This window comes from Novipirellula rosea, from assembly GCF_039541335.1.
Lineage (GTDB): Bacteria > Planctomycetota > Planctomycetia > Pirellulales > Pirellulaceae > Novipirellula > Novipirellula rosea.
The window spans coordinates 230686-288356 of sequence record NZ_BAABGA010000107.1; the positions used below are offsets into that span (position 1 = coordinate 230686).

Consider the following 57671-nt stretch of genomic DNA (forward strand, 5'->3'; position numbering starts at 1 on the left):
GGTATGGCTTGGCGGCCAAACGTTGCGGTCGGATGAGCCGATGCCAGACAAACGCTGCGATCGCCACGCCGCCAAGCAGCACCCACAAAGCCTGCATCGGAAATGCCGACAAATCACCGCCCGCATACCAACTGTGCAGCAAGGCCAACGCAATGATCGCGATGGCCAGCGTATTGTGCAAAACCCGCCATCTCTCAAAACTGAGATTCAACGATCGACGAAACACGGAGATCAAAATGTGAACGAGCAAGAGCAGGAGCGTCGTCTTGCCAGCCCAGATGTACCACGTCTGATCCAGGCCGTAGAGCAATTTCCAATTGCCCTCACCGAACGCCAACAGAACGGGATGCACGAGCATCAGGGCGAGTGCGAAGATGCCCATCGAGCGATGAAAAACCATCACGCTATCGAGCCCAAAGAAGCGATTCGTTAGCGGCAGTCGCGCGGCCAGGACAAACTGCATCAGCAGGACGCCGATTCCGATCAGGCCACTATTCTTCGCCACCTCGCTCGAAAACGAATGGTCCGTTTGCGGGACCGCCAGCAAAGCAATCCAAACCGGTGCGGTCACGGTGAGCACGTAGAGTGCGATCAGAGCGGTTTTCATGTTAGTAAGGAGTAAGGAGGTGGGGAGCAAAGGTCATCCGGAACTCTCCTTGTCTCCCAGCTTTCTTCAGTGATGCTTATACCAGCCAGTTCGTTTGATATCGTTCCAACTCGTCGTTTGATGACACTGGTGACATTGCTCGACTCGGGCGTGCGGTTTACCGGCGACCTTCGCCGAGATCATCTTGAAGTGCATCATGTAGTGGCTTGGTGGTGCCTGATGGCATTGGTTGCAGTCAGTCGAGCTAGTTGAAGGGTGTTTGAATTCGGGGATCGTCCAGCGGTCGGTTGCATGGCATTGGGCACAATCGCTGCCGAACAAGCTCTGGTGTTGATCATCGTTGGAATGACAAGAAGCACAGTCGAGCACCGATTCTTGCAAGCTGATTCGTTCGTGCAGCGGAGACGCCAGTCGCAGTCTATCGACGAGCAAGTTGTAGGCCGACGCTTCTTCTGTTCCCGCTTCCGCATTTTGCATGTCCTTCATCCCGATCGACGTCAGCATCGAGTGGTCCATCTCCGAAAGATTCGCATCCAGCCCTTGATGTTCGCGGTGGCATTGCTTGCAGGTGCCGACGCTGGCATGGAAAGCCGTCGGTTGTCGTTGCAGAATCGACTCGTTGTTGGCATGGCACATGATGCACTTTGCGTTGTCCATGCCCATTGCTGGCGTATGGCAGGCTTGGCAGTTATCTGAAAGGTTCGCATGGGCGGCGGATAACGTGCCGGGATTGACCGAGCGGTGCAGCGAGTGTGACACTACCTCCGTAGCAGACTTGGGCAAAACGCCCATGGCGTAGGCGGTCGACAGGATGGCCACGAGCGTGACGAAGATTAGTAAATTGCGTTTCATGGAGATCGAGTCTTATTCAAACCACCGCAAACCGAAGTAGACGGCGTAATACACATGCATAAACATCAGGGCATAGAGAACGAACGAAATCACAATGTGAAACTTCAGCCATTTGCCGAACCAGAGTTTGAAGTCTTCGTGCGTCGCGATTGCGTATTCGACATCCGCAATGGATTCGGCAAGGCGAACGAGTGTGATCGTGCTTTGGCGCGGCGTGATCGCTGTGTCGCTCGCTTCCGACAGAAAGAAGCCAGCAGTCAGACGGCTGAAGAATCCTGAGAAAGGTCGCAAGCCTTCTGCGGTAGCCGGATGAGAACCAACCTCCACGACGGCTTGGTCGTAAGCGTTTTGCAATTCCGAGAGCATCGCCTTCTTGGCTTTGATCTCTTTGGCGAATCCCGACATCAGGTATCGCCCGATGAAGCCGCTGACAACGACTAACAATGTCATCGCCGTCAACGTGATTCCCAGCGAGCTGTTGTATTTGTGGCCACTATGCAGAATGACCAGAATCGGCCCCAACACCCCCGCATAGATATGCCAAGCGAGAAGCGTCCGCATCGAAACGTGTTTGGTGACGGCCTGCTTCAATTTCTTGTTGCGTTTGACGACGAGGTAGGCCAGCGGCACCAGCATCAGCAGCGCACCAGTCACGCCAAAAACGCCTCCCCATAAACTGCCTGCGAAGCGATGGGAATGATGCAACGGAAAACCAAGCCATGCGAGCAGCATGAGGAATACGAGGCCGGTGACGACTATCTTTTCGCGTTCTTTCATTGCTTACGCCTCCACGATCACATCCTCTGTCGCCTTCGCCTGACAAGCCAGAATCATTCCCGCTTCCTTCTCCTCCGGTTCCAGACCGTCGTCGACTTCCATTGACACGTTACCCGAAAGCAGCTTCACGCGGCATTCACCACAGGTGCCGACACGGCATGAGTAGTCAATGTCGACACCGATCCGTTCGGACGCTTCGAGAATCGTTTCGTTGGGAGGCATTGAGGTGGACTCGTCGGATGTCGCGAACGTGACCTTCGCTCCCGTCTCTTTCTCTTGGTGAGCCTCCTGTTTCTTTGCAACTTTCGCCTTCGGCTTCTGTGTGGAGCCAAAGTTTTCGGTGTGGATGCTCTCGGCTGGTACTTCCAGTTCAGCGAGCATCGCCTTGGTGGCTTCCATCATGGCCGGAGCACCACAAATATGAATGCGTTTTGACGCGATGTCCGGCACCCACTCGGCCAGCCTCTCTTTGTTCAGATGACCGCTGGTGTAGCCGTTGACGTTTTCCTTAATCCGACTCATCGCGACGTGGACGTGCAGATTGTCAAACTGCTCTTGAAGCCGTTTGATTTCCGCCTCAAAGATGAAGTGTTTTGGGTCACGGCACGCGGCGATGAAATGAATCTCGCCGGGCCACGCCATGTCTGTGAGCGCTCGCGAGATGCTCATCATCGGTGTGATGCCTACGCCGCCGGAGATCAACACGATGTCGTCGGATTCCTTGCCGGAGAAGACGAACTTTCCACTCGGGGCTTTGACTTCCAAAGTGTCGCCGACTTTCACTTGATCATGCAGATAGCGAGACCCCGCGCCTTTGCCTTCACGCTTGATCGTCACCTCGCAAAAGTAACCCTGCGTCGGCGAAGAAGAAATTGTGTAGCTGCGTTTGATCGGTTTCTCGGCAACCGGCAATGTCAACGTCAGAAATTGACCGGGGAGGTAGCTGAACGGAATACCGCCACCGTGGCACGCGACCAGCCGAAACGTCTTCACGTCCTCTGTTTCTTCAATGATCTTGGCAACTCGCAATCGACAGAGCTTCTTCTTGCCAACGCCGAGCAGTCCGTCATGACTGATGCCTTCGGCCTCTTGTTCGGTCGCGCAAGCATCATCGGTGTCACAACAGTTGGGAGTTGGGAGAAGGGAGTTGGAAGAAGGGGAGTTGGGAGCCGATAATTTTTCACTCCCACCTCCTTCACTCCCAGCTCCCGACTTTGCTCCCCCACTCGTCGCTAGACGTTCCAGCAGTGAGGCAGCGCGGCGCATTTTGAAGAAGTACATCCAGACCATGGCCGCCGCGAACAGCACCAAGATCACCATCACGATCGTGTGAAACGGTGTCATGCCCCATAGCCAAGCGTTCGACGCTGCCATTGGTGAACCATCACTCAAGTTCATCTCCCTTTTGAACCACTGAAGGGCGACGCTGCGTGGTGCTTTGCCTTCACGAAGTGCGCGATGGGCTGCCAGACCACTTTCAAAATCGCCGAGTCCTTCGCGAATTTTGGCGGTAGCCGACTGCATTGCCGCGAAGTCATCGCTGCCCGCTGAAGAGGAAAGCTCATCAAAGCCTTCGCTCAGCACTCGGGTTCCGGCGATCATTCTCTGGTGCGCCTCTTGCTCTAGCTCACCACGTCGCTCCATCGGCAAATCGGGCAGTTCCATCAACGACGGGTAGAGGTCTTTCGGTTTGGGCGCACCCATCTTCTCCATCATGCCACCCATTCCGCCACCTCCCATCATCCCACCGCCGCCCTCGCCACCGCCCATCATTCCACCGCCTTTGCCGCCCATCTTTCCCGCCCCTGCTCCATCGGGTGGACCGCCCATGCCCATGCCCATGCCCCCCATTCCTGATCCGCCTTTGCTGCCGGCGGCCTGTTCGGGATGGTGGCTAGCGTGTTCTTCGGGCGATATCTGGGCGTGCAATATTCCGGAAGCAGCCAACCCAATCACCAACATCGTGGCTGCAGGCAAAAGAAAAACGGCAATACGGCTATGCATCGTGCGAACTCTCTTGTTTTGTGTAACGTCGTTACCGCTTTGGATGCCTCAGTCCCTCTGTTTCTTCACGAGCAAACCTAATTGTCATCAATTCGCTTCCGAATTTATTCAGGAAATTTTGATTTGCCGCGAAGGGTTACAGCCTCTCGTGCATCCAAAGATCGCAACACCGGCCCAGAACAGGGCGTTGAACAAGTCGTGATCACGGACGATCCCATGAACCCAATGCTCTTTGGCTTGATGAAACTCGCAGCACTCGTCGCCGTCTTTCTCTTCTCGGCTGGAATGCCGCAGGCATCGGCTTGCCAATGCAAGCATTGCCCGTCAAAAATCGGCTCGTCTGTCGTTGCGGGAGAGTCCGCGCCGGAGTGCTGCTGCGGGACCAACTCCTCGGCACCTTGCCAATCATGTCCTTGCGGGTGCCAGCAAGTTTCACCTGACCAGGGTCTTGAGACACAACTAGAAGTTCCGTCGCTGAACTTCGCGAGCAAGCGAGTTATTGCTTCGCACTGGAGCAGCAATTCACTTTTGCGTGCGGTCCCTCAGCCTTCTCCCGCCGAACTAGCGGGTGCTTCACTTTGCGTTGCCCTTTGTCGTTTTCGTTTGTAGCGCATGTCATTTTTGACGTTGGCCCCACTGCAACAAACCAAACGACATTCTCAAACGGAAAGTGATTTCACAATGATCATGCAAGAGCAATATGCGCCCATCGCAACAGCAGGCTATCAACACAGAGCCACCGAGCCACTCCTAATCGATTGCCCAACATGCGGGCGACCCGCGAAGATTCGCCAGCACCTCGTTGGGGAAGAAGTCGCGTGCGGTCACTGCCACGGCACCTTTGTCGTGACGGAACAAATGAATGGCAAGAAGATCGCACGATCGACAACGCCCGCTCGGAAGCCTTTGAAGCAGGAAACGCCCATTCGTTCGACACCAATACAGCCATCTCGCGAACAGGATAAACTTCCCAAACCGCATCCAAGCCGCCAATCCAAGTCCCATCCCGTCGTATTCATCGTCGAACCACGCGATGAGGTTTACGCTCGATTGGCCGGTGACCTGATCGAAGCTGGCTATCGCGTCGTCAGAGTTTTAACGGCTACGGATGCACTGAAGGCATGCGGAAAGTGTCGTCCCGAGCTCGTCGTGGCGCAGCTTGCCATTCCGTGCCAAAAGGCATGGCAGTTGGCTCCGAAGCTCGTGATGCTCGATTGCGATACCCGGGTTGTTTCATATGGTGCTGAAGTTGCAGTCCACGACTACGCTATGGCCGACTTCTTGGGTATTGAAGAGTTGATCGAGTACAGAGGCGACCTTTTTCGTCTTTCGACAAGGATTCGTCAGGTGCTTGTTAGCGAGTCGCCCGTGCAAACTGAATCGAAATACCGAAGAGTAGCCTAAAGACCGTGTCGCTCAAACAACATAAAAAACAAAATATCGAAGGACCGATTTCATGTGAATTCTGTCACGCAAAATGGGCGAGTCGATTTGCTCGCCCGGAACGAACACAACGATCTCGATTCACCGGACTTCCGGCGGTCGAGTTACCTTGGCGATCGACGCACCGCAAGAGGTCGCCATCCTCCGTGGCGAACTGATTCCGATTGAACCAGGATCGTCAATGACAGCGATTCACTCTCGATGGATGCAAATTCCGCTGCGCGATCAAGCCGAAGAATCGCTTGTTCAAAAATGTCGTCGGACGGTTTGTTAGGCATGGTGTCTCTCAAGTGAAAGCCTGGGCAAGTGAGCGATGCGTGGTGTCGCGTGTCGCTAGTTGGTGTCGGTCGCCATACCAACGAGAACTTGGCGTTGATCGTCGGTCAAAACCTCAGCCGCCTTTCCGACGGCACGAATGAACTCGATTCGGTTGCTCACATTCAGACTGGCGATTTCCTTGGCCTTCGCTTCAATCTTGTTGATGTCCGGCTGATCGGCTCCGGTGAGTTGCCAGAGTTGTTGCTCTGCTTCGTCGATCTTACGTTGGGCGGTGGCCGTTGCCAGTAACGCGGACTCTTTGATTTCATTGAGTTGCTTCTGCTGCTCGGCACTCAGCGTGATGTGTTGCGGATGGTCCAGAAAGAATCCGGTCTCACCGATGTGGTAGAGATGCGAAGCGCCGGGAAAACCAGGAAGAGCCGATGACATGTTCATGCTGCTCATCGAATATGATTTCATGGCGGGATTACGTCCCATCATGCCCATGCCTTTCATCCCCATCATGCCACCAGACATCATGCCCATGCCTTTCTTCTTCATGCCCATTCCGCCCATCCCCATGCCACCGGAATCCACCGACATGCCGCCCGACTTGCTCGATGCGTCGGTGTCCTGCGACATTTCCTTCATGTCTTTTATTCCCCCCATCTTCTTCATCCCGCCCATTGACTTGCTGTCCGTTAAGACGCCGGACATTTCTTGCTTGGAGGCGTCGGTCCCGTAGCGAGCTTGGTGCTGGGATTCCAAAGCGGCCTCCAGTTGTTCTACTTTCGTGCGGAGAGCTTGCAGCTCGGTCTTGAGATCAGAATCTCCCGATGCTGCTGCGGGGGCGGTGTGGTTTGCATGCGTATCGGTAGGGGTTTGCGCGGTCAATGGGCCGGAGGCAATCACTGCGATGAAGGCTGCGAAAACAAAGGTTGCCGGAGCCAAACGTGGATAATTTCTAGTGAACATTTGATGCGATCTTTGGGTTTGGACGGATGGATAGTTGAATGTATTGAAGCCAGGGAACGGCCTTGATACCCTGCAAGGGTATGCCTACACTGCGAAGCACAAATGGGTCAGGTCGCGATATTCGGCGAGACACTGGACCCGAAAATTTTTGCGAACGCGAACCCGCTCCTGGCGAGCTTTTGGCATCGCCAAGTCTTGGTTTTTACGGAACATGGAAAGCTACTGCCTTTGATCCACGATCGAGACACTCAAGCACAGCCAAAACGGATTGGCACGAGCGTTGTGACTGCTGCGAGATCATTCGCTAGCTGCCGCGGCTGCATGCCCTTCGTGCTTGTCGTCCCCGGTCATCTTCATCAGCTTGGCGTGATCTTTGCTGATTTCGTCCAACGCTGTCGTCAACTTCGTGGCCATCTCGCCGCAAACCTTGCCATTGGGCGTGTCCTTGCAGCATTCCATATGCAGCATCTTTTGAGTTTCCGAGGCCGCCGCGAGCTTATCGTCGATGGCTTTGATCTGCTCTATAACCTGCGGGTTCTCGACATACGTCTGGCGAACGATACCCATGTCGCGTTGAATGCCTTGGATTTGCATGCCCAACATTTGCGATTCGGCGTGCGTGATCGCGGGGTTGATCGTCGGGGACTGGGTTGTGTACCTGCCGATGCTTCGCGAATAATCGCGGGCATGTTGGATATTTCGCGACGTGCGTTGATTTGCCCAAAAACCCTTGCCATTGTTTCGGGAAACTTTGTCATTAATTCTCGATTGCGCCGATGCGGGCTGGGCGGCCAGCGATCCAAAGGCGAACATAGCGGCCAGGGCCAGTGCAGCGATTCCAAACGGTTTTGTACTCATTTGCGGGGTTCCTTTGTTGGAAAACCAGGGGATATTTTGGTGAGATCTCTTGCTCACTCTCTGAATTGGATGCTGGGTGAGGTTGCGTCCTTCACAGAAAAAGTTCAATTCCCGCACATTCTCACCCGGCATTCTGGAGTCGCGACTTGTTGAGCGATCCAAGCAAAACGAACGAGCGAACATCGCCGGAAGCTGCCGTTGATTCCACGAAAACGGCAGCATTGATCCGTGAGTGCATCGATGGAAACCATGACGCTATGGGACGACTGTACGATCGCTGCAGCGGGCGTGTTTATGCGTTGATGGTTCGCATTGTGGGTCGCCAGGACGCGGATGACGCCATGCAATTGGCGTTCATGCAGATATTCCGCAAACTTGATTGCTTCAGTGGCGGGTCAAGTTTGGAAACATGGATTTACCGCGTAGCAACGAACGAGGCATTGCAATTTCTGCGACGTCGCAAGAGAGATAACGTCAACACACTTAGCCTTGAACCGGAATCCAAATTGAGTCAAAGCGGACTAAGGCTGGAGGATGCAGAGATGTTGGAAGCTGGGCTTGCAAAGCTTGAGCCCGAGCTACGCGCCGTACTGACGCTGAAGGAAGTTCAAGAGCTTTCCTATGCTGAGATCGCTGAGATCATGAACATCCCCGAAGGCACGGTCGGGTCAAGGTTAAACCGGGCGCGGCGTGAGTTGAAGGACGAACTTGAGAGGCTTGGGTGGAGTTGAAGTGAGTTGGGAGTCTGGGAGTTGGTTTTCCGATACCAAAGAACAGGGCACCCTATGTGGATTCTTTACGCTGCATTCATCGCATTCCCGATCGGGTTCCTGACGCTTTGTCTTGGACTATCCCTACACCTGATTGTGCCGTGTCGCAGGTTTGCGGCAAGGCTTTGCGTATTTGGAGCCTATTGCAACATCATCGGTCTATCTCTTTGCGTCGCATGGACAATGACGTATGAACCATTGCGACTTCTTTCCGTTCCTCTTGCCATCCAAGTTTTAGTTGAGCTGACCGCCTTCTCACTCGCCGTTTTCGCAGTCTTTCGTCATGTCAGATATACGAAAACGCCGTTAAGCACACGACCGGAAGACTAGCCGCTCCCAACTCCCTCACTTCCTAATATGCACATCCAACTGTGCGATCAACCTGGGCGATCGTACCGGCGAGCGTTGCGTTGATGCGGGCGAGTTGGGTCTCGAACATCAGCAACTCGCGGTAGGTTTCGATCAGGGTGAAGAAGTCGGTGCGTTCGCCTCGATAATCGGCGATTGCCAGCTTCAATGTGTCTTCCGTTCGCGGTACCAAGCGGTTTTCATAGATATCGGTTTGTTCGACCAGCGAATCAGCTTGAGCGAGTAGGCGCCGCAAGCGGCCATAGATTTCGTCTCGTTCGGCCTCGAGCCTTTGTTGCGTACTGCTAGTCCGACGACTTGCCTCGCGAACGCCCGCATTGATCTTTTCACGCCAGATCGGAAGCGTTGTTCCCACGGTGAAGCTGAGATTGTCGTGGCCATCGGCGACGCCGCTAAGCACATTGTTTTTGTCGCTGACAATGCCCCAGTTCAGCCCCACCATCAAGTCCGGGTACTTTTGTAAACATGCGAGCCGCTGCTTTTGACGATCACGCTGTATTTCAGCCGCGAGTCCTTGTAGATTCGGATTGCACTGTTCGGCCTGTGCAATCAATTCGTCTAGTTGCATCGGAGCGTTGGCCAACCCCAGTTCGTCAAGTACCTCGGGCATCAGCGACAGAGGTTGCTGCAAAAGGGCGGCAAGATCGGCTTGAGATACTTGTTTCTGCTTGCGTAGCTGGACGAGCTGGTCATCGAGTCGGTCGGTTTCGAGTTGTGCTCGCAGGACGTCCTGCTGGGTGCCGCCGGATCGATAGCGGGCTTCCGCCACCTTGGTTAGGTCGTCAACGAGATCACGTGTCTCTTCGATGATCTGGATCGCTCGCGTTGCGTACCACACCTCGTAGTAGGCTAATCGAACGGACTCAGTGATCTGCCGCTCGATGCGCTGTACCTCTGCCTGAGCCATCTGAGCTTCACGGCTAACGATCGTTCCTTTGGTTCGCAACTTGTCGGGGTACGGAATGCCTTGTTGAAGCGACATTTGGTTGGCGATCCGCCCACCTGCGGTTTGCAATGCATTGTCTTGCAATGGCCAGAAGGTGTTGTTCAGCTGTGGGTCCGGCAGGGCAGTGACTTGTGGGATGCGTTCGTATTCTGCTTGAACACGCTGCCGAGCTGCTTGGATGCTGGGGTGGGCAGCGAGAGCTTGGCGGACGAAATAGTCGACCGGTAGACCGTTTGCAGCAGTGGCGACAGGAATCGCGACCGTTCCCTCTACATCAGAATCTCCGCTCTCTCCCTCTTCTGAACTGTCATTTTCGTCGGTCTGCAGTTCGACGAGAGTCTGATTCGGGTTGCCCATTTCCTCCCCGTTTCTGGTGGCGAGAATGGGCGGATCGAGGTCAAACTGCTGCGCAAACACGATCTCACTTGAAGATGTCTGTTCACCGTATCCAACCATCGTAACGGCGGAATCCTTGCTATTCCGGCTATTTTGTTGATTGACAACGGCATTTGTCTCGACCTCTTCAGCAACCACCTGTGAAGGGGCCGTGTATTGGGACCGGGCCAGCCGAGCAGGCCCGCTGGCACAGCCACCCACGGAAATTGCGATCAAGGACAAAGCCAGCATTTTACGCTTTCGACTGATCGAAAACGTGTTGATTTGTTGAGGTTGCATGACAAACTGGCTCCGTCCAGCTATCCTATTTTACGTGGAAAGTTCGGCGATCAAACAGATTCCCCTTGAACTCTCTAGTCATATTTCCGATATACTCCGTATACCGGGTCTAGGTATCTGTTTCGGAAGGTCAAAGTGTTTCGCTGTCGTTTAATTCGTACCGTCGTTAATCTTTCGCTGATCGTCGTAATGATGATTCAGCCGGGGATGGCGTTGGTATTTGCGAATGACTGCGGGGCGAATTGTGCAAAAACCTTCACCTGCGACGGCTGCGGATGCTGCGAAGTTTCCATGTCGACCGAGAAATGTAATTGTTGCGGTGGCGGCTCCGATGAGCATTCCAGCGACAGTTGCTGCATGGGATCGACCGAGCCAGAATCCTCAACCGATGATCACAGCCGAGGTCGCAGTGATACTCTGGCGCTTAAGGTCATCGTGATCAGCACGGCTGATTCCGTCGTTATGAATGAGTTGGCGACAGCAGAAATGGCGCCAGGTTGCCAGTGCGGCATTGAAAGCCAACCCCTCGGTGACTCGTCACCAATGCGTCCAACGATCCAGCAACGCGATGTGGTTGCGGTTCGTTTCGCTGACTTGGCAACAATCTTTGGCGATGCGGTTCCACGCCCACCTCGCATGGTTGGCAGTGAGAACGCGATTTCACCGCCACACTTCTCTCAAATACAGCTCTGTATTTGGCGTCTGTGATTACGTCTGCTTAGGCAGTTTTATTCGCGTTTCACGATGCGTTTCCACGCCGTAGCGGAAGTCGCCAAGACTTTCTTTGTTCGCTGAACATGCACGTAACTCTTCACGAGTTCCGCTACCTCGAAGAGTCAATCCGTCCACAGAGCCACAGCCTGGAGGAGCGTGACTGTTCGGCGACGAATTCCCTCCGGGTTGTCGTCGATCAGTCGCAACCTTCACTGCTATCACAGCCGACTGTTACCCCAGCTGTCTGGGTCGAGCAGTGCCAAAACCAAAACAAATGACAAGGAGGCATCTACTATGAAAAAAGACAATCCAACCAACGATATCAAGGTTGAAGCAACTGCTTCGTCATCGCCGACACCGCAGTCGGCGAGCGAAATGAAAACCAGTGATCCGAGTGGTAGTATCGCGGCATCGCATTCGAGCGAAGCATCAACGGAAGATCCATCGACTACGGCGCCAATCTCGCAAAGAATCCTCGCGACAGCTACACCCGGTGGCGAGGCAAAGTTCGGCGGTTTCGGTTGGCTGCTTCGTGTCGGTGCGAATGCCGGTGCCGTTACGGTCGTCGCCGCACTTATCCTGATCATGATCGGTGTCGCGCAGCGATTCGATTGGATCACGCCCGATGGTTTCTCTGCTGGTGGTAACAGTAACGTGGTTGCGGACGCGAGTGGCGGCGAAGAGAAGCGATACATATGCCCAATGATGTGTACACCGCCTTCGACAGAGCCAGGACGTTGTCCCGTTTGTGCGATGGAACTGGTCGAAGCGACCGGAGGTGGCGGCGGCGACGGCATTTCTGTCACCATCGAGTCTTCCGCTCGCCGTTTGGTTGGAATTCAAACCGCGACCAGCAAAATGGGAGAAGTAAATCGAACGATTCGCACGATCGGTTCGATTGACTTCGACGAAAGCCGACTATCAACGATTTCCGCTTACATCGACGGCCGCTTGGAAGAATTATACGCCGACTATGTGGGCGTCGAAGTCAACGAGGGCGATGACCTCGCTCTGATCTACAGCCCCAAGCTGTACTCGGCCCAAACCGAGTACATCACCAGCCTGGATAGCAAGTCAGTTGGACGGTTCAGCATGAACAGTCCTAACATGAAAGCGATGGCACGTGAGAACCTGAGCGAACTTGGCATGACAACCGGCCAGATCGACGCACTTCGTGAAAGTCGAAAGCCGCAGTCGCGCATCCGAATCAAGTCACCACAGACAGGAACGGTCTTAGAAAAGGCAGCCGTTGAAGGCGACTATGTTAAAACCGGCCAGAAAATCTACCGCATCGCCGATCTGACTTCCGTTTGGATGATGCTTGACTTGTTCCCCGACGATGCCGCATCGGTTCGGTTCGGCCAACAAGTCGAAGCGGAGATTCAGTCGATGCCCGGCGAAGTCTTTACCGGCCGCGTTGCGTTCATTGATCCGACGGTCAATCCGACGACTCGCACGGTTCGCGTCCGCGTTGAAGTGATGAATTACGACGGAAAGCTGCGTCCGGGCGACTATGCAACGGCTCGCATCAGCGTTCCTGCAATATCGGCCGACATGGTTTATGATCCGGCGCTCGCTGGTAAATACATTAGCCCGATGCATCCGCAAGTGATCCGCGACGAACCGGGTGAATGTCCTCTGTGTGGCATGGATTTGATTTCAACTTCTAAGCTTAACTATGCAACTGAACCAGTGATCGCTCAGCGTGTCGTCACTGTACCACGTGACTCAGTGTTGCTTACCGGTGAGCAAGGCGTCATCTATGTGGAAACTGAGCCAGGACGATTTGAGATTCGTCGCGTCACCGTTGGCGCGATGAACGATAATGATGCGATTATTGTTGAGGGAATGGCTGAGGGCGAGACGGTCGCAACGAACGGTAACTTCTTGATCGACTCACAGATGCAGCTTGCTGGCAATCCGTCTTTAATGGATCCCAGCAAAGCACCAAGCTATTCACCCGGTCCACTCAGGCTTCCCAAGCGTGACCCGGTCATGCTGGCAGGTGAATCAGGCAAGAATTTTGATCGTGCTTACGATGCTTACTTCGAGATTCAATGTGCGATGGCGGCCGACCAGACGCCTCCACCGGTGGCGCTCAACACGCTGCTGGATTCACTAAACAAGCTCGAAATGCTACCAGACGTTCCCGACGCTGCTCAATCGCGATTTGCAAGTGCACGACGAGGATCTTCACGAATGGACGGTTCGCTCGAAACAGCCCGTGAAGCCTACCGCAGTGTCAGCCACGCCATGCTGCATGCCGCAACCGTGGCGCGTGGCCCCAAAACGGCGAAACAGTTGACGCACTATTACTGCCCAATGGTTCCTGGCGGAGGCGGCGACTGGATGCAACCCGGAGGAGACATTCAGAACCCGTATTGGGGCAGCGAAATGCTGACATGCGGCGAGACCGTAAACGACATGTCGCTCGCGGCTAGCAACGCCGTCAGCTTCAAAGTGGTCGAGTTCGGAAACGAATCGGGAGAGATGCAATGAACGATCAAACAGCGCAGCTGGATTTAGTGACTGGAATTTTGAATCATCAAGGAGGTCTGCGATGCTCAATTTGATCATTCGCTTCTGCGTCAAAGAACCATGGCTGGTCGTCTTCCTGACAATCGGGTTGAGCGTGGGCGGTTGGTTCGCGTTCAAAGCGGTTCCGATCGACGCGATTCCCAATGTCGGCGAAAACCAGGTCATCGTGCTAACGCCATGGCCTGGGCGTTCACCGAAAGACATCGAAGATCAAGTTACATATCCCTTGAGCGTATCGTTGCTGGCTGTTCCCGGCGCTGAATCCGTGCGTGGCAAAAGCATGTTCGGCTACAGTTTTGTCCAGGTGACGTTCAAAGACGAAATTGACTTCTATTGGGCTCGAAGCCGCGTTTCGGAACAACTTGGTTCCGCCGCGTCTCAATTGCCCGAGGGAGTCGTTCCGCAGCTTGGCCCTGATGCAACAGGACTCGGACAGGTCTATTACTACACGTTGCAGGCCCCCGAGGAGGGTATGAGCTTGGCGGAGCTTCGCAGCATGCAGGACTTTGTCATCAAGTATGAACTGCAAGCCGTCGAGGGCGTCAGCGAAGTCGCATCAATTGGTGGCTACGTCCGGCAATATCAGATCGAAGTCGATCCCGATAAGCTTCGTTTTTACAACGTCTCTCTCGACAAACTCGCGGCGGCGATCAAGGGCTCGAATGTCGACGTGGGAGCGAAGACGGTCGAAACCACAGGCATGGAGTTTATCGTTCGTGGAAAGGGGTTCCTTGGCACCGACGGCGACAAGAGCAAAGCGATCACGGACATCGAAGAGACCGTTATCCTGCAGCGGGACGGTGTTCCGGTTCGCGTGAGCGATGTGGCCCAGGTCCAGCTTGGTCCCGATTTCCGACGTGGTGCTCTTGATTACAACGGAGCCGAAGCGGTCGGCGGTGTGGTGGTCATGCGATACGGGGAGAATCCTCGCGTCGTGATTGACCGTGTGAAAGCCAAAATCGCGGCTATCACGCCAGCACTGAAGGGTGTCAAAATCCATGGCGTGTATGATCGCAGCGGTTTGATCGACGAAACAATGGCGACGCTGACGCATGCGTTACGAGACGAGATCATCATTACTGCCATCATCATCCTGCTGTTCCTGCTTCACATCCGCAGCAGTTTCGTGGTGGCAATCTGCTTACCCGCCGCCGTACTGATATCATTCATCGCGATGCACTTCGTCGGAGTGGAGGCGAACATTATGTCGCTTGCTGGAATTGCGATCGCAATCGGCACGATGGTCGACATGGGCATCATTGTCTCCGAAAATATCTACCAGCATTTGGCGGATTGGGAGAAAGAAGATGGGGTGATGGTTAGTGGAGCAGATCGAGAGAAGTCGAGAACGGAGGTCGTCTATGACGCAACAGTTGAGGTTGCTCCCGCAGTCGTGACGGCCGTCTTGACAACGATTGTTAGCTTCTTGCCGGTCTTCTTCTTGACCGGGCGTGATTATCGACTGTTCTCACCATTGGCGTACACAAAGACGTTTGCAATCGCCGCCGCAATGATCACGGCGGTGACGATTGTGCCCGCACTCAGCCGAATCATGTTGCGAAGCGCCAACTATCGAAAAGTGAATGCGTTGATCGCGGCGATTTCGCTCTCGGGACTATTGGCTGCAATGTCGCACTTCATGTGGGGCAATGACTTGGGTGGGTACTTCGGTCTGGATTCATGGATCATCACTCTCGCTGCGGGTGCGATTGGCTTCATCGCTGGTTGGCAGTTGCTTCGCGAGCGGATTCGCCCGATCGAAGAAATTCCGTCGAGTCGATTCGTTCGTTGGATTTACGCTGCCCGATTGCGTCACGCTCTGAATCACAAACCTTTTGCTTTGTCGTTTCCGGCGATCCTGCTGGTGATAGGCGTCGGAGCGTACTTTGGCATGCCGATGGTTCTTCAACCCGTTGAAAGAACCGCTCGAGTTTTTGGTGCCGAGCTGAATGATTTCCCAGGCTATGTCGATGCCAAACATGTTTTTACCGGTTTACAGAGTGATGACTGGATCGCTCTGGATGAGGGCAGTTGGTTCTACATGCCGACGCTGTACCCGGCGGCAAGTTTTTCGCAGGCAATGCAGGTGCTACAAACGCAGGATGTGTTGATCGGACAGATCCCCGAAGTTAAAGACGTGCTGGGAAAGATCGGTCGCGTTGAATCGGCACTCGATCCGGCTCCCGCGGCCATGGTCGAAACGTACGTCATGCTCAAGCCCGAAAGCCAGTGGCGTGAGGGCGTCACTGCTCGTGATGTTTGGGATGAGATCAACAAGGTCGCCACGCTGCCCGGTGTCACTCCGGCGTCAGCTCTACAACCGATTGAAGGTCGCGTCGTAATGTTGCAGTCGGGCATCAAGGCACCGATGGCGATTCGTATTTATGGCGACGATTTGACGACGCTTGCGAGCGCTGCGATGGACGTCGCGGGAACGTTGAAGAAGTCACCTGTTATTAACGCGGGAACAGTGAATCCGGACATTGTTCTTGGCAAGCCGTACATCGAATTCACGGTTGATCGTGAGGCGGCCTCACGCTATGGCATGAGTGCTTCCATGGTCAACCAAGTGATTGAAACGGCCCTGGGCGGTATGAATTTGATCAAGACGGTCGAGGGTCGCGAACGATATCCAGTGCGTTTGCGTTACAACCGCGATCTGCGTGAGCGGATTGACCAACTCAACCGTCTACCCGTTGTGACACACAGCGGTGCTGTGGTTCCGCTCGAGGAACTTGCAACCCTGGAAACGACTTGGGGGCCTGGTGCGATCAACAGTGAAAACGGTCGTTTGGTTGCCCACGTTGCCTTCATGGCAAACGGGTCGAAGGGCGATTTGGAATCCGTGACGGCGATTGAGGAACAACTACGTGAAGCTCAATCGCTGCCGCCTTCTCACCCCGACCACCTGGGGCTCCCCGCCGGATACTCGCTCGAGGCCGTCGGTAGTTTTCGCAATCAAATCGAGGCCAACCTTCGATTGATGTGGATCATTCCGTTTGTGATCATGATCAATTTGTTGTTGATCTACTTTGAGTTTCGCAATCTTCCCATCGCGATGGCGGTGTTCACCGGTATCCCGGTCGCCTTCGCGGGAGGAATGATCTTGGTCGCCTGGATGGAGGTTGAGCTAAATACGGCAGTTTGGGTCGGATTCATTGCCTTATTTGGTTTGGCGGTCGATGACGGCGTCGTCATGGCAACGTACATCCATCAACTTTTGCAGAAACGCAAGATCAAGAGCGTGCAAGACATTCGAGACACCGTCTATGAAGCCGGTTTGAAACGCATTCGCCCCTGCATGATGACGACGGTGACGACACTTGCAGCTCTGATTCCAGTGCTGATTGCAACCGGTCGCGGAGCTGACGTCGCTCGCGCGATGGCGATCCCCGTATTCGGTGGAATGCTAGCCGAGCCGTTCACGTCGTTCATTGTTCCAACGCTCTATTCGGCGTATCTAGAAATGAAAATGCGATTCGGAATGAAGGATGAACTTTGGGAGGAAACCGAGGAAGTGCCAAAGGAGGAGATTATAAAAGCAGCTTGAGGGTAGAGAAGGGAGATTGCCAGACTCCCAAAATCTTTTTTAAAAACTCGTGAAGAAACCGGGTCGCGAAAGCATCCAACCACCAACCGACGCGACCCAACGGAATTGGTCGCAAACGAATGACAAGGACTAAAACCTGATGAAAAGCAACATCTTACTCACTGCCGCACTGATCGCCGTCGCTTCGGCGTCAACCGTCAAGGCACAGAACTATCACGCGGATCACAACCACGCGATGCCTAGTCAAACGGCGAAGGCTCAAACGGCTGGTCCTCGCGGTGGCTCATTGAAACAGGCCGGTGCCGTCCAACTCGAAACCGTCGTGTCGCAGGGTGGCATACAGATGTTCGTCTATGACCAGAATGGACAACCCGTTTCGGTTGATCGTGGTCGTGGTGCTGCGTCTGTGAGAGTCGAAGGCAACGCGAAACGCTACCGCTATGACCTGCTGCCAGATGGCAAAGGTGGTTTAACCGCACCCGTAAATCTTTCGCAGATTGCGGGACGACAAATCGACATCGACATTCAATTGGTTGGCATCGAAGCAGCTGGTGGCCAAACATTGAAGCTCAATGAAGTCGCAACGGTTCCGGCCAGCGAACTTCAGCTTGCCGCAGCCGCAATTGCGAGACAGAAGATTTGCCCAGTCAGTGGCAAACCACTTGACAGCATGGGTGATCCCGTTGCTGTGGACGTGGATGGTCAGCGTGTCTTTGTTTGCTGTGGTGGCTGCGTGAATGCGGTGAAGTCTGACCCGGCGAAGTACGCCGCCGGTCGTCCGCAGATCACGGTCGCAACCGCAACGGCTGCCGACGCCGACGCCATTGCTCGTCAAAAGGTTTGCCCCGTCATGGACGAACCTCTTGGTGGCATGGGCACTCCGATAAAGGTCACGATTGGTGATAAGCCAATCTATCTTTGCTGCAAGGGCTGCATCAAAAAGATTGAGGCCGAGCCCGCGAAATACCTGGCGATGGTCTACGGAGACCAAAAGGCAAGTGCGGGAGTTGAGACTGTGGGAGCAAATGCTTCTAGCTCCAACATTGAGGTGACTTCCGCCACGCAAGCCGACGCCGCATTGATTGCCCAGCAGAAGAATTGCCCGGTAATGGATGAACCGCTTGGAAGCATGGGCGATCCCATCAAAGTCATGGTCGGGGACAAACCTATTTTCTTGTGCTGCAAGGGTTGCATCAAAAAGATCAAGGCTGACCCTGCGAAGTACCTCGCCATCGTGTACGGCGGCGGCTCGGCGGGTTCTGTCCCCGCGGGAACAGAACAAGTGCGAGCTGGTATCTTCAAGGTCAGTGCCGAGGATGCTCCGTTCATCGCCGTTCAAAAGAAGTGCCCCGTCATGGATGAACCGCTCGACGCAATGGGCGGCCCCTACAAAGTCCATGCTGCTGGCAAAGCGATCTACATTTGCTGCCCAGGTTGCGCAAAAAAGATTGCTGCTGAACCTCAGAAATGGTTGGCCGTTCTCGCACAGCAAGGAGTCAACGCACCAACACTTCGATAGGCGGAACTGGAAACGGATTGGCGAGGTAGCTCATCGGATGAAAGCGACTTGCATCTGTTTTCGCTAAAACGCGGGGGCGGTGTCCCTGGAAACTGCGGCTCGTTCGCGGTCGATAGTCACGCCGTCCCCGCCCTTTTAATCTCTTGAATGACACGGATTGTCAAATTGAATACGAAAGCAAAACACATCGCGATCCTGCTGGCCCTGGGTGGCTTACAATTATTAACCACAGGTTGCGCCACGAGCCGTTTACCCTGGCTGGCGAAAAATGAAGAGACTTCGTCCATGGAAAGCTACATTGCTCAAGCGGCGTCAAGCATTCAGTACGACACAGATGTTGACATGAAACAGGATTACAAGTCGAGTGCCCAGCCGGCATCAAGTTACACGGCTCCTCCCACTCGAACCGCGTCGTTATCAAGTGGCGGATCGGACGGAAGTTGCTCTAGCGGATGCTGCGACTGATGCGTTTCTTGACTCGAATCGTTTACCTTCCCTATCGGGTAGTGCGTCGTTTTGCCATTGCGAACGTCTGCTGCTTTTTTGCGGCAGAGTTCAGCGACTTGGAGACTACGGATTTACTCGACGGCTTGGTCTTCACCGAACTCACGCCTTCAATACTCATTGCGTTGCGTAAGACCTATCCCGAGAAATTCGGTTCCGAACATCTGGACTTACTAGAAAAAGGGCAAGCACGAGGGTTCGCGTTTTTTGATGGCGAGTTGCTAGCCTCGTCCATTTGGATGGCGCAAGGAAATATTCCGGGCGAGATCAACCACGACGGAAATCATGCGACTCAGTTGCCACTTTATCTTCCCAATGGAATGGCGTACGTCTTTAGTGTCTTCGTCTTGCCCGAATATCGCGGTCGGCGATTGTACGCATCCATGATCTCTCAATTGACGAAGCTACTATCCAGTCAAGGCTTCACCAGACTGATGTTGACAACCGAAGGCTCTAATCACCGTGCGTTACGTAGCATCCGGCGAATGGGCTTTCAATTTCTCGGTCGTAGTATGCTCTTTGGCATCGGTGGTTTCACAATAGCAAAGTATCCACCGCAACCGATGTCCGGTGGCATCCAATTCGGACGCTATGTAGGAGATCAACGACTTTAAATTGACCAGTTCACTACATTACTTCGGCAACCAGCAGCGTGGTGTCATCAAACGCTACTCGCCCCGCTCGAAAATCTCGCAATGATTCTTTTAAGCGTTTCGTTAACTCATTGGCGTGATCGTTCATTCCTGCTGCGACCACTTGCTCGACACGCTGCGTCCCAAACTGTTCCTCGTCAGGATTAAACGCTTCGGTAACGCCGTCACCTTGGCTGCTTCGCACACAAACGCCTTCAGGAAGGTTGCCGCCATCGCGGCAGGCACTCCGTGACCCGCGACATCGGCGACGCAAAGCAATACCTGTGAATCGTTTAAGACAATCACGTCGGAGTAATCACCCCCCGCATCTTCGGCAGGTTCAAACACGGAGTTGATCTTCAGTTGTGGCAGATCAATCTCACCGGGGCGCAAATTCTGCTGGATCTCGCGTGCCTTCGCCATGTGCAAACGCCGATCCCGATCAGACGCATCGAGACGTTCAGTCATGACATTGATTTGATCGCCAAGATACCGCAATTCGCGACAGCTTAGGTTTTGCGTTCGGGAATCGAGATTCCCATCACCGATGCTCTGCAACGACGCAACCAGTCTTCGCATTGGTTTCGTCACCATCAAGTAGAGCATCAAATTCACTACTGCAGCCGCAACGACACCTGCGAGCGCCCCCGGTTCACTGGCATCCACCGCCACGGCGGCTTCGTAAAGCGTCTTGGCTTCCTCAGACTACGCGAACCGCGTCTGATCAAGGTGTCGAACGATTCGCAATCGGTGGTCAACGATGATAAACAACGCGACGGCGACCAGCAGCACCGAATTGACGGCAATGAGAAGCTGTCGCGGTAGAGGAAGCTGCCGCCAAATCTTCGGTGACTCCATAGATTTCTTTGTGGAGTTGGGAGCTGCACCTAGCTTGGTGACGAAAACCCATCAGTTAGATGACTTGAACTCATCCAAACTTGACGCGGCAAGAAAACTTTCGAGCGAACGGGATCGCGACATGCAATTCTTGAGTGCCGATAAATCGTCTGTCCATACCCGGCACATCCCAATGTATGCCTGCGTAAAGTCGTCTCCGTGAAAGCGAAGTGTCTCGCCCTGATTTCCTCGAGAAAACGCACCAACTTCATTGCCATTTCGTCATGTTCTATTACGCTGGCGACGTGGCAGACGATGAAATGCTGCTCTGCATCTTCGAGCATTTGCAAGGCCGCATGCCAAAGCCGATCCGTAGGATCGGAAACAGTTGATGCAGTCGGCCATTGGATCTCTCGGTGCAGCGCAACACCGTGGCGACCTCAAGGCATGCTGCGGAAATAGCCATCGCGAAGCTCAATCAATCACACTTGCGTATTTTCGGAACAGACCGATTAACTCTTCGAGCTTCTTTTCTCGGTCGGTGGATTCTCCACCTTCGAGGACTTCTGCGACACAGGTTTTCAAATGGTTTTCGAGGACGATTTCACCGACTTTCCCCAACGCCCCAGTCGCAGCGGACAACTGCATCATGATATCGACGCAGTACTGATCGTTTTCGATCATGCGTCCAACGGCATCGACCTGTCCCACGACACGTCGAAGGCGATTTGTCAATTTCTTTTTATCGTCCTCGGAAAGCATGACGGGTAACACTGACGAAATCAGGGAATTGGGAGTAAAACCTGCGGCTAAGCCCAGCGATTGTAGCGAACTCGGCCTCGATCGACAGTCCCACCACTCTGACAACTTCTCGGAGCGACGCAACACCGCGGGCTACATCTTCATCCCCTTCATACCTGGGTTGTACTTCGCGGGATCGCCGAAACGACGCACAATTTCCTCGAAAACACTCCCTTTGGGGACCGACTCATCCGTCTCCATTACCTTGTGATATAGATCCTCGGGTAACACCCGTAGGGCGGTCATTAGCCCCATGATCGACATCGGCCACATCGCCCGCATCCCCTGGACTTCGCGGCGATCCCAAATCGTTTTCATCATCGCATCCGACATATTCATGCTCTTCATTTCTTGCGGGTACCCCGGCGTGGCGAACCCCGGATCATTACGCGTTGCATCGACGGGGGGCCGGTTCGAAGCGTTCGCCAAATATCGGTCTACCGAAACTCCTTCACGAATCCGTGGGCCGACTTGTCGCGTCATGTGATTCATCATGTGATGGACCATGTGACAGTGGAACATCCAATCGCCTGGGTTATTGGCGATGAACTCAAAATTCGATGCCTGCGCAATTCCCACCAATTCGGTATTGCGAGGAATCCAGGCCGATTTGGGAACCCTCGCTCCTTCGTGTCCCGTCACCCAAAACGTATGTCCATGCAAATGAATGGGATGATGTTGCATCGGAGAAAAGTCGAGCAAGCGAATCCGTACTCGCTCGCCGTGTTTTACCACCAGTGGTGTGGTGTAGGGGCCGCTGCGGCCATTGATCGTATGCCAGTTCCAATCCATCCGCCAACTGTCGGCAACCGTTTGCGTCGGCTCAATAAAAAAGTTTTGAAAGATCAGGCCAAAGTCGCGGTCGACTGGTGGATCAAAAACTTTACGAGGATGAACGATGAACCATCCAACGCTTCCGAACGCTTCTTGCATCGGCACGTGAGCATGATAGAAGAACGTCCCCTCTTCGTGCACGTCAAACTCATAGACAAATGACTTGCCCGGTTCGATTGGGTTCTGTGTCAACGTTTCGCTGCCATCGTACTGGACCGGCATCTCAAAGCCGTGCCAATGCGTCGTGGTGGCTTCGGGCAGTTCATTGGTGACAACAATCCGCACCCGATCGCCCTGATTCACTTCGATCGTGGGTCCTGGCATGCTGCCGTTGTAGCCGTAGACATTCATCTTGTAGCCTGGCAAAAACTCACGCTCAACCGCCATCGGCACCAAGTGAAACTCCTTCGCTCCGCGCACCATTTTCCAGGGCAGTTTGGTCAGGTCGGGAGCTTCAAAAGGAGCTGGACCTGCGGCAGCACTACGAAATCCTGGCATCAATTTGCCAAGATAATAGTCCGAATCGGGGTCGTTGCCGCGACTGGGTTTGAAGCGAGAAAAACCGTCCATTTCGGCTTCGACATCCGAGTCCGCAGGAACTTTTGGCTGGGGCTTATCGGAATGACCAGCATGCCCCTGGGGCATCGGCATGTCTTTCATGTCCATCGGCTGTTGTGCACTGGCAGCACCCGCCAACAGTCCACCCGCTGCCGCGAGGGAACCGACTTTCAAGAATTGGCGACGATCTTCGTTACTGGGCATGGTTCAGTCTCTCTTGTTGCAAAAGTAAATAGGTCGACTCCTTTCGCATTCGATCTCCCGTCTCCTCACTCCTCACTCTTCAAACTTCACTACCGCGGCTTTGGAGTCGCATCGATATGGCCTGGAGGTGTTGGTCCTTGTGCCGCTTGTAAGCCGCCCTCGAGCATGAATCCACGAACGAGTACCTCGTTTTGCCGGACCATCTCGAGTTGTTGGATCTGCGTCAGCCGTGCATCGAACAAGTCGTGCTGAGCCGATAGCACATCCGGCCAGTCGACGCGGTTGTCCTTGTAGCTCTCGAGCAGCTCTTCATACGCCATACGTGCTTCGGGGATGATCACGCGATCGTATTCGGTAGCGATCTGAAGCGATGTTAGATACTGTTGATATGTACTTGCTAAGCGACGTTGCAGATTGAGTTCCGTGCGGCGGATCTCTTCCTGTTGACGCATTAGATCCGCTTGAGCCTGGCGGATCGTACCTTGATTTCGGTCAAACACCGGCAGTTCAATCGAGACCCCTGCGACCGCGACGGTTTCTTTGGCGTCGAAGTTGTATCCTGCGCCACCACGGGCCACGATATCGGGTACCCACTCGACTCGCTCGCGTTGTAGTGTGACACGATCGCCCGCAAGTTTGGCACGGGCCGCCATCAATTCAGGGCTTTCGGCCAGCAGTGTCGAAACGGCTTGCTGATACGAGATCGGCTCCGTTTCGGGCATCAGCGATCCGGCCACCGGTGCGACGGCGAAGTCGACGCCGACGAGCGAAACCAGTTGACGAAACTGATCGCGATAATGATTTTCGGCGGTCAGAACATCCAATCGAGCACGCTGCAACGTAATGTTGGATTGCCGCACCTCGGGGCGTGTCGCTTGGCCTTGGTTGTATAATTCGCGAGCCGTCACGGCACCGTCTTCGGCGGTCTTTAGCAGTTCACCACGCAACTGGAGCACTTGATGCGCTGCGAGTGTTCGGTAGAAATGGACTCGCACATCATTGCAAACGCGGAACTGCTGAGCGATGGCAAGGTGTTCTGTCACGTGAGCACGTCGCATGTACTTCTCGCGACTCAGACGAAGTTTTCCTGCCGTTACAAATCGTTGCTCAACCAACAACCCTTGGAACTCGCCGGGTGAATCTTTGTCCCCTGGCACGTCCAAGCCGATTTGCTCACCGCTGTAGATCAGGGTTGGGTTCGGATACAGACCCGCCTGCAGTGCCTTGGCTGTTTCCCCAGAAATTTGCAGTCGTGCTTGGCGGATGGTCGGATTGTTTTGCGCGGCCATTGCCAAGAAGTCACTCAGCGTGTGACTGACAACATTGAAGTCTTGGACCGCCAGGCCGCCAACAACTTGGCCGTCAACGACAACCGGAGGTGGAGCCATCGAGTAGCCGTCATCCCCTAGCTGTTGGTGAGGAAACAAGGGACCCGCTGCGTCCAGATCGCTCAATCCATACGGAGCGTCAGGGACAGGCGGCGGAGGGACGAACGTTTTTCCTGGATCCGGTCTCTGGGCCGAAGCCAGCGATGCGGTTCCAGTCAGTGCGAGTGCTAATAACATGCGAGATTTTGCAAAACGTCGTTTCACTTTGTCGTGCTCCTTCAGCAGCCCTGTGTGGCATCGTTGCCTACAGAACGGTATCGGAGCTATACCCACCCTGGGTACATCTGGTCTTATCCAATGCAGAGAGTTAAGGCAAGGAAATTCCGGTTATGCGGTTTAGGTAAATTGCGAGCGGCGCCGCTGTGTGACGTTGAGCGAACCCTATGCCAACACGGCTCGAATCAGGTTAATTTCGCAGCACGCAGTCTCAATGCGTTAGCGATTACCGACACGCTACTCAAACTCATCGCAGCAGCGGCAATCATCGGGCTCAGCAAAATACCGAAGAATGGATATAGCAGTCCTGCGGCAACGGGAATTCCCAATGCGTTGTAAATGAAAGCAAAAAACAAGTTCTGGCGGATGTTGCTCATCGTTTTGCGGCTCAGGTTGCTTGCCGCTGCGACACCGCGAAGGTCACCACCGACCAGGGTCACGCCCGCAGATTCGATCGCAACGCCCGTCCCTGTGCCCATTGCAATACCGACATTCGCTTCGGCGAGCGCCGGTGCGTCGTTGATCCCATCGCCGGCCATCGCAACGATTTTGCCCTCGCTTTTTAGCTTACGAATAAAATCATGTTTATCTTCGGGCGAAACCCCTGCATGAAACTCGTCGATCCCTAATTTTGTGGCGACCGCTTTCGCCGTCGGTTCGGCATCGCCCGTCAACATCACCACTTTCAAACCGAGTTCATGCAGCGTTTTGAGAGCCGCCGGCGTACTTGGTTTGATCGGATCTGTGATCGCCATCAGGGCGGCTAACTGGCCATCGACTGCGACAAAGATCACCGTCGCTCCTTCGTTTTGATGCTTCGCCGCCTGCTCACGCCCCGCATCGACGCCACCCACGTTTTGCTCGATTAACAAGTCGGCCTTTCCGATGATCACATCGCGTCCATCGACTTTGGCTTGCACGCCACCGCCGGTGATGCTGCTGAACTCCGTCGCTTCATGCTGCTGCCCACCGTCCTCTTTCGCACGTCGCACGATCGCCTGAGCGAGCGGATGTTCACTCTGCGTCTCGACTGCGGCGGCCAACGCCAAGATCTCCGGTTCGTTTGCTCCGCCGAACGTTTCAATCGCGGTCACCTCCGGCCGGCCTTGCGTTAACGTTCCCGTTTTGTCGACCACAATCGTATCGACCTTTTCCATCACCTCTAAGACCTCGGCATTCTTGATCAGCACGCCCTCTTTGGCGCCTCGGCCAACCCCGACCATCACCGACATCGGCGTGGCCAATCCCAACGCACAAGGGCAGGCAATGATCAACACGGCAACGGCGGCGACAAAGGCATGTGCCAATTGAGGTTCGGGGCCAAACATCGCCCAGCCGATAAACGCCAGGATCGAACAGAAAATCACCGCGGGTACAAAATAGCGAGCCACGACGTCGACCAGCTTTTGAATCGGCGCACGACTCCGCTGGGCATCCGCGACCATTTGGACGATCCGGCTCAGCACCGTGTCGCCTCCGACGCCGACCGCTTCCATCACGAGCGCGCCGGTTTGGTTCAGCGTACCCCCGGTGACCTCGTCCCCTTCGGATTTCTGAACCGGGATCGGCTCGCCCGTCAGCATCGATTCATCCACACTGCTGCTGCCGCTAAGGACGCGGCCATCAACCGGAACTTTCTCGCCCGGCCGAATTCGCAAGCGGTCACCTTTGTGAACCGAATCGAGCGAGACCTCTTCTTCACCCTCTTCGGTCAACCGATGTGCCGTCTCGGGTGCCAACTGCATTAACTCGCGGATCGCACCGCCGGTCTGTTGTCGTGCGCGAAGCTCCAGCACCTGTCCAAGCAACACCAACGTGATGATCACCGCAGCCGCCTCGAAGTACAGCGGCGGCACTCCGTTTTCGAAAAAGGCTTCGGGGATCACGCCAGGCAATAGGACGACCACTAGGCTGAACAAATAAGCCGCCATTGTTCCCACCGCGATCAGCGAAAACATGTTCAGGTTCATGCTGCGGAATGACTTGGCGCCACGAACCAACAACGGCCAACCACACCAAAACACCACTGGCGTGGCCAGCGACAATTGCAGCCACGCGAATACGCTATTGGACATCCAATTGCCGATCTGCAGCCCAACCATTGGCCCCATTGCAATCACCAACAACGGCACCGACAACGTCACGCCGGCCCAGAATCGACGCTTCATATCAGCGTACTCTTCGTCCTCGCCAGAGGTGTCCACCGAGACAGTCTTCGGCTCCAGGTCCATCCCACAAATCGGACAGTCGCCCGGCCCGACCTGCTCGATCTCTGGATGCATCGGACAGGTGTAGATAGCCTGGGAGTCCGGAGAGGGGGGGGAGCGGGAGTTGATCACGTGACTTGGTCGACGATCCACCACAGCACGAATGCTCCCCATTTCCCTCACTCTCCAATCCCCCCGCTTGCTTTTTCTCCGCCTCTTTCTGTGCCCGCGCCGTCACTACACTACCCGGGTCTGCTTCAAACTTCGCTAAACAGCCATCGCTACAAAACACATAAGTTTCCCCGGCGTGAATTGCGGACCGAGGGCTGTCAGCGGGCATGACCATCCCGCAAACTGGATCGATCTTCGTAGTCGAATCGGCGACAGGCAATGAGTTTTGGTTTTGATCGTGGTCCATGAGGCTTCCTTGGCTGCCATCTTGTCAATTGAAACTATACCCCACTACGGTATGCAACTTACATGCCGTTGCAGCACGGCAACTTCACCAATTTTTGAAATTCCAATTTCACAGAGAGTAATCAATGTCGCCACATACCGCCTCGATGCAAGACTGATTGAAAAACTGCCAAGAATGCCAGACGATGCTCAATGAGATGCTGACAAGCCACTGCCTATCAGAGGGTGGTGCTCACGTCGAGCAAACCCACGTCAAACTGATGCTTGATTGTGCCGCAGCCTGTGCGGCATGTATTGACCTCATGAGCCGCAACAGCGACCACCACGTTCATTACTGCAAGGCCTGCGCAGAAATCTGCAAAGCTTGTGCTGATAGCTGCGAACAGGTCGGCAACATCGGCAAATGCGTCGAGTACTGACGCAAGTGCCACGAAAGCTGTGCATCGACGACAGCGTAGTATTTAGCATCGAGTTTGACTCAAAAGTATGCCATGACATCGGTCGAATAAACATTCGCATTGTTTTTCCGACATTGAACACACGAATGGCATCTTATAACCACGCAATTTTGGGCCCAATTCGTTTCGCAGTTGCTTTGGAGCGGATGCGAAACGATTGAGCTTCGTGGTTTGACACCATCCGCTACCTTTGTGGATGATTTTCTGGAACGCTAACCCGCTGCAACGCGGCAATCGCTCGACATAATTACGCAAACGCTGCTGAGCTGATTAACGAATTTCTAAGCAGTTTCCCGACTCGTTTGACAGTTGGTGAGAAACCGTGGTATTGGGTCAGCTATTATCAAAGCACATCATCATGGAGTTAACGATGACTGACACCAAGACAACCAAAACACAAGCAAAACCTGAAACAACTATTCGCCGCGGCGCTGTTGCTGCGTCGATCTGGAAGCGGCAGGCTCCCAGTGGCTTTGAGTACTTCGACTTCTCGCTCAGCCGAGCTTGGAAGGCGAAGAGTTCGGGGCGGGATGGCTACTCTATGAACTTCTTCTCCGATAATGAAGAAGCACTGGGAGAGGTGATTCACGAGGCAGCCAGCTGGATTGCTGAAAAGCAAGCTGCTCTGCAAGCCAGCAAGCAAAACGAATTTGAGGTAGCAGATCGTTGTACTAGCCACGACGAGATTCTTTAAAGGTTGAGGAGCACCAACCTGTCGGTAACACGAGTCAGCTGGTGCTCCTCATTTTGATGGAACGATTGCCTTCACAGCAACGAGTTGCGTGTAGTGATCGCGGAGCACGATGTTCCGATATTGCTGGAACAGTTTCCCCTCGCGTCCCTGGTAACGGTAATAACCAAGCCGTTTGGTTGAGTCGGCAAGCTCGATTGCCTTGTCTTCAAATTCAATTTGCTCTGCTGGTGACAGGCCGTCCCAAAAGACCTGAAATTGCGTCTGAAGACGATCGACGGTTTGCTGCTGTTCTGCGTTGGAAGCGTCGAGAAGTATCCGTTTTCGCGTGACACGGGATGTCTGGGCCGTTCTCCGCTGCGCTGCCTGTTCGGAGCTCTCGAATCCTCGGGGAAAGACGATACTATTGGGGTTGCGAATGGCCTGTACAAGAAACCCTGGTCCCCTTGGCTGACCATGGTTGTTGTACCAATCAAACATTTCGATCATTGTTTGCACATTGGTTGATGCCGCGTTCTCGACTAACTCACTGGCCGAAGCCGGGCCGATGCCCCGGCGCGTCAGTTCGACGGCCAAGCTCGATTGGTCAAAACGATCCAAAATCGTGTTCCCCGTCGCGATCGGATGGTCGATTGATTTCCGTTTTGGCTTCCGTTGAAAGCGAACGATCCAACGGCTCGTCGCCACCTTTTCAAATTGCACTTTCCCAGGCAATGACTTTAGTTCCCACTTGGATTCTAGTTCGGCGATCCCCTTTAATAGGACTCGCTTAATCTGCGCTGCGTTGTAGTTTTCTGACAGCCGCATCTTCATCACGGCGAGTTCGTGAAGATCAATTTCCACATGGTTTCCGTAGTAAAACCGTTTGTCGAGAAAGCGATAGAGTCGTTTGGCGATCGGGCTGCTAAGGCTGAGATACAGATTCCAGTCCAATTTTTTGAGATAGCCTGCTTGGAAGCTGTTGAAAATGACTTCGTTCCAGGTGAAGCGTGATTGCCCTGACGAAGTTGATCCAGTTTGGCTTTCACGATGGTAGATTTGCAGATTGTCAAAGACGCTGAAGTCACGATTAACCCAGCTTTGTGCTGCGTGATCGTAGAACGCTCGGTCGGAAAAGATGGTCAAGCCTTTCCACCGCCGCAGCGATTGAGCCAGTCGTTGATAGTTGCGCGTATTGTCGGGCCACGCCAACAGCTTGAGCAGCTCGTATCGAGAGAATTGGACTTCGGATGAGCGATAACCCTGGAGCCGAGTAAGCTGAATGCAACCGAGCAGCACGTCCTCGTCGCTTACGATCGGCAACCCGTACCGATCCGAACCTGAGAGAGTTAGGCGGCGAACCACGTTGCGACGTTCTTTTCGGTCAAAGATGACGTTCTCAAACGTCACTGTTTTCTTTCCATCATCGATTCTCTTCGATATTGCCGCCAACGGGAACTCCGCAAAGTTCATTTCATCGACACCGGTGGCCGAAAGTTCATACGAATCGGAAGCCATAACGCGTGGTTGGGTTGGTGTTTTTTTCGTTCGGTTTTTCTCCAAAGACAACCGTTCCGTTTGTTGTTGTATATGAGTTAATAAAACAAAATTACTGTTGACGAATCGTTTGTCATTTCAGTCCCTTACGTGGACAAAAGTGTTTCAATAGACGGTATTCACGGTCACCTGAGTGTTTCAAGAGACGGTAAAAAGTGTCTCAGAACACGGTGATCGGGCGATGCAAAAGTGTTTCAAAGTACGGTACGCCTGTGACCCCATCGGATTCGCTCCGTCGCACCCTGCCATACTGCGACGCGGCGGGCAAGCAATATTCGAAACTGACGGAAAATTATGCTTGCAGGCTTGCTGGCAAGTATGCAGGTCGAGAAGACGGCTAGCCATCGGTGCGGATGGATTGGAGCTTGGTCCACAGGTCATTGAACACGCTGGATGGCACCGCGAAAATAATGCTTGCGGGAAAGTTTGCCATCGTGTAGCTAAGCCAGCATGATAATCGCATTCGTAAATAGTAAAGGTGGTGTTGGCAAATCGACGTTGGCGGGTAGCTTGGTTGGCTGGCTTCGTGGTCATGGTCGAAGCGTGATACTGGCCGACTGCGATACGCAGTGTTCGTCGAGCGAATGGATTCGTGAAGCAGCACCTGAAGTGAGAGTGGTTCGATTGTCAAATTCGGATGAGGTCCTCGACGAACTGCCGCTGCTGGCGAGTGAATCAGAGTTTGTAATTGCCGACGGTCCTGGATCACAAACCGAAACCAGCCGAGCGTTGCTTTTGTGTGCGGATCTGGCAGTGATTCCGTGTAAGGCGAGCATGATGGAAGCTAGGGCGTTAAGCAAGAACACTTCGTTCGTGCGTCAGGCACAAGCTATTCGAAAAGGTCCACCAGACGCAATTGCCGTGCTGAGCATGGTCGGTCGTGGGTACCGCCTGACAAAAGATATGAGGGAAGCTGCAATGAGTTTGCACTTATCACTGGCCGAGACCCCGATCATTCTGCGTCAAGCGATTGCGGACGCGCCAGGTCAAGCCAAATTTTGTGGCAATATGGGGTTTGCGGCAAGGGAAGCGGCGAGAGATCTGGACACGTTGTTCCGAGAGCTTTTTCCCAAAATCGGTTTAGAGACCGCTTCGGAGATACGAATGGCGAATGATGGGGAGTAACCAGAAGGAAAGGGAGAATCAACAACAGAGGAATTGAACATGGCAGAAAGAAGATCACTCACGTCCGCAGTAACGAGTTCCGTGCCGGGCGTGGACCCTGAGCTTGTCCGATCGTTTGTCACGCAAAATGGGTTGGCTGAGAAATCGAGCATTGCGTCAACGAAATTACAACCGGGTGACGAATCAGCTGAGCCAAGCTTGCAGTCCACTACGACGACGAGCCAGTCTCGCCCTAAGACGCAAACCGCGAAGCGAAAATGTCGGTCCGTCCCAGTGGGGCTGATCCCCGTTACGGTACGGCTACGTCCCGAGGTTGCTGGCGCTCTAAAGCGTGCATCGCTGGAACGCGAACTGGAGGGTGAGCAAGTGTTCACGCAGCAAGATTTGGTAGAACAAGCACTAGAACCTTGGCTCAAGGAAAACGGTTTCTTGGACTGATGAAGTCGCCGTAACGACTGTCAATTGCTGCCTATTGGCAGTGCCAGGAGCTGACGAATTACAGACCAAAATTTCCCCACTCTTGGCGTCAGCCCGAGGTAAAAACAAGAATTTAAGCCAACTTCGTGCGGAAACTATGGCATTCTGGGCAGACAGCGGGTATTAGTAAAACAAGGGTTTCACTGATCAATCTGTCTCCTTGAACGAAAGGGAATGTGATGGTTGCTGGCAAAGTCGCTGTAAGTGCGGAGGCTGATGGCACTGTCCGAGCTCCGCAGTCGACGCTTGATCGAATGCGTTTTTCTCTCGGTGCAAGTTTTAATCGCGATCTGCGCCCGCCCACGAACACCGATTCGGTCATAGAGCTTTTGAAGTCCCGGATTCTTCCAATGGTTTCGATGCGAGAAACGTCATTGACGTGCGATAACTTTCGCGAACTCGTTTTTGCCTACGAGGCTGATTGGAAGTCGCTACTTCAATTTCGCACCGAGTGGATGCAACTCTTGACTTCGCTGATCCGTATTGATGCTTCCATCACCGGAGAGTTCCATGACGAAACGAAGCAAGCAGCCCGTGAATTATCGAAGGAGTGGGCGAATGAGATTATGGAAGGCTTGATGTGGCCGATGACCATACGTTCGGTTTTGGATGCGAGTCTTGCACCGCTACCAATTTCCAAGTCGCGAGAAATTTTAATTAGCAACATCCATGACACCATCCACAAAATGGTTTCTCACATGGTCTACCAACTCGACGCTTTGACCGAACGCTGCGTGCTTGGCAAAATCGAGTGGTTCGGTGACAGTGCTTGTGAGTACAGTTTCATCGATCGCAAATTGGTTTCCCGCACAATCCGTTCAGGTCTCGTAGGCGAAGTTCGAGTGGACCGGAAGAAACGCATCGCTTGGCGGACGAACGAGACATCCGGCGTGAGCGAGAAAAGTGTAGCCGCGCATGTTCACGACATTGTGAACGCCGTTTCATCTCGCATTGGTGACGGAATGGTGTCGATTCCGCCTCACGTTCAATCCATTATCGATAACGTACCCGACGTATTGATGAATGACGTACGCATGATCGAGGGCAATCTTATTCGCGAGCGTTGCATCGAGCAAGATATTGGTGAAACAGCTTGGACGATTACCGAAGATGTTACGGTTCGCTACCATTTTGACCCGGCGATTGTGCTCGCCGAACGGTACGTTTTGATTGGCTGGGTCGACGTGCCATTGTCAGCAGAGACTTCGCGGGAGTCGAACGTCACAAATGAGCTTCAAAGGTTCTTGGGTCGGATATTCGAGTAGTCATCGCTTTCCAAAGGGGCGTCTCCTGTGCCGCGTGTTACTCAGGTTATTGATTTTATTATTAACTCCCACCCGATTGGAAGAAAAGCAGTTTTCGGAATGCTGATCGCGTTTGTAGTCTGGTGGATCTATGGCAGGCAATTGGACACGGTCGTATCCAGTACGAATTCGGATGTGGCTGTTGCGCAAGCAACTCAGCCAAGTAGTGAGTCCGTGCCACATAGCAAAACGCCGATGCCTAGCGAATCGATAAATCAGCCAACGCATTACGAGGTAGTGAATGGCGAGCCAATTACTCCATCCATCGACGAGCGAATGCGGGCAATTGAGTCTGAGGCATTGATTGAGAGAATCGAAAAACTTGTCATAAACTTTTCTGAGTTGGAAAAGAACCTTTCCACCTGGAATCAACGCATTAGCGACTTGGCATCGAATGACACTGGGCGGCGCCTGGCAAATCATCCTACAACGCTCGGTCTCGTCGAAACCCTCATGCTGTCAGAGCCGGTTCCAGCAAATCAGTTTATGGTTTTAAAAAAGCGGATTCGAATTATCGAAGAAGAAACCGCCCAAGTCCAAACTCAAAGGATACCTGACGGCTTGGAAAAGATGATTGCGGAGACCAAATCTATGGTCGATCGCTACACGGATTCGCTTGCTCAGGTTTCACTTTCGATGGACACTTTTGAAAAACAATCTCTGCTGGAAAATCCCTCCTCGATGACCCTTGCTGATGCGATCATTAAACGGAACGCAGAACTTGCAATTGCTCACGCAAAGCGGTTGGACGACGACAAAACGCAGGCTGATGAAAAGGTCGCTGCGATGAATCGAGAGGCGGCAGCGTTCGAACACCAGCGGAAGATACAGATCGCAGGAGAGCAGATCGACTTGGCCAAGCAACGCCTCGTGGATGAACAGGAAAAACTGAGACTTGAGGCAGCGAAGCGAAAATTGGAAGCAGAGTTCCAACGAGACTTGCCGCAAATCAAGCATTACCTTGGAAAACTATTTGTAGATGGTCACACCCAGCCCGTTAGTTCGACTACTTATGCAGATGTTGGTACAACGGGACCGGTGTCGCTGGCTCGTCTCGTAGCCGCAGGAGCCCTGAAGGACAAGGTCGAGGGAGATGGGGCTTACAGCGCCATTTTGCATCTTATGGTCTCGCCAACCAACGACAGAAAGGTCGCTGCACCCTACCCGCAGAACTACATTGGTGGCTATCCTAAACCGGCCGAGGCTGCTGCAGCGAGACCGGCGTATCTACTGCTTAAAAAGTACGGACAGTTGCTCGTGGAAAAGGGCTACTTGGGGAAATAACTGGACGGGCGCAAAAGGCGTGATGTCCGGCACGTTGCACTGAGTGTGAACGTGCCGGTGGTGGTGCCGCCGATAATGTGGATCAAACGTGGTTTTGACGAAAATTTTGCTGAGACCTCGGTACAAAGTGTTTACTGTCGGAACGTGTTGCATTCCTATAGCCATCGGTCGCTACCGGTTATGAATCGAAATTCTACCGCAAAATCGATTCGCATTCGTGGTCAGCGATATGAGGTTCTTGAGCGATTATCGACCCCGTGGCGCGGGCGATGGAAGGTACATCATCGCTCACCCGCGCCGCGTGGCACAACCTACACTGTGATTGAGCTACCATTCTCTGAAGAGTCTGAGCAATTGAGGCGTTCAGTTGCTCGCATACCACAGAATCAGTACGGTTTGCCGAAACTGATCGACGTTGAAACAAGCGATGGCACTACGAAGCTTCTACTCTCATGGTGCGAGGGAATCGATTTAGCAACTTATTATACGCGTTTCCGAAAGTTCGATTCGTCACCGATTGGTGTTTGGGAAGCGATTCGGCGTGCGAAGTCAATGGCTTACTCACTGTCGGACTTGCATTATTCGGCGAGAATTATTCATGCAGACATTAAGCCGGCGAATTTGATTTTGCCAAGCGACCGCGGTGCGATGTTCTTAATCGACTTTGGCAGCGGTTGGCAGATTGAAAGAACGTCAAGGCGATGTTTAGGTGACGGTTCAAACGTGACTTATTCCAGCCCAGAAATTTTTCAGGAACTCGATGCTGTCGATGCGAGGGCGGATCAGTTCTCCTTAGCGGTTGTTCTCTTTGAAATGCTCACAGGAAAACCTCCCTATCGTGGCTATGGTGGAAAAGCCGGACACATCGGGTTCGAGAAGATCGCGAATCGCTATCAGCCACCCAGCGTTGTTCTGAGGTCGACGAATGTACCTAGATCGGTGATGCGAGAGATTGACGATGTTCTTCGTCAAGCATTGCAGGTAAGACCGGAGATGCGATTCCCTAATTCACAAGAGTTCGCCCAAGCCCTTGGCGGAATTTGGCAGTCGTTACAATCCAAGGCCGATCATCTTTCCAAGCATCGAAGTTTCTCTCAGACAGTCTGGAATTGGCTTGCTCATCCTGGCTGATTCTCATCGAGCGAGTTTAAGAATTTTCATGCCAGTATCGATGATGCGGACGCCAGTCGAACTTATCGCCGCAATCAGAATGCACTGGTTGACCATGGTGACCAGAATGTGTGTTTGCTCCAATGGGGCCGGTTGTAAAACGGGTATCGGATACTCCAGAGATAAACGGCCTTGGCTTACCAAACAGGCAGTTCTCGCAAGGTGAACCGGCAGGAGTCTTGACAGGCTGGCCGTTTTGATCTTCGTCCAGAACTCTGGAAAACCTTTTGAGCTCTTTGATTGCTTTGCTTCTCAAGTGATCGTCGATAGGAATCGCAAAGCAGCGTTTTGTTGCTACATCAAGGAGGATGCCCCATTCCGATTTCGACCCTCGAAATTCCTTTTTGCAGAGGTGCGAGTACAGAGCTAACCGCATGATCTGAGAATCCCGAATTACAAAATTGCTGCCGGAATAATTAAAAACGGGAATGCGATCAGCGTTAGTCGTCTGAAGAATTCGCCACGGTTGACCGCACAGATTTAGTGATAGGTCTTCGTATCGCCCCTTTGGTTTAAACGAAATGTAGCCATCCTTTATTAAGCCGTACCAACTGACTTCGACGGGACCGGTTGCAGTCGAATCAAGCTGGGATGGAGTTGCGTCTTTATGGCGAGACAGTTCAGCCAGTACCGCGAGCAGTGACAGCCCGTCCGTAGTCGCCTTCCACGCAAGGAGAGATCCAGGCAGCAAAAGAAGTAGCGATAGTGACACCGAAAAAAAGGCGGCGATAACCCAAAGCAGAAGAAATCCGATTAAACAGCTCAAGCTGTACCGAAGAAACGCAGGAAAAATGCGGTCGAATTCTTCCTTTAGCTCATCTTCGGTAAACGCCGGCACATAGCTTAAGTTGGGAACTCTCGGTTTCTCTACATTGCCACTATCGAGCCCCTGCTGCTTGTAGCTGAGGACGCCCGCTCTCGCACAAAAAACGTAGCTGCCAAGCGATGTCACATCGATCATAGGCCGCGAGTTTGGTTGGCTATCCATTGGTTAAACTTTCCACTTTGTCCAGGCTTGTAGCACTTTCTCTGCGCTCGCCGGACGGCATGCATAATCCTTATCGCTGCATTTCACAATCAACGCGGCAACGCCCGGATCATTCGTCCGTTTTTGGATCATTTCAAAGTCTGCGTCCGTTCTTCCCGTCAGCAATTCCGTGGCGATCACCGCCCAGCTAAACAAATCACTTCGAAAGTCCCGATCATCTCCGCAAATTTCCGGCGCTCGGTATAGTGACTGAAGTTTCCATTTCCCAGAGACCGAAATATCGCTGTCGAGTAACTTTGCGAGTTCAAAATCGGTGATGATGCATCCTGATGAATCATCGCGAAGCAAAACCCGCTCTGGTGCAAGTTCGCGGACAAGAACCTTGTGTGCGTGCAGGCTCGAAAGTCCTTGAAGCAGTTCTGATCCGATGCGTTTTACCTCGTCAAGTGGAAACTCGACGTCTGAATCAATCATTTGAGACAGTGGTGATGAGTCGACCCATTCGTCCAGAACCCACCACGCCGTATCCTCACCAAGACGGCGTGTGTCGATGTGTTTGGCAACGCGCCGCTCTGATGTTAGTGATGCACAGACTTTCGCGTGGCGAGTGAGACGTTCGACGAGTTCCGCAATTTTTGCTGGCGGAACATGCAAGAGGTCATAAAATTTTCCCCGTGCGAAGCGACTTGGAAGCAGTTCGCTTTCGAGTTTTGCTACCTGGTAGCTAACGCCGTTTGCGGCGATCAGAGATGGAGTCTCGTTCGAGACGATCTTCCAGTCATTTGGTGGTGTTAGACGGTGAATTGGTTCTTCAACTTCATGCCGGGTCGGAACGCGACATAGTTCCTCTTCCCGAGACTGCAAGACGTTCAAGACTTGTTCCCGAACGTATTTACCCGCTTCATTTGTAAGCAAGCGGCACACGCTACCGCGTGATACGCCCGCCTTTTTTGCTAGATGAGCCCAAGAGCTAATGCCGACGGCGTTTCTGCGAGCAAGCAATTTGTCGTAGTCAATTGCGGGGTCATCGATTGGCATAAAAATGTCCGATGAAAAATGGAGCGCCGCCTTGAGCGCCGCGACACTCATTCGGGCGCTGGTGATGCGTAGAATTCAAAACACAGGAACGACAGCAGATGACAGGCCTTGCTCTGCCACGCTAGCAGTCGCTCCAGTGTCATTTTAGTCCGACTTCACGTACGTGTCTCGATGTTCATGCGTCCTTCAAACCGAGAATTTTGCGAGGTAGATTCGACGAACGATCTACTCGTTGCCCTGATCTACTGCGTACGAGCCTTCAGCTTCGGGCAAGTCGCGAACGAGTATTTCGGCGGGAATCAGCGGAAGGCAAAGTACCGAGTGACAAAGCTTGTCGCTCAAGGTCATCTCGTATCTGAGCGGTTACTGATTCGTGAGTTACCCCGACTTCAGTCACCGCTCTACGTTTGGGAACCAGGAAAGCGGCCGCCAAACGTTCAGTCAATCGTCGTGAGCACTAGGAAGCGGTGGTCGGCCGTCTCGGCAAAGCTGACAACAATCTACCGCTCAGGGCCAACGACCATGCGGATATTTGGAGGAGTTTTTAAGAAATCGCTATCACACCCACTGCAAGCGTCGCACGATCTTGGCCTAGCGGGGACCTACTTGGCAGTTCGACGTTATCGGCCGGAAATCGCTCGTTTTTGGTTCGGGGAAGACGTCGCCCCGAAACAGTTGGGTTCTGTTCCCGATGCCATTTACATCGACCAACAGGGTAACACTCGAATCGCATTTGAGTTTTGCGGGCTTTACTCAGCAAAGCGATTGCAAGCGTTTCACCGTCATTGTGCGAACGTGAGGCTTTGCTATGAGCTCTGGTAAACGGATTTCTAATCGCAGGATACGAGCGGAGCTTGGTGCGCGTGATCGTCGGATTATCGACGAGGTAATTCGCCTTCGCGTTCTTACCAACGAATCGGTTCGAACACTGTTTTTGCCGACATCGAGCTTAAATGCTACGACGAAGGTGACGGCAAGGTTAGTGAAGCATGGTTGGCTGAACTCTTATGCGTTCATTGAACGTTGTCAGTATTTCGTTGCGGGGCCAAAGACGATCCAAACGTTCGGCATTCCGACGAGCCGAGTACGACCGCTTGGGCCGCAGGCTCTCGCGACGCATTTAGCTATGCTCGATTTTGTAAGCCGTTCATCGCCACGGCTTCGAGTAATGACAGAGCAAGAAATCGCGTCGCTCGTTTCGAGCGACGCGGAGACCAATCGAGGGATTCCGCATGCAGTTGAGATGGCTGATTCGTCCGGGATGCTTCGTTTGGTCCGAGTCGACTTGGGCGGAACGCCTGCTCACCTTGTTTCGAAACTGAATGCCGACATTCGCTCGCGAGTGGGAAACAGTCAATACGCGAACTTGGTTGCCGCGAAAAAACTTGTGCTCGTCACCCTCACCCCCACCGAAACCAAAAAGTCGTTGATTGAGACGACGATCCGAAAAAAATCATGGCCCAACGGCCTTCGATTTTCCGTTTTTGTGACACCTGTTCTTTGCCAACTCTTAGGAGGAGTGAAAACTTATGGCCGTTGATCCACTGAAGTTCGACAACCCATTAAACATCAATGCGGTATCTAGCGACGAGTTTCCGATCCTGTTCCCCGCGTTTCATAAGTTTGTTGCACGAGAGGTCTGTCACAGAGCGTTTTTGCTGCTGGTAGGGGCAATCATCTGCGTTGGTGGAGCAGGCTATTTCGCCCATGCAACTCCTCAACATGCGATCATCGTCGCTCAATGGAGCCGCTTACTTATGGTGACCTTGACAATAGCCATCATCGTGCGTTGGGAATCACGATCGCAAGTTGCGTTCTACGTTACAACCGCAGTCGCCGTGCTTTGTTTATGCACCGCTGCAACTTCCGTATTTATCAACGATAGCGAACAGCCGTTGATAGTGACTTGTTCCTTGACGATGCTGGCCCTGCTTTGGACTACTGCGGAGATTGCCATGCACTTTTGCAGTATCGACGTTAAAGTCATTCGCCGCAATCCAGCGATTGCTCAAAAGAGACGGGAACAGAACTCAAGTCTTTTGCGGATTTTAGCAGTCCTGCTGGGCATCGCACAATGCTTTGCTCTATGGACTTCGATGCGTCTTATCTGGGTTCCAATTGCGGCGATGGTGGCTGCAACGGTTGCCTACTTCTTGGTAGCTGAAATTGCCAAGTATCCCGCCAAATTCTTGCAGCGAACCATCGAGCATTATCTCGGCTATCCCGAACCACGTTCGCTTGCACCTGGTCTGATTCGGAGCTCTGCCCCGATCCCGCTATTCCGCTTGCTTCCCCTCGTTATCGCAATTGTAGGGTCACCATTGATCCCCCTTGCCGATCACGAAACTGCGAATGTCATGGCAAACGCTTCGCTGATGGCGGTGTGCGGACTGTTTGCTGCAATCACGGCCCTAATGCTTGGTGCATCTTTATCAGCGCGACCGTTCCACTTTGACGTACACCGCACTTCATTCGATCTTGTCGTTTCCAAACTGCGAGCTGAGGAGAATAAAAATGCCTAAGAAATCGTTTTACTACTGGGGACGCGTTGCTGCGGATGGATCCCCCATCATCATCAATCGCGACTTGTTCTTAGAACACGCTCACATTCTGGGTAACTCGGGGGCTGGTAAGTCGTCAATGAGACTTGCGCCCTTGGTTGAACAGACAATCGGCTTCGGTGATACGAGCTTGATCTTCATTGATTTAAAAGCTGACAAACTTGAGAACCTTGCCGCGTGCGTCGCGGCAAAAGAGGAACTCAAACACCGCACCGGAAAGGATATCCCCATCCGCATCTTTACGCTCGAGCTGGGAAAGCCCTCCCATATTTTCAATCCATTCTTGACGGGTGGATTGAACAACATGAGCTTCATCGATCGGGTTTCGCTTATTACCGAACCACTAGGGCTGTTTTACGGATTGCTTTACGGACAAGGTCACTTTTCAGCAAAGAACTCGGCGACCGTGCGGGAATGTTTGACCGCAAACCCCGGCATCACATCGTTTCACGAGCTGTACTCCGCCATGATGACCCAGGCGGGAGATTGGACATCGTACATCGGTTCCCAGCATCGTAACGACTACATCCAAGTGGCCGAGACAGTTTTGTCGCTTGCTAGTTGTAACGTTCTTAATATCACACCCGCGACTCCACATTCGCAAGAATCCCTGGAGAATCAAATCGATTTGGCGGCGGCTTTTCAGTCTCCTGCAATCTACTACTTTCACCTGACATCGGCTACGTCGCCATTCTTGGCCCAAGTTGTTGGTCGTTTAGTCATCAAATACTTATTGATCGCTGCCAAAGCCGCGTCAAGGCGTAACAAAGTTCAGGTTGTGATCGACGAATTCCAGCGGATGATCTCGGACAACCTGGATATCGTCTTTCAACAAGCCCGTGGACTCGATATCGGGATGGTGATTGCGAATCAAAGCTTAGGTGACTTGGGGAACGTTGGCCCGGTGCTGCTCAGCGCGATCGAGGGTAACTGCGCTATTCGACAATGGTTGTCCGTGACCACAAAGGTAGACATCGAACATTTGCAGACACTGTTCGGTACGTGCAAAACGATTCAGGAAACCACCACTGAATCAAGCAATGGGAGTTCGATCTCTCGTACACCTCGTGATGAACCTCGAATCACGGTTAGCGATCTGCACCAAATTTCCAACGATCCGTCTTTGAGCGTTACTCAAATCAGGGGAGAACGAGGTGGATTCGCACAATATCGAGGTACGCCCTTCGTCGTTCGCAATGCCTTTCATATCAGCCATGAAGAGTACGTGCGTCGGCTTGGTTTTCAGTGGCCGGACGACTTGCCCGGCATGACGGCAGTGAATGAGTTGCCGATCCCGCCGACACCGACCGTGAAGAAAGAAGGGAAATCTCGGTCTAAACCGAATCGCGAAGCAGATACGGCAACCAGCAATAAAGATCAGAAGGCAATGGATGAATTGTTTGTACCCACGATCGAGGTAAAGCCATGAGCCTCGAACAACCACCATTCACCTTTGCGTCCACGGCAACGCTAGCCGCAGTGGAGGAGTCGCGACTCCAACAGCTACATATTCGTACTGAGCCGGAACGGCTACTCCTGTCGCTGATTATTACCCATGGCCTCATCACGAAAGCGACTTGGGAAGCGAGCAACGCTTACAGTAACCAAGAACTATCGAACGCAATGTGGAGACTCACGCGTCGCAAGCTTGTTGTAGCTCGGCCACTCTGCGTTGGAACCACGTATTTTATGTTGTCGAAGTTTGCGGCATCGAAATTGGAGCTTCCACCAACATCGGCAAAGGCTCTCGAAGGCGATGGCAAGGTGCGTGCTTATGCTCGCTTGCTCTTTTTTACCCAGTATTACCCCGACGCGGTGCGAGTTTCCAAGGATAACATTGTTACCGAAATCGGGCAGTGCTCGAGCGGTTTGCCGCAGGGGTTCTTTCGCCGCCAGGGCACTCGGGATTGGCTTGGCTTTCTTCGAGTTGACGGACACATGATGGGTGTACCAATGCGGTCAGCAAGGTCGCTCCGTGATGATGTAATTCGGATGGTGGCGTTTGAAACCGTCAAACGCAAATTGAAGCAGGCGAACTTTGGATGGTTTTGGATTACAGCACGACAGTCCAGAGCGGACGCTGTCATGACGCAGTTCAAAACGTTCGATGTGCGGAACGCGCCCGTGACCGTAGTGGTTATGCCGGAGTTGCTCGCGGTGGTCCCGATGAAAGAAAGAACAGTCTAACCAACGATATTTTTTGCAGAAGTAAACCCTTCTGCAACCCCCAATCGCTCTCTGCTCAAGAGCTGAAATAAACAACGAGCAAGCGTTTGCCATTTATCAACCCGTGTCGATTTATCGCCACGTTTGAATGGAATTCAAAGGAGTTGCGACGAGAAGCAAAACACCAGAGCGAAGATCGGGAGTCAACAAATACGTTGGCACTCGCTGTTCGGACTGAAAGCCGTTCAACATGAACGGCCGCTTAAGCCGCACGGTTAAACAAGGTTGAAAACGGTTTTTACAAATTCAATTCGGTACCGAGGGAAATGAGTCTCTCAGCGTCGAAGAGAAACAAATTAGTACGGAGAAACATGGAAAAACGAGAAAACAAACCTATCCACGAAGTGCGCCTTGGCTGTATTCGAGGGTCAATCTGGTCGAATGAGTCAAAGCACGGAAGATCCTGGCCAACGGTTACGGTCAGTCGGTCTTACAAGGACAGTGACGGTGAGTGGCACGATGTCAAATCGTACCGTTCGCACGATCTGCCTTGTGTCGTGGAAGTCTTGGTCCAGGTGATGAACTGGTTTCGAACGCAAGTCGAGGCCGACGTTCAAGATCCAGTGCCAATGCACGCCATGGACGAAAGGACGCCAACAAACACAGGACGAAAAAAAAGGAGGGCCAAATGATAAAAACATTTGACGCTCCGAGCATCGTCTCTACCGGTACTGTTTTCGCGACCGCATCGGTAGTTAAAAAGCTGAACCCGATCGATGTATACGTTGCACTCCAACGGCATCGAAGAGGTGACTGGGGGCTCGTCAGCGAAAGTGACCATGAACAGAACGATTTAGCTTTGCAAAACGGAGGCCGACTTTTGTCGGTCTTCGAAGACAGAAAGCAAACTCGATTCTGGATTATCACGGAAGCTGATCGTTCGCAGTCCACTGTGTTGCTACCAAGCGATTATTAGGGCGTTTTGGTAACGACGGTTTTTTCCAAAGTTTAGGCGAAGGTTTTGACGTGGATCAACAGCTAATCGAATCCTCGTCGGTTTTCTAACGAAGCGTTCGCGCTTTGGTTCTTTCTTGAACTGCATCGGAGGGTGACCACCATGCAGCTCATTGAGGAATCTAGCACGACCTTCACACCTAGCGCAAGCAAGGTTTTTTGGGGAGTCTGGCGTCGAGCTTTATTGTTCGGCGTTGGACTCCCCGTTTTTTGATCTTAATCATGCTGAAATTTCTAAGCCATACATGCAATTTAGATACATACGCACATCCGAGGCAGAATCATGAGCCGTCCTCCAGTTCACACGATCCGTATGGGGCTGATCAAAGCATCCATCTGGAAGAATGAAACGAAATCTGGCGTGCGCCACGCCGTCACAATTATTCGCCTGTTCAGGAACGGCGACGTCTGGCAGGAGTCGACTCGGTACGGTCGCGATGACCTGCCGCTGGTTTGCAAGGTTGTCGAACTGGCACACGAATGGATCTACTTCCACAGCAAAGAAGAGGACACGGAGGTGCAGCAATGACTTCCTCAGCAACGCGATTGGATGCCGATCAAGTCAGTGGGCGCGATACGTCGCTTCCTGTGGAACTCGTCAGCGCTCGGGAGCTTGCAAAGTTGCTCTCGGTGTCCGAGCGAACGCTCTACCGGTTGAAAAGCGCGGGAGAGTTGCCACCCGCCGTTGTTCTGGGGGGAAGCGTCCGATGGCGTCTATCTGAGATTCGGCAATGGATCGACCAAGGTTGCCCCGTCCCGTCCAGACCGAAATAGTTGGTCAATTAAGATTTTATTCTACGGCTTTTAACATCTGAGAGAAACGCACATGGCATCGGTTTTTAAGCGTGGTCGCGACAAAGGCAAGCGAGGTGCCGCGTGGCACTTTGAATTCATTGACGAAAAAGGCAAGCCTCGAATGCGAAAGGGGTTCACGGATAAAGGACTTACCCAGCAACTTGCCAACAAGGTGGAGGCCGAGGCAAAACTGCGTCGCGACGGCTTGATTGATTTGGAGCAAGAGGGGATCAATCAACGGAAACGTTCGTTAATTGAGCAACACTTGCTTGCGTTCGAGAACGGACAGAAATCGAAAAAAAACACAGAAAAACACGTTAATCTGACGATGACTCGGGTTCGCTTTATCGTCAATGGATGCGAATGGACCGTGCTTGGCGACATGCTTGCCGATGATGTCGAAGACTTCATGACGGAGCACCAGGAAGACAAGGATATAAGCAACCGAACCTACAACCACTATTTGCAAGCGATTGACTCGTTCGGCAATTGGCTCGCTCATCCAAAACGGCGAATTATCCAAACCAACCCGTTCGCTGGGATTCCCCGTCGCAATGCCGAGATTGACATTAGGCATCAACGCCGAGCTTTGACGGCGGAGGAGTTCACCAGGGTATTGGCCGCAGCGAGAAACAGCGGCATTTCAGTGCAGTGCTACAGCGGGGAAGTACGAGCTCGCATCTACACGCTGTCGTACATGACTGGGCTTAGGAAAGGCGAAATCGCAAGCCTAACCAAAGGAAGTTTCAATCTTCAGGCAGCTCAGCCCATTGTGACGGTGGAGGCCGGGGCTTCGAAACACCGACGAAAAGACGTTCTACCGCTTCATCCTCAACTGGTTACCGAATTGAAGGATTGGTTGAGCGAACTTGGGCCAAAGGATGCCCTGTTCCCGAAACTTGGTAAACGGAAAGGCTGGAAGCTGATTAGGAAGGATTTGGAACTTGCTGGAATTCCGTACCGCACCGCCGAGGGGGTCGCCGATTTCCACGCCGCCGGCAGACATACACATATCACCGAATTACTCCGTAATGGGGCTACACTACCGGAAGCTTGCCAGTTGGCGCGACACTCCGACGTCCGAATGACAATGAAATATGCCCATATCGGTATCGACGATCAAGCGAAAGCACTGGCCTGCTTGCCAACAACTTGGCAGGGTATTGGCAGGGATTCGACCGGCGGCGACGGACATTCGGTGGCAGAACCTGACGCCGGAAGTCAGGATGAGGCCTCGGGTGGAAACAACAAAAGCCCCGTAAAAAACGAGGCTTTTGTCGGTTCTTGTCAGTCAGAGACAGCGGATGCCGAAACTGATGAAAAATGGAGGCGGCGGGAATTGAACCCGCGTCCCGCGATGCATCCACGACAGCGTCTACATGTTTAGTCAAACTATTTGTGTCTCCTCGAAGGAAACTTTTCGCTCACCTTGGCGCTGCCTGACAGGCTCCAAGCTTTGCTAACTCGAATCTTTTTTAACTCACCGCGTCTCGAGTAGGACGGCGAGCGATCCAGAATTGTGACGGGCATTCAGGCGACTCTGGCGGCCCCCATCAGCCCGGGCTACCTGTTCTTAGGCGGCCAGTGCGAAACTTTCGTCTGCAACTAAAAATTTTGATCAGCTTTTTACGTGGCCAACTGATCAACCACGACATGCAACCATCGCTTCAAAACGTCCGGTCGAATCCAGATCGCCCCCGGTCCTGGGTGCGGGCCGAAAATACGTGCCCGCGAAGCAATCCGTATTCTACCAGTTTTTTTTGATTTGACAATTCGCCAGCCGAATTCGCCAGCCAAGCGAACATCAAGTTGCCAGGCGAGGGACGACGATGTCCGCCCGTCCAATGCCGTCTACTCCAGTCAGCATCGCGGCTAATGACTTCACCCGCCCGGTCGAGACGGGAGGGCCGGATAACGAGTCTTCAGCGAGTTTTCCGGGCAGGGCAACGTGGCAGCGGAAGCCGACCTACCCACGAAAGTCTTGACGACCTCCGCTACGAGGGGGCCCTAAATTGGGCGTTGACCGATCACTCGTCTTCGAACATTTCGTCGGTGAAATTCAGATTCGTGCTGACGTTTTGCACGTCGTCGTGATCATCGAGTGCCTCGAGCAGTCGCAGCACTGATTTGGCCATCGAGCCATCGACGTCGACCATCGTTTGAGCCACCTGGTTGATCGATGAAATCTCGGGAACAAGTTCGGCTGCGGCAAATGCGTCCGACAGCGTTTGATGCGCATCGGGATTACACGTGACTTGGATCTTGCCATCGTCAAGTGGCTCGACATCGTCGCCGCCATTCTCCAATGCGATCTCGGTCAGCTTCTCTTCGTCCGCAGTCTCGGGATCGAATACGAACACCCCTTTGCGTTCAAACAGATAGGAAACACAGCCGGTGTTGCCGAGGTTACCGCCAAACTTGCCGAACATACTGCGAAGCTCGGGTGTGGTGCGATTGCGATTATCGGTCATCACTTCGCACATCACTGCGACGCCGCCGGGACCGTAGCCCTCGTACAGCAGCTCTTCGACTTCGCTGCCCTCGAGCTCGCCTGTGCCACGTTTGATCGCCCGCTGGATATTGTCCTTGGGCATGCTGATCGCCTTGGCATCCTCGATCGCTTTTCGCAATCGGATGTTGGCGTCAGGATCGCCGCCGCCCATCTTGGCGGCGACAATGATCGCCTTGCTCAACTTGCTCCACATCTTACCGCGTTGGGCGTCCACACGGCCTTTACGATGTTGAATGTTCGCCCATTTTGAGTGCCCAGCCATGTTTGCTCAGAAAAGGATTGTTGGAGTGATGTGAATGGAAATCGAGTTCAAACGAGCGAAGGATAGGCTATCGCGGCTTGCGTTTGGAAAGCTTACGACTGGCCGATTTTTTGGTAGCCGGCTTCTCAGCGTCGCTTCCGGACGCACTCGCTTTAGCCGACTTTTTCTTTGAATCTTTACCCGCAGCCTTCTTCTTGGTCTCGGTGCGTTCGGCAGCGATCTCAGCGGCCTTCGTCGGCAACGCCTTCTTGGATGCTGACTTTTTGGACTTGCTCGTCGACGCTTCTTCCGCAGCAGATTTGTTGTCGGCTTTCTTCGCTTTCGCTGCCGTCTCGGCCGATTTTTTGTCAGCCGGTTTGACTTCCTCTGCATCCTGCTCGAGCTCGTCGTCCTCGGCAGCCTTCGCCTTGCGATCGGCGACGCGTTGCTTGGCCGCCTTCTTGCTGGTGTGCCATTCGTCTAAACGTTTGCTCGATCCTTTGGCGACATCATCCACCAACGCCCGCGACTTCTTGTCTTTGGCGTTGTTATTCAGCGCTACTGCGGCTTGGTGCAACAAATCCGAAAACTCAATGCCCTTGCTCTTTGGAATCGCTCGCTCGAGCCCTGGGACTTTGCCCGCAGCTGCTTCGGATTGCGAGGCGATGTCGGTCACCATCAAAATCACCATCGCGGAATAGTCGACAGGGATCGAATGTCCTCCCAATCCGTGCTGGATTGTGTAACTCAGCACAAATGGAGTCATGCCCGGCATCTTTTCGAACTTGGCTACCGCTTTGCCCAAGTTCTCTTTTTTAAGATGATCGAGGTCGAAGGTGTAAAATTCTTCGAACACCGATTGCAGATTCGATTTCAGCCGCGTTGCCGCCTTGGTCGGATCCGGCAATCGCGACAGCACTTGACTCAGCTCGCTGATCGTCGTCACTCGGACTTCGTTCCAGTCGAAGAAGTCCTGCTCACACTTCGCCATCCCCTCATCCGCAAGCTCGGCGGACGAGTCCTGCAACAGCGAAGCGTACAAAATGTGCTCGAGCAACGGCCGAGCAGGCTGTGGCGGCGTTGGCTTGTAGTGCTTCTTTAACGCAGTGTACAGTTTGGTAATTAAGGCAGCGCGGTTACTTGCGGACATCTTGCGGCAATGAAGAGTTATTGGGTGTTGTCAGTTTTGTGGGGCATTTGCCAGCGACCATCCTTGGCCAACGATCCGGAGCACGCCAGTGCGACACGTCTCTGGAACAAAGGTTAACCATCGCGACTAGGGCTGGGTGTCGCCGCGGGGCGGAGTCACGTTGTCGCCCGAAGTTTCGGGTGAATCGATCGAATCATCCTGATCCAGTTCGCCAGCTTGGTCCAGCGCATCAGTGTCGGGCGATCCCGCCCCCGATTTTTCCTGCTTAATCTTATTTAACAATTCGCTAACGACCAGGGCGTTTTGCAGTCCCTTGTCCAGCTTGAAAGTCAATTTGGGCGTGTAGCGAGCTTCGATGCGATTGGCGATCTTGCTCTGCAAAAATCCCGCACAATTCTGCAGCCCACGAATCGCGAGGTCCTGCTGGTTTTCGGTTCCCATCACGCTGACGGAAACCTTGGCTTCGCGCATGTCGGGCGAGACCTCGACTCCGATCACGGTGACGTCTTTGACGCGAGGGTCACGAACTTCGGTCAAAATCGTCGACGCGACGACTTCGCGGATCGCTTCAGCAGCTTTTAGTAAACGACGGGACATGAGGAACGGAGTTAAGAAAGAAGGTAAAAAATGGACGGGAATGAAGCAGCGAAGATCATCTAGCGGGTAACAGAGGATCTAGCGGTGTAAGTGTCGCGTGTGAACACAGAGCCCGATAAAGCAGCTCTGTAATCCCCAACTGCGGCGCGGCGGAAGACGTCAGGCACGAACGATGGATCGCATCGAGCACCGAACCTGTGCGACCGGCGGGGTAATCCCAGCTGCAAACAATCGGAACGCCGTGGCCGGAACGCTTTAATCGGAACTCACAATCGACTCGACACCTCACTAGGCCGGAACGCCTCAGCAACGTGCAAGCCGATGATTACCGAAATCGCCGACGTCAACGACGCCGGCGTTTTCGGACGATGCAACCGCAAGCGGTTTAATCCAATGTTCGAGCGACCTCTTCAATGCGATACGCTTCCAACACGTCGTCTTGTTTGATGTCGTTGAATCCGCTCAGACGGATACCACATTCCATCCCACGCGGTACTTCTTTGACATCTTCCTTGATTCGCTTGACCGTATCGAGCGGGTAATCGCCGATGGTGCGACCGTCGCGATTGACACGGATACGGCAACCACGCTGGATAACCCCTTGAGCGACATAGCACCCTGCGATCGTTCCAACACGGCTGATCTGGAAGACTTGTTTGACGAGGGCACGTCCCAATTCGACGACACGTTCTTCGGGTTTCAAGCGACCTTCGATCATCGCCTTGATGTCGTCCGCCAACTTGTAGATGACTTGGTAACGTCGAATTTCAATCCCACGCTCTTCGGCGAGCGACCGAGCTTGATCATCCGGGATGACATTGAAAGCCAACACCACCGCTTCGGATGCCGAGGCCAGCGTAATATCGGCCAGCGAGACACCGCCGACGCTCTTCTGCAACACTCGCAACTCGACTTCGGGGTGATCGAACTTGCTGAGTTCTTTCTCGATCGCTTCGAGCGACCCTTTCACATCGGCGCGGATAATCAAGTTCAACTTGACGCGATCCTCGACACCGATCTTTCCGCCTGCCAACATCTCTTGGAACGTATCGAACGAGACCTTGGTGGTGCTGCCCGACAAGTTTTCGCGACTCGAGTTGGATTCGCGATTCTCGGCGATCTCTCTCGCTTGCGCGATGTCTTTGAGCACATGGAACCGATCGCCTGCACCCGGAGCTTGGTCCAATCCGGTGATATTGACCGGAGTACTTGGGCCCGCTTCCTTGATGTTCTTGCCAGTCAGTGTGTCCTTCATCGAACGCACGCGTCCGTGTGACGGACCACAAACCAACACGTCGCCGACTCGGAGCGTTCCGTTCTGAACGACCAACTTTGCGACGACACCGCGGTCGCCCTGCTGTTCTGACTCGATACAAACGCCCAGAGCCTTACGGTCTGGATTCGCCTTGTACTCGTTCATTTCCGCGATCGTCAGCAATGTCTCGAGAAGCTCGTCCATCCCGGTACCCTTGGTGGCACTGGTTCGGATCACTTCAACATCGCCGCCCCATTCGCTAGGCGTCAATTGATGTTCGGTCAATTGCGTCAGCACGCGGTTGGCATCCACGCCTTCGAGGTCGATTTTGTTCAGTGCGACCACGATCGGCACGCCGGCGGCTTTTGCATGACTGATCGCTTCGGCCGTTTGCGGCATAATGCCGTCATCCGCTGCGATAACAAGTACTGCGATATCGGTGACGTTCGCACCACGAGCACGCATTTCGGTAAACGCTTCGTGACCAGGCGTATCGACAAACGTGACCTTTCGTCCATCCTTGTCGATTTCATAAGCACGGATGTGCTGGGTGATCCCGCCCGCTTCGCCGCTGACGACATTAATGCCGATCAAATAATCGAGCAAACTTGTCTTGCCGTGGTCGACGTGGCCCAGGAAGGTCACGATCGGAGCACGAGCAACAAGCGATTCTTCGGCGTCTTCTTTTTCTTCCAGCTCGGTGATCAGCTCTTCTTCGAGCGTCTCGGAAGCCTTCAATTCGATATCAAGATCCATCTCCGCGGCAACAAGTTCCGCGGTTTCGAAATCAAGTTGTGCGTTGATGTTGACCATGATCTGCATGCCCATCAACGTCCGCAACACTTGTGCGACCGGGACTCCGGCGGCTTCAGAGAAGCTTCGCACGGTACAGGGCAATTCTAGTTGGATCTTGTCTTTACGCGGAGCCGCCGTGTTGGTGCCTTTGCGTTTGAGCGTCCGTCGACGATACGGTGATTCGCGTCCGCCGCGATCAAACGACTCGTTCTTATGACGACGTCCGCCGCCACCGCCTCGCGAACGTTCGGCGCGGGCGCTGGCCATTCCCGACAGCCCCTTCTTGCGTGGCTTGTCCTCTTCCTCGACGGACTTGCCACCCTTATGGCCTTTTTCGCCAGTGAAGCCACTCAGACCGCCACTGCCGATTTTGCGTGTACCGCCACGCTTGCTGTCGGCATCGTCTTGAGCGATTTGCTCGAGAGGTGCCTTCATGCCTTGCTTGTGACCAGCGATCACATCTTTGCTGAGCTTGATATCCGGCTTCTGAGCCTTCGGTTCGCCTGGAGCCGACTTTGGAACCACATTTTCAGGTGCATCCCCGAGTGCCGCCATTTTGACGTTAATACGAGGCTCGCGACGCTTTGGCTTGGAACCTTTCTTCTCGCCACCGCCGCTGGAAGCAGGACGATCGAGCGAACGGATTCCTCCGCCGCTTGGCGTTGCCGAATCAGGACGCACGGCAGCGACGGGCGCACTGCGATCGACCGCTCCGGTCGGGATCGTTCGTTTGCTGAAGCCAACCTTATCAGCCACACGAGCCGCCAAGCCGCTGACGCCACTTTTTCGCTGTGGTGTTTCCTTAGGCGAACTTCCCGAATCTGCGGGCGGTTTTGCTGTCGGAGGCTTCGGTGCCGCAGGCGTGCTAGGCGACGCTTCTGCTGCAGGAGCTTTCGCTGGCGCTTCCGCGGCCGCTTTCTTGCTGGAAGGCGAATCGTCGAACAGAGGCGAACGAATCGGTGCCGGAGCAGCAGGTTTTGATCCCCCCACGCTCGCTGGCTTGGGTTTGTTCGGTCGACCGATTTGAATCGCAACCGGTTTACGTTTCTCGGGAACCACCGAGTCACGAACCGCCGCAACGGGGGCCGTTGAAGATGTCGTTGCCTTGGCAACCACAGGTGTTTTGGGAGCAGCAGGTTTGGCAGATCCCGCGAGGTGATCGCGAACCTTCTGAGTTTCTTCGTCGGTCAGACTGGCAAGCGCCGAGCCTTTGCCGGTAATACCGACCTTCTTGACGATATCGACGAGATCTTTGCTGTCTAAGTTCAGTTCTTTGGCGAGCGCGTAAATGCGTGCGGGCACGGGGTAGAAGTCCTGTCAGTTTCGTTTGGGAATCGGTAAGACCAACTACGCTTTCCTTATCAACACGACGGAAAGTGCACGCTGCGGCATTCTGCTGAACACATGCAACGTTTTACGTGTTTCACTAACACGTCGTCGTCTTAAACACGGCTTTTCGAAGTGGCGTTTAATTCGACAGTAGGTGATCAAATAAAGTTTGGCGGATCACACCTGGATTGATGGCATACCGATTCGTTCAATGTGGTTGAAGTTACATAAATGATTTCCTCCATCGCCATCATTGGATCCCACGGAGTGAATAAAACACGGGGAAAATGATGTCGGGGAATGATTCAAGTGATGCTTTTGGACCTGCGAGAGGCCCTGTCTGGGGTTAAGAATAGCGAAAAATGTGCTTGTCGCAGAGTGGCACTTGGCCAGAATCTGCCGCAAACCGAAAAATTTTAGGCCTGCCAGTCACTTTGATGTCGCTACGAGGGGCAAACAATGACGACTTTGCCAGCAAAAAACAAGCCCACCTCACCCACAGGGGTGTTGACACAGTGTCGCGTCGGGTGACTCGTCCCGCGGCCCCGCAGCGAAAATCCGCGGCGGAAAACCGCGAATCGCTTCGGCAAAAATGGGGGGGACACGCCGCTGCGAAAGTTTTGGCGACTTTCGCGACCGATGCGGCTAACTCGACTTGCTCGCGGACGACTCCGAGTCGGCTGCTTCGGGCTCGGTCGGTTCGGGCTCGGTCGGTTCGGGCTCGGTCGGTTCGGGCTCGGTCACTTCGGGCTCGGCCGCTTCGGCGGGCTCCTCTGCAGCCGCCTCTTCCGCAGCAACCGCTTCGCCGCTCTCGGTTTCAGCCGGAGCTTCTTCACTGGACGCTTCCGCTGCTGCCTCAGGTGCCGCTGCTGCTTCAGGTGCGGGGGCTGCTTCAGCCGCCGGTGCTGCCGCCGCTTCGGGCTCCGCGATTCCAGCAGCTTCGGCTTCACGCATCAGCCGGTCTTTCTCTTTACGAGCACGACGCTCTTCGGTCGCAGCCTGCTCGGCCTCTTCGGCACGCGCTTCGGCGGTTTCGACAATGTAGTCAACCTGCTCGGCGGTCAAACCACTCATTTCCATAAACAGATCGGGCTCGATCACGGACAGGTCGTCGTAGGACAAGTAACCTTGCTCGACAAGCGACTGAGCAATCTCTTCGGTCACGCCTTCGATTTGACTGAAACCTCCGACGGCCCGCTCGATCTGCTCTTCCAACTCGGCACCGGTCATAATTTCGATGTCCCAGCCGCACAGCTTACTGGCCAGACGAACGTTTTGACCGCGGCGACCAATCGCCAACGACAACTGATCCTCTTGAACCAACACAATCGCTCGCCCGATCATATCGCAAAGCAAAACCTGCTCGACGGTCGCCGGTTGCAGCGAGTTAGGAATCAAAACCTCGGGGTCTTCGCTGTAACGGACCACATCAATGTGCTCACCCGCCAACTCTTCACGAACCGCCTTGATTCGGCTACCACGGAAACCCACACACACGGCGATCGGGTCCACTTGCGAATCCACGCTGCTGACGGCAACCTTGCTGCGATAACCAGGCTCGCGGCTGATCGATTTGATCGAGATCACTTCTTCCGAGATTTCAGGAATCTCTTGCTCAAACAATCGTTGCACCAATTGCGGTCGCGTACGACTGAGCACGACACGCACGCGGTTACCCGCAGCTTTGACTTCAAACACGACCGCACGAACCCGTTCACCGGCGTGCAACGATTCTCCAGGAATCTGTTCACTGCGAGGCAGAATGGCTTCGACGTTGCCAAGGTTAACGGTGGCCACACCACCATCGGCGCGGCCGATGATACCGGCAACGATCTGACCGACTTGCTCGCGATACTCCGCCATCAACGAGTCACGTTCGGCTTCCTTGACTTTTTGAATGATGACCTGCTTGGCGGTCTGAGCACCGATACGGCCGATTTGATCTTCGCCTAGCTCTTCCCCGTCATGGCGGGCAGTGATTCGCCCGTTCTCGCGGTTCAGCGTAATCGTGATGTCGGCATCTTCGCCATATTGCCGTTTCGCCGCAGTTTGTAGCGCCGCTTCGATCGCGGAAAAGACAAGCTCCGTGTCAATGTTCTTCTCACGGTGAAGCGAATCAACGTAACGAAGTATGTCTTGGGGGTTCATAGTCGTGGCTTCGATAAGGGCTCTATAAAAACTGCCCGAACCTTTGGGGGCCCGGGCACAGCGAATGCTCGATTGTTTAATCTAGGTTATCGATACTAATCAGGAGTGTCAACCAAGACTGAGCGTCGCAAAACAGATCGCAGCGGCGTCATCCCGACGTCCCGATGACGTTGACGGCTTGCCGCAAATCAACCGGAATTACCGGACCAAACGCTCCCGGCCTGACCCTGCAATGCGGCCTTGCCTCGGTCGCTGAGATCCGTCCCCGTCACGATTTGTATCAATCAAACCGTTTTCTGGCGGCAAGCCCGCAAGCCACCTGGGTAGCGATTTTGTCAGCGGCATGAATGATCCGTACCTCGAAAACAGGACGGCGACAAATTCGCCACAAATTCGCCAGGCGTAACCCTGTTACGCAACCGGGTTTGCACGGCAACAAGCGGCGACATGCCCGCTCGCACTGGCCCACTTGTGTCCACCGATCGATATAGAGCATTGCCCTATCAGTCACGCCGCCCCCTTCAAACGTTTACGCCGAAGCGATGCTGGAAAACACCAACACAATAAAAATAAATAATCCGAACCAGGTGTAATTTTTCAGATCAAACGGATTGGGCCGAATCGGTAATGAAGCCGTTTGAACTTCACCCAATTCCCCTGCCCGCTTTTTACCGATCCCGCTTTCGCCAGAGGAAACAGCGTCAAACGATGGCGGTTCGTTTGCGTCCTCTGCGTCAGAGACAACAGCGGACGCGGCATACTTTGCTGCGGCGTGATACTTGGCTACGGCGTGATACTTGGCTGCGGCGTGATACTTGGCTGCGGCGTGATACTTGGCTGCGGCGTGATAACGGGTCGCCGATTTTTCACTAGTTCTCATTCCCGCCGCTTGCTCGTCCATCGCAACAGCATCGCCCGCGACCTCGCCTGTACCTTCGCCATCTGCGTGATCCAATTGCAACACGCGAAGATGAGAGGACGCCATCTCGGATCTCGCTCGTTTCGGTCGAACTGCGGAACAACCGCGACTCACAGGCGGAACGTCCAGCAGCGTGTCTTGGGCAATTCGAACCGATGGGCGATGAGGAAAGACACTCATGTGCAGGCTCCGGAAGAAAAGGAACGACGTTTCGAGGTTGGTGCTTTCGCGAATCCTGAATCAAAACATTTGAATTCTTGAATTTGTAATCGTGAAACTGGAACAGCAACAGGATTCGCGAAGAACGTCGTTGGCAAACGACAAGCCACACGGATGCAAACGACAAGCCATCACGCAATGAATCACGACCCGCCGCCGGCTTGATTTGCATTCAGCCCCAAACAACCGCCTACGGAGGCGTATTTATTATGCAAACGGCGACGGTCGATCACCGTGATCGAAATCGCAGTGTTGATTCGATGCAGCGCACGACGATTCACCGAACATTCAGTGGATGCAAAAAGTCAACACGTTCGCGGCTTGGCGTAATGTCACCCGAGCAGAATACGGTTCAGCCCGCTTTAACGATTATGCCGATTATGGCTGCCGATCCGTTCATTCGGCCCTGCAACGAGTGTGGTTGACTGATCCCACGGCACTCGGCGACTCGATCCATAGAAACAATCGTGCAATTTTTCTGGTTGCAATATTTCTGGCTCGCAAAGCAGCCACTGGCGAAGCGGCGACAACTTGCTTGCCAAGCAACAAACGATGCGAAGCGGACGCGATTGCCAACGCACGGCGTCACCCCTCAAAGGACGACACAGCATGCTACCGACCGACCGAACCACTGCCGCACGCCGCGGATTCACCCTGATTGAGATGACGGTTATCGCATTGTTGGTCGGGGTGGTCGCCACTCTAGCGGCTCCTCGGTTGTTTCCGGACAGCGACGATGTGAACGATGTGCCCAGTCGCCGGCAATTGGCGATCCTGCGAAACGCCATCGAGATGTACCGTGCCCACGCAGGGTTTTATCCTCCGGCAAACCAGTTGCCTGAGGTGATGGAAACGCTGTTTCACAAGCCGCTCGCGTCACCCGTCTACAGCCCTCTGCGTGGTCGCAACTCCGTCTACTACGACCTGGATCGCAACGTAGCCCAAGAGGTCCTGACGCAGCCAGACGCCGAAGCAGGCTGGGCCTACAAACCGGCAAACGGCACGCTCAAGTTCAACGTGTCGCCCCGCGATGTTTCGGCAAACTGGTAGTGCAGTAGCGGAACTGGCCAGAAGTTTCGTTCCAGGCGGGGAGACCGCGACCGATGTCACCCGCCCAGCGAAGCTGGGAGCAAACCGAAACATTGAAAAGGTTAAATTGACAATTGTAAATTGAAAATTGCTGACTTCTCAGCCACGGACGTGGCGGCAGCATGTAGCCTTGGGCGTAAGCCCAAGGAATGCGGTCAAGACGAATTCGCAAAGCCCCGGCAGGGGCGACAGAAAACGTGCCCGTAGCGGAACTTGTCAAAAGTTTCGTCCCGACCGACGCACCGACGCACCAACGAAAGTCTTGACGACTTCCGCTACCGATGTCACCCGCTCGGCGAAAATTGAGCAATCAGGCGATTTCGGCTACCAACCGGCGGAGTACGGCAAGATTGATCCGGTCCCAATCTTCGCCCGTTTCTTCGTCGGTCCCCTTTTCAGTCTCCAGATAGCCGGGAATTGGCCCCAGCTTGTCATCCATCAAGACATGGCGGAATCCGTCCAGCCCGATTTCGCCACGTCCAATATGCTCGTGGCGATCCACTCGGCTACCCAGCGGCTTTTTGCTGTCGTTCAGATGCAGCGCCGCGACTGACCCTGCAGGCAACAAATCATCGAGCTCCTGACGAAACGCCGCAAATCCCTGCTTCGTATTGATTTCGTATCCCGCAGCAAAGGCGTGACAGGTATCAAGACAAACCCCCACGCGCCGGGAATCACCGCCTCCTTCGATCATCGCTCCAAGCTGATCAATCTGATGCCCAAGGCAAGAACCTTGGCCAGCAGTATTCTCTAACAGCAAACGGCACGACCCTGGTTGGACGCGTCCGAGGATTTCCACGATCGCGTCGATGATTCGTTTGATCCCGTCGGCTTCGCTGCTGGTCGTGAACGCGCCGGGATGCACCACCAACCCTTCGATTTCAAGCTCGTTCGCTCGCTCGAGTTCCATCACCAACGAATCCACTGACTTCTGAAACAAGTCATCCTTGGGCGTGGCGAGGTTGATTAAATAAGACGCGTGAGCGATGGGGTTGCGAATCCCCGATTCGGCGAGCGCCGTTTTCCACGCTTCAACATCGGCGGCCACCAGCGGCTTGGCGGCCCATTGGTTGTTGTTTTTCGTGAACACTTGGATCACGTCACAGCCGACGTCGACAGCGCGGGCAACTCCCTTGGCCAATCCACCCGCAACCGAAACGTGAGAACCGAACAAGTGACGAGCGTGAACGTTTGCGGAATCTTTCTTGGCCATGAGACGCGATTATTTAGGAAAGTTTATTTGGAACGTTTTTATTGAAAGTGGGCAGGGAAGAGCGTGAAGTATTGCAAGCATTCGCTCGATTGCGAACCCAACGTGCCGAACGTTTGCCAAAGCAAACTTTCCCGGATCCCCCCG

Annotated in this window: 49 protein-coding genes, 1 other RNA gene and 2 pseudogenes (1 of these 52 running past the window's edge); 23 read left to right on the top strand and 29 right to left on the bottom strand. The window is 53.7% G+C overall.

Annotated elements, in window-relative coordinates; genetic code table 11:
• From ABD971_RS31195 to ABD971_RS31210, 4 genes are all read right to left on the bottom strand, one after another.
• Positions 1-607, bottom strand: partial view of a ferredoxin reductase family protein gene (locus ABD971_RS31195; protein ID WP_345327605.1) — the 5' portion only. The gene continues 872 nt to the left of window position 1, outside the view; 607 of the gene's 1479 nt are visible here — the first part of the coding sequence; its start codon is at positions 605-607; its stop codon lies off the left edge, out of view.
• A gap of 66 nt (positions 608-673) precedes the next feature.
• Positions 674-1459: a multiheme c-type cytochrome gene (locus ABD971_RS31200; protein WP_345327607.1), complete on the bottom strand. Its 786-nt coding sequence runs from the start codon at positions 1457-1459 to the stop codon at positions 674-676.
• A 12-nt stretch (positions 1460-1471) separates the two neighbouring features.
• A complete protein-coding gene (locus ABD971_RS31205) occupies positions 1472-2236 on the bottom strand; it encodes a hypothetical protein (protein WP_345327609.1) in 765 nt (254 codons plus the stop codon).
• Between the two features lie 3 nt (positions 2237-2239).
• Positions 2240-4240 carry a 2Fe-2S iron-sulfur cluster-binding protein gene (locus tag ABD971_RS31210; RefSeq protein ID WP_345327611.1) on the bottom strand — a complete coding sequence of 667 codons (2001 nt, stop codon included), beginning with the start codon at positions 4238-4240 and terminating at the stop codon, positions 2240-2242.
• A 1050-nt stretch (positions 4241-5290) separates the two neighbouring features.
• On the opposite strand from ABD971_RS31210, the gene ABD971_RS31215 reads away from it, so the two are divergent.
• Positions 5291-5644 (top strand): hypothetical protein, encoded by a 354-nt coding sequence (locus ABD971_RS31215; protein WP_345327613.1) that lies wholly within the window; start codon positions 5291-5293, stop codon positions 5642-5644.
• A 73-nt stretch (positions 5645-5717) separates the two neighbouring features.
• Positions 5718-5783: pseudogene (locus tag ABD971_RS36140) on the top strand (hypothetical protein); the annotation flags it as partial.
• 4 nt (positions 5784-5787) lie between these two features.
• Here ABD971_RS36140 and ABD971_RS31220 read toward each other — a convergent pair.
• The 3 genes from ABD971_RS31220 to ABD971_RS31230 all read right to left on the bottom strand — a co-directional run bounded on the left by ABD971_RS31220 (position 5788) and on the right by ABD971_RS31230 (position 7774).
• Complete coding sequence (locus tag ABD971_RS31220; protein WP_345327615.1) at positions 5788-5961, bottom strand: hypothetical protein; 174 nt, start codon at positions 5959-5961, stop codon at positions 5788-5790.
• Positions 5962-6016: 55 nt separating this feature from the next.
• Positions 6017-6916, bottom strand: coding sequence for a Spy/CpxP family protein refolding chaperone (locus ABD971_RS31225; RefSeq protein ID WP_345327617.1), 900 nt, complete (start codon positions 6914-6916; stop codon positions 6017-6019).
• Between the two features lie 297 nt (positions 6917-7213).
• Positions 7214-7774 carry a hypothetical protein gene (locus ABD971_RS31230; RefSeq protein WP_345327619.1) on the bottom strand — a complete coding sequence of 187 codons (561 nt, stop codon included), beginning with the start codon at positions 7772-7774 and terminating at the stop codon, positions 7214-7216.
• Between the two features lie 149 nt (positions 7775-7923).
• Here ABD971_RS31230 and ABD971_RS31235 point away from each other — a divergent pair, with 149 nt between their 5' ends.
• Positions 7924-8505 carry an RNA polymerase sigma factor gene (locus ABD971_RS31235; RefSeq protein WP_345327621.1) on the top strand — a complete coding sequence of 194 codons (582 nt, stop codon included), beginning with the start codon at positions 7924-7926 and terminating at the stop codon, positions 8503-8505.
• Positions 8506-8896: 391 nt separating this feature from the next.
• Here ABD971_RS31235 and ABD971_RS31240 read toward each other — a convergent pair whose 3' ends face one another.
• A complete protein-coding gene (locus ABD971_RS31240; RefSeq protein ID WP_345327626.1) occupies positions 8897-10534 on the bottom strand; it encodes a TolC family protein in 1638 nt (545 codons plus the stop codon).
• A gap of 291 nt (positions 10535-10825) precedes the next feature.
• On the opposite strand from ABD971_RS31240, the gene ABD971_RS31245 reads away from it, so the two are divergent.
• From ABD971_RS31245 to ABD971_RS31265, 5 genes are all read left to right on the top strand, one after another.
• Positions 10826-11242 (top strand): membrane or secreted protein, encoded by a 417-nt coding sequence (locus ABD971_RS31245; protein ID WP_345327628.1) that lies wholly within the window; start codon positions 10826-10828, stop codon positions 11240-11242.
• A 591-nt stretch (positions 11243-11833) separates the two neighbouring features.
• Positions 11834-13747, top strand: coding sequence for a heavy metal-binding domain-containing protein (locus ABD971_RS31250; protein ID WP_345327702.1), 1914 nt, complete (start codon positions 11834-11836; stop codon positions 13745-13747).
• Positions 13748-13808: 61 nt separating this feature from the next.
• Positions 13809-17336 carry an efflux RND transporter permease subunit gene (locus ABD971_RS31255; protein WP_345327630.1) on the top strand — a complete coding sequence of 1176 codons (3528 nt, stop codon included), beginning with the start codon at positions 13809-13811 and terminating at the stop codon, positions 17334-17336.
• Positions 17337-17475: 139 nt separating this feature from the next.
• Positions 17476-18855, top strand: coding sequence for a hypothetical protein (locus tag ABD971_RS31260; RefSeq protein ID WP_345327632.1), 1380 nt, complete (start codon positions 17476-17478; stop codon positions 18853-18855).
• A gap of 464 nt (positions 18856-19319) precedes the next feature.
• A complete protein-coding gene (locus ABD971_RS31265; RefSeq protein WP_345327634.1) occupies positions 19320-19973 on the top strand; it encodes a GNAT family N-acetyltransferase in 654 nt (217 codons plus the stop codon).
• Between the two features lie 13 nt (positions 19974-19986).
• Here the strand turns inward: ABD971_RS31265 and ABD971_RS31270 are convergent, their stop codons facing one another.
• The 7 genes from ABD971_RS31270 to ABD971_RS31300 all read right to left on the bottom strand — a co-directional run bounded on the left by ABD971_RS31270 (position 19987) and on the right by ABD971_RS31300 (position 27454).
• A complete protein-coding gene (locus ABD971_RS31270) occupies positions 19987-20196 on the bottom strand; it encodes a SpoIIE family protein phosphatase (RefSeq protein WP_345327636.1) in 210 nt (69 codons plus the stop codon).
• Positions 20097-20663: a PP2C family protein-serine/threonine phosphatase gene (locus ABD971_RS31275; protein WP_345327638.1), complete on the bottom strand. Its 567-nt coding sequence runs from the start codon at positions 20661-20663 to the stop codon at positions 20097-20099. The genes ABD971_RS31270 and ABD971_RS31275 overlap by 100 nt, the downstream gene beginning before the upstream one ends.
• A gap of 639 nt (positions 20664-21302) precedes the next feature.
• Positions 21303-21563, bottom strand: coding sequence for a metal-sensitive transcriptional regulator (locus tag ABD971_RS31280; RefSeq protein ID WP_425571400.1), 261 nt, complete (start codon positions 21561-21563; stop codon positions 21303-21305).
• Between the two features lie 159 nt (positions 21564-21722).
• Positions 21723-23225 carry a copper oxidase gene (locus ABD971_RS31285; RefSeq protein WP_345327642.1) on the bottom strand — a complete coding sequence of 501 codons (1503 nt, stop codon included), beginning with the start codon at positions 23223-23225 and terminating at the stop codon, positions 21723-21725.
• Positions 23226-23314: 89 nt separating this feature from the next.
• Positions 23315-24817 (bottom strand): TolC family protein, encoded by a 1503-nt coding sequence (locus ABD971_RS31290; protein ID WP_345327644.1) that lies wholly within the window; start codon positions 24815-24817, stop codon positions 23315-23317.
• A 197-nt stretch (positions 24818-25014) separates the two neighbouring features.
• A complete protein-coding gene (locus ABD971_RS31295; RefSeq protein ID WP_345327646.1) occupies positions 25015-27111 on the bottom strand; it encodes a copper-transporting P-type ATPase in 2097 nt (698 codons plus the stop codon).
• Positions 26999-27454 carry a YHS domain-containing protein gene (locus tag ABD971_RS31300; protein WP_345327648.1) on the bottom strand — a complete coding sequence of 152 codons (456 nt, stop codon included), beginning with the start codon at positions 27452-27454 and terminating at the stop codon, positions 26999-27001. Before ABD971_RS31300 ends, ABD971_RS31295 begins: the two co-directional genes overlap by 113 nt.
• 157 nt (positions 27455-27611) lie before the next feature.
• Between ABD971_RS31300 and ABD971_RS31305 the strand changes: the two genes are divergently transcribed.
• Together ABD971_RS31305 and ABD971_RS31310 are read left to right on the top strand one after the other, a co-directional pair.
• Entirely contained in the window at positions 27612-27872 is a 261-nt protein-coding gene (locus ABD971_RS31305) for a four-helix bundle copper-binding protein (RefSeq protein WP_486348657.1), read from the top strand.
• Between the two features lie 409 nt (positions 27873-28281).
• Positions 28282-28605 (top strand): hypothetical protein, encoded by a 324-nt coding sequence (locus ABD971_RS31310; RefSeq protein WP_345327652.1) that lies wholly within the window; start codon positions 28282-28284, stop codon positions 28603-28605.
• 48 nt (positions 28606-28653) lie between these two features.
• Here ABD971_RS31310 and ABD971_RS31315 read toward each other — a convergent pair whose 3' ends face one another.
• Positions 28654-30099: a replication initiator protein A gene (locus tag ABD971_RS31315; RefSeq protein WP_345327654.1), complete on the bottom strand. Its 1446-nt coding sequence runs from the start codon at positions 30097-30099 to the stop codon at positions 28654-28656.
• Positions 30100-30475: 376 nt separating this feature from the next.
• The gene (locus ABD971_RS31320; RefSeq protein WP_345327656.1) at positions 30476-30601 is read right to left on the bottom strand and encodes a hypothetical protein; all 126 of its coding nucleotides are present in this window, start codon (positions 30599-30601) and stop codon (positions 30476-30478) included.
• Between ABD971_RS31320 and ABD971_RS31325 the strand changes: the two genes are divergently transcribed.
• From ABD971_RS31325 to ABD971_RS31345, 5 genes are all read left to right on the top strand, one after another.
• On the top strand, positions 30589-31263 hold the full coding sequence (locus ABD971_RS31325; protein ID WP_345327658.1) for a nucleotide-binding protein: 675 nt from the start codon (positions 30589-30591) through the stop codon (positions 31261-31263). The two genes, ABD971_RS31320 and ABD971_RS31325, sit on opposite strands and share 13 nt — an antisense overlap.
• A gap of 39 nt (positions 31264-31302) precedes the next feature.
• Complete coding sequence (locus ABD971_RS31330) at positions 31303-31701, top strand: hypothetical protein (protein ID WP_345327660.1); 399 nt, start codon at positions 31303-31305, stop codon at positions 31699-31701.
• A 398-nt stretch (positions 31702-32099) separates the two neighbouring features.
• Positions 32100-33005, top strand: a complete 906-nt coding sequence (locus tag ABD971_RS31335; protein WP_345327662.1) for a hypothetical protein — start codon at positions 32100-32102, stop codon at positions 33003-33005.
• Between the two features lie 27 nt (positions 33006-33032).
• Complete coding sequence (locus ABD971_RS31340) at positions 33033-34328, top strand: hypothetical protein (RefSeq protein WP_345327664.1); 1296 nt, start codon at positions 33033-33035, stop codon at positions 34326-34328.
• Between the two features lie 318 nt (positions 34329-34646).
• Positions 34647-35459 carry a serine/threonine protein kinase gene (locus ABD971_RS31345; RefSeq protein WP_345327666.1) on the top strand — a complete coding sequence of 271 codons (813 nt, stop codon included), beginning with the start codon at positions 34647-34649 and terminating at the stop codon, positions 35457-35459.
• A gap of 16 nt (positions 35460-35475) precedes the next feature.
• On the opposite strand, the gene ABD971_RS31350 is transcribed toward ABD971_RS31345, so the two are convergent.
• Both ABD971_RS31350 and ABD971_RS31355 read right to left on the bottom strand, forming a co-directional pair.
• Positions 35476-36459 (bottom strand): hypothetical protein, encoded by a 984-nt coding sequence (locus ABD971_RS31350; RefSeq protein ID WP_345327668.1) that lies wholly within the window; start codon positions 36457-36459, stop codon positions 35476-35478.
• Between the two features lie 30 nt (positions 36460-36489).
• Entirely contained in the window at positions 36490-37575 is a 1086-nt protein-coding gene (locus ABD971_RS31355) for a serine/threonine protein kinase (RefSeq protein ID WP_345327670.1), read from the bottom strand.
• Positions 37576-38692: 1117 nt separating this feature from the next.
• On the opposite strand from ABD971_RS31355, the gene ABD971_RS31360 reads away from it, so the two are divergent.
• The 6 genes from ABD971_RS31360 to ABD971_RS31385 all read left to right on the top strand — a co-directional run bounded on the left by ABD971_RS31360 (position 38693) and on the right by ABD971_RS31385 (position 44039).
• Positions 38693-39064, top strand: coding sequence for a hypothetical protein (locus ABD971_RS31360; protein WP_345327672.1), 372 nt, complete (start codon positions 38693-38695; stop codon positions 39062-39064).
• Positions 39054-40046 carry a hypothetical protein gene (locus tag ABD971_RS31365; protein ID WP_345327674.1) on the top strand — a complete coding sequence of 331 codons (993 nt, stop codon included), beginning with the start codon at positions 39054-39056 and terminating at the stop codon, positions 40044-40046. Before ABD971_RS31360 ends, ABD971_RS31365 begins: the two co-directional genes overlap by 11 nt.
• Positions 40039-41514 (top strand): type IV secretory system conjugative DNA transfer family protein, encoded by a 1476-nt coding sequence (locus ABD971_RS31370; protein ID WP_345327676.1) that lies wholly within the window; start codon positions 40039-40041, stop codon positions 41512-41514. Before ABD971_RS31365 ends, ABD971_RS31370 begins: the two co-directional genes overlap by 8 nt.
• Entirely contained in the window at positions 41511-42272 is a 762-nt protein-coding gene (locus tag ABD971_RS31375) for a hypothetical protein (RefSeq protein WP_345327678.1), read from the top strand. Before ABD971_RS31370 ends, ABD971_RS31375 begins: the two co-directional genes overlap by 4 nt.
• Positions 42273-43548: 1276 nt before the next feature.
• Positions 43549-43794, top strand: coding sequence for a hypothetical protein (locus ABD971_RS31380; RefSeq protein ID WP_345327680.1), 246 nt, complete (start codon positions 43549-43551; stop codon positions 43792-43794).
• Positions 43791-44039 carry a helix-turn-helix transcriptional regulator gene (locus ABD971_RS31385; RefSeq protein WP_345327682.1) on the top strand — a complete coding sequence of 83 codons (249 nt, stop codon included), beginning with the start codon at positions 43791-43793 and terminating at the stop codon, positions 44037-44039. Before ABD971_RS31380 ends, ABD971_RS31385 begins: the two co-directional genes overlap by 4 nt.
• Before the next feature lie 271 nt (positions 44040-44310).
• Here ABD971_RS31385 and ABD971_RS31390 read toward each other — a convergent pair whose 3' ends face one another.
• Positions 44311-44637, bottom strand: coding sequence for a hypothetical protein (locus tag ABD971_RS31390; RefSeq protein WP_345327684.1), 327 nt, complete (start codon positions 44635-44637; stop codon positions 44311-44313).
• A gap of 12 nt (positions 44638-44649) precedes the next feature.
• Here ABD971_RS31390 and ABD971_RS36145 point away from each other — a divergent pair.
• Positions 44650-45156 (top strand): annotated as a pseudogene (locus ABD971_RS36145) (tyrosine-type recombinase/integrase); the annotation flags it as partial.
• A gap of 225 nt (positions 45157-45381) precedes the next feature.
• Here the strand turns inward: ABD971_RS36145 and ssrA are convergent.
• The 8 genes from ssrA to ABD971_RS31430 form a co-directional block, all read right to left on the bottom strand.
• Positions 45382-45759, bottom strand: a transfer-messenger RNA (tmRNA) gene (ssrA, locus tag ABD971_RS31395).
• A 328-nt stretch (positions 45760-46087) separates the two neighbouring features.
• Entirely contained in the window at positions 46088-46834 is a 747-nt protein-coding gene (locus tag ABD971_RS31400) for a YebC/PmpR family DNA-binding transcriptional regulator (protein WP_339945333.1), read from the bottom strand.
• 67 nt (positions 46835-46901) lie between these two features.
• Positions 46902-47963 (bottom strand): hypothetical protein, encoded by a 1062-nt coding sequence (locus tag ABD971_RS31405; RefSeq protein WP_339945335.1) that lies wholly within the window; start codon positions 47961-47963, stop codon positions 46902-46904.
• 126 nt (positions 47964-48089) lie between these two features.
• A complete protein-coding gene (rbfA, locus tag ABD971_RS31410) occupies positions 48090-48560 on the bottom strand; it encodes a 30S ribosome-binding factor RbfA (RefSeq protein ID WP_345327687.1) in 471 nt (156 codons plus the stop codon).
• Positions 48561-48945: 385 nt separating this feature from the next.
• A complete protein-coding gene (gene infB / locus ABD971_RS31415) occupies positions 48946-51912 on the bottom strand; it encodes a translation initiation factor IF-2 (protein ID WP_345327688.1) in 2967 nt (988 codons plus the stop codon).
• A gap of 672 nt (positions 51913-52584) precedes the next feature.
• Positions 52585-54087, bottom strand: a complete 1503-nt coding sequence (gene nusA, locus ABD971_RS31420) for a transcription termination factor NusA (RefSeq protein ID WP_345327689.1) — start codon at positions 54085-54087, stop codon at positions 52585-52587.
• 529 nt (positions 54088-54616) lie between these two features.
• On the bottom strand, positions 54617-55186 hold the full coding sequence (locus ABD971_RS31425; RefSeq protein WP_345327690.1) for a hypothetical protein: 570 nt from the start codon (positions 55184-55186) through the stop codon (positions 54617-54619).
• 182 nt (positions 55187-55368) lie between these two features.
• Complete coding sequence (locus tag ABD971_RS31430; RefSeq protein ID WP_345327691.1) at positions 55369-55506, bottom strand: hypothetical protein; 138 nt, start codon at positions 55504-55506, stop codon at positions 55369-55371.
• 328 nt (positions 55507-55834) lie between these two features.
• On the opposite strand from ABD971_RS31430, the gene ABD971_RS31435 reads away from it, so the two are divergent.
• Entirely contained in the window at positions 55835-56275 is a 441-nt protein-coding gene (locus tag ABD971_RS31435) for a type II secretion system protein (protein WP_345327692.1), read from the top strand.
• 349 nt (positions 56276-56624) lie between these two features.
• Here ABD971_RS31435 and ABD971_RS31440 read toward each other — a convergent pair whose 3' ends face one another.
• Positions 56625-57527 carry a deoxyribonuclease IV gene (locus tag ABD971_RS31440; RefSeq protein WP_339945349.1) on the bottom strand — a complete coding sequence of 301 codons (903 nt, stop codon included), beginning with the start codon at positions 57525-57527 and terminating at the stop codon, positions 56625-56627.
• Positions 57528-57671: the final 144 nt, after the last annotated feature.

Bases quoted from the DNA above. Each gene is read 5' to 3' on its own strand.
- ABD971_RS31200 (WP_345327607.1), bottom strand. From the start codon at position 1,459: ATGAAACGCAATTTACTAATCTTCGTCACGCTCGTGGCCATCCTGTCG.
- ABD971_RS31205 (WP_345327609.1), bottom strand. From the start codon at position 2,236: ATGAAAGAACGCGAAAAGATAGTCGTCACCGGCCTCGTATTCCTCATG.
- ABD971_RS31210 (WP_345327611.1), bottom strand. From the start codon at position 4,240: ATGCATAGCCGTATTGCCGTTTTTCTTTTGCCTGCAGCCACGATGTTG.
- ABD971_RS31220 (WP_345327615.1), bottom strand. From the start codon at position 5,961: ATGCCTAACAAACCGTCCGACGACATTTTTGAACAAGCGATTCTTCGG.
- ABD971_RS31225 (WP_345327617.1), bottom strand. From the start codon at position 6,916: ATGTTCACTAGAAATTATCCACGTTTGGCTCCGGCAACCTTTGTTTTC.
- ABD971_RS31230 (WP_345327619.1), bottom strand. From the start codon at position 7,774: ATGAGTACAAAACCGTTTGGAATCGCTGCACTGGCCCTGGCCGCTATG.
- ABD971_RS31240 (WP_345327626.1), bottom strand. From the start codon at position 10,534: ATGCAACCTCAACAAATCAACACGTTTTCGATCAGTCGAAAGCGTAAA.
- ABD971_RS31245 (WP_345327628.1), top strand. From the start codon at position 10,826: ATGTCGACCGAGAAATGTAATTGTTGCGGTGGCGGCTCCGATGAGCAT.
- ABD971_RS31250 (WP_345327702.1), top strand. From the start codon at position 11,834: ATGATCGGTGTCGCGCAGCGATTCGATTGGATCACGCCCGATGGTTTC.
- ABD971_RS31255 (WP_345327630.1), top strand. From the start codon at position 13,809: ATGCTCAATTTGATCATTCGCTTCTGCGTCAAAGAACCATGGCTGGTC.
- ABD971_RS31260 (WP_345327632.1), top strand. From the start codon at position 17,476: ATGAAAAGCAACATCTTACTCACTGCCGCACTGATCGCCGTCGCTTCG.
- ABD971_RS31265 (WP_345327634.1), top strand. From the start codon at position 19,320: ATGCGTTTCTTGACTCGAATCGTTTACCTTCCCTATCGGGTAGTGCGT.
- ABD971_RS31285 (WP_345327642.1), bottom strand. From the start codon at position 23,225: ATGCCCAGTAACGAAGATCGTCGCCAATTCTTGAAAGTCGGTTCCCTC.
- ABD971_RS31295 (WP_345327646.1), bottom strand. From the start codon at position 27,111: ATGCATCCAGAGATCGAGCAGGTCGGGCCGGGCGACTGTCCGATTTGT.
- ABD971_RS31300 (WP_345327648.1), bottom strand. From the start codon at position 27,454: ATGGACCACGATCAAAACCAAAACTCATTGCCTGTCGCCGATTCGACT.
- ABD971_RS31310 (WP_345327652.1), top strand. From the start codon at position 28,282: ATGACTGACACCAAGACAACCAAAACACAAGCAAAACCTGAAACAACT.
- ABD971_RS31315 (WP_345327654.1), bottom strand. From the start codon at position 30,099: ATGGCTTCCGATTCGTATGAACTTTCGGCCACCGGTGTCGATGAAATG.
- ABD971_RS31325 (WP_345327658.1), top strand. From the start codon at position 30,589: ATGATAATCGCATTCGTAAATAGTAAAGGTGGTGTTGGCAAATCGACG.
- ABD971_RS31320 (WP_345327656.1), bottom strand. From the start codon at position 30,601: ATGCGATTATCATGCTGGCTTAGCTACACGATGGCAAACTTTCCCGCA.
- ABD971_RS31330 (WP_345327660.1), top strand. From the start codon at position 31,303: ATGGCAGAAAGAAGATCACTCACGTCCGCAGTAACGAGTTCCGTGCCG.
- ABD971_RS31335 (WP_345327662.1), top strand. From the start codon at position 32,100: ATGCGAGAAACGTCATTGACGTGCGATAACTTTCGCGAACTCGTTTTT.
- ABD971_RS31350 (WP_345327668.1), bottom strand. From the start codon at position 36,459: ATGATCGATGTGACATCGCTTGGCAGCTACGTTTTTTGTGCGAGAGCG.
- ABD971_RS31355 (WP_345327670.1), bottom strand. From the start codon at position 37,575: ATGAGTGTCGCGGCGCTCAAGGCGGCGCTCCATTTTTCATCGGACATT.
- ABD971_RS31360 (WP_345327672.1), top strand. From the start codon at position 38,693: ATGACAGAGCAAGAAATCGCGTCGCTCGTTTCGAGCGACGCGGAGACC.
- ABD971_RS31365 (WP_345327674.1), top strand. From the start codon at position 39,054: ATGGCCGTTGATCCACTGAAGTTCGACAACCCATTAAACATCAATGCG.
- ABD971_RS31370 (WP_345327676.1), top strand. From the start codon at position 40,039: ATGCCTAAGAAATCGTTTTACTACTGGGGACGCGTTGCTGCGGATGGA.
- ABD971_RS31375 (WP_345327678.1), top strand. From the start codon at position 41,511: ATGAGCCTCGAACAACCACCATTCACCTTTGCGTCCACGGCAACGCTA.
- ABD971_RS31380 (WP_345327680.1), top strand. From the start codon at position 43,549: ATGAGCCGTCCTCCAGTTCACACGATCCGTATGGGGCTGATCAAAGCA.
- ABD971_RS31385 (WP_345327682.1), top strand. From the start codon at position 43,791: ATGACTTCCTCAGCAACGCGATTGGATGCCGATCAAGTCAGTGGGCGC.
- ABD971_RS31390 (WP_345327684.1), bottom strand. From the start codon at position 44,637: ATGCCTAATGTCAATCTCGGCATTGCGACGGGGAATCCCAGCGAACGG.
- ABD971_RS31400 (WP_339945333.1), bottom strand. From the start codon at position 46,834: ATGGCTGGGCACTCAAAATGGGCGAACATTCAACATCGTAAAGGCCGT.
- ABD971_RS31405 (WP_339945335.1), bottom strand. From the start codon at position 47,963: ATGTCCGCAAGTAACCGCGCTGCCTTAATTACCAAACTGTACACTGCG.
- rbfA (WP_345327687.1), bottom strand. From the start codon at position 48,560: ATGTCCCGTCGTTTACTAAAAGCTGCTGAAGCGATCCGCGAAGTCGTC.
- nusA (WP_345327689.1), bottom strand. From the start codon at position 54,087: ATGAACCCCCAAGACATACTTCGTTACGTTGATTCGCTTCACCGTGAG.
- ABD971_RS31425 (WP_345327690.1), bottom strand. From the start codon at position 55,186: ATGAGTGTCTTTCCTCATCGCCCATCGGTTCGAATTGCCCAAGACACG.
- ABD971_RS31435 (WP_345327692.1), top strand. From the start codon at position 55,835: ATGCTACCGACCGACCGAACCACTGCCGCACGCCGCGGATTCACCCTG.
- ABD971_RS31440 (WP_339945349.1), bottom strand. From the start codon at position 57,527: ATGGCCAAGAAAGATTCCGCAAACGTTCACGCTCGTCACTTGTTCGGT.